Source organism: Deinococcus sp., assembly GCF_025362455.1.
GTDB lineage: Bacteria > Deinococcota > Deinococci > Deinococcales > Deinococcaceae > Deinococcus.
Map to the genome: position 1 here is coordinate 1 of NZ_JANYGJ010000032.1, position 40398 is coordinate 40398.

Consider the following 40398-nt stretch of genomic DNA (forward strand, 5'->3'; position numbering starts at 1 on the left):
AGGCTACGGCGCTTGCGGGTGCGCTCCTTTTCCAGCTCCTGCACCCCCTTCTGGCCGTCCAGCTTGGCCTGCAAGGTGGGGGCGGTGGTCGCGCCGCGCCGGGCCTCCTTGATCTGCCGGTCCAGTTCCTTGAGGTCGCGCTCTAACCCCACCTTCAAATCCTCTGACCAGGTGTCGATGCGCTCGGCGGCGTCTTCAAAGGCTTTCAGGTTGCGGGTATTGATCTGGCTGCGGCGCTGAACGCGGGCGTGGTCGAGCAGGTCCGGCAGGGCGGCGGGGGGGGAGGTGTCTGCATCCTGAGTGGCCGCGCCCAGATCGAACAGCTTGCGGGTCAGCTCGGCGGGCCAGATTTCGCCCTCGTCGGTCAGGGCACACAGCAGCAGGTGTTCTTCCGTCTGGCCCAGCGCTTCTACGGTGTAGAGCGCCGCGCTCAGCCAGCCGCCTTCGCCCCGCCGCTCCCGCAAGGCCCCGATATGCGGGCCGCTGTACTGAAAACTCAGGTGCTGATGTTCAGGCAGGAGCCGGGCCTTGGCCCTCGCCAGCACGTACTGAGCCAGCGGGTGTCCCAGGCGGTAGCGGTGAGCGCCGGGAACGTCCGGTAGCGCCTGTTCGCGGAGCTGGGCGTCACGCTCCGGCAGGATGTAGTGCCCGCTGGCGACGCCCTGGCCGCTGGGGTCGCGGCGCAGGGTAAAGGAACGCTCGTCGCCAAAACTGGCGTCCTCACCCAGTTCCGTTTTTGTGGTCTGCATCAGCAGCCGGGAGAAGCGTCCCAGTTGCTCACGGCTCTCGTCCTGGCGCACTTTCAGCAGGCGGTGAACGTCCTCGTCGAAATATTCGAGCAATTGGGCGCGGGTGCGGGTCATGGTCTCGCTGATTTCCGAACTCAGGGCGGCCTGCAACTCGTCGAAGGCCGCCTGAATGGCCTGGGGCGTGCGGCACTTCTGGTAGATGTCGGCCACCCGCTTCTCGAAATCCACGCCGCTGCCGATGGCCCCGATCACCTCGTCGCTGCTGCCGAATACGCCGTTGAACAGCTTGAATTTCTCGCTCAGCAGTTCGTAGACCCGCACGTCGGCTTCGTTGCCCTTGTTCAGAAAGTTGAGCACCACCACATCGTGTTTCTGGCCGTAGCGGTGGCAGCGGCCAATGCGCTGCTCGATGCGCTGCGGATTCCAGGGCAGATCGTAATTGACCACCAAGGCGCAGAATTGCAGATTGATGCCCTCGGCCCCCGCCTCGGTGGCGATCATGATCTCGGCGTGCTCACGGAATTCGTCCACCAGGGCGCTGCGCATATCGGCGGTGCGCGACCCGGAGATGCGCTCGCTCCCGGCGTGTCGCGCCTGCCAGGCTTTGTAGGTGGCTTTGCTGCGCTCGTCGGTGTTGGTGCCGTTGAACAGCACGACCTTACCCGCGTGGCCGTGCTCCTCCAGCAGCTCCAGTAGGTAGTCTTGGGTGCGGCGCGATTCGGTAAAAATAATGGCCTTGCGGGCCGCGCCCTGGGCCTGTGCGGCGGCGAAGGCGCGTTGCAGGCCGGTGAGCAGCGCCTCTCCCTTGGCGTTCTCGCGGATGTTCTGGGCTTCACTGTGCAGCGCGTCCAGCTCGGCGGCCTCCTCGCCCAGTTTTCGTCGCTGGGCAGGCGTCATCGGGCTGTCTGCGCCGCCTTCGTCCCATTCGTCGGCGGTTTCACCGAGCGCCTCATACTCTGCGGCCAGCTCGACCTCAAGGGCCGTGCCGCCGCGCGCGCTCAGCTCCCGGTTCAGGCGGTCACGGACAGTGCCCAGCGCCCCGGCAATGGCAAATGAGCTGGAGCCCAGCAGCTTACGCAAAATCAGGGTAATCAGGCTGCGCTGACTGTTGGGCAGCGAGGCCAGCTCGTCACGCTGCAAGAACTCGCTGACCCGCTCGTACAAGCGCTGCTCGCCGCTGTGCGGCGTAAACTCCTCGACCAGCACATGCCGCCGGGTATAATTGACGTACTGCGTGACCTGCTTGCGTAAGGTCCGGTGGCAAAACGGCTCCAGCCGCCGCTTGAGCTGCGAGAAGGTGGCCGGACTGCTCAGGTTGGCGTACTGCTCCCGGAAACTGCCGATGTCTCCAAACACCTGTTCGTCGAGAAAGCTGACCAGGCCGTACAACTCCAGCAAGCTGTTTTGCAGCGGCGTAGCGGTCAGCAGCAGCTTGGAGCGCCCATGTAGCGCCGTTTTCAGGGCGTTGCCGGTGACGTTACTGGTTTTGTAGACGTTTCGCAGGCGATGGGCCTCGTCCATGACCACCAGATCCCAGTGAATAGCCTTGATGTCGTCGGCCTTGCGGGCGGCGAACTGGTACGAGCAGATGACGATCTGATCACTCTGAAATGGTGGCTCATCCCGCCTGAGCGCGGCGTTGTAACTGGTCGTCTCAATGATCTGAACCGGCAAAAAGAACTTCTCGCCCAGCTCCTGAACCCACTGTTTACGCAAGTTGGCAGGTGTAATGATCAGAACCCGCCGCTTGTATTCGGCCCACTTCTGGGAGATGACCAGTCCCGCCTCAATGGTTTTGCCCAGGCCCACCTCGTCGGCCAGCAGTGCGCCGCCTGAGAGCGGATTCTGAAAGGCGAACAGAGCGGCCTGAACCTGATGTGGATTGAGGTCCACCTGTGCGTCGACCAGAGCACCTGCAAACTTGTCGGCCTCGTCTGGCCCGCGCCGCCGGGTGAGTTCGTGGGCGTAGAGCTTACTGTGGTGAAAGGTCATCACGATAGGGGAAGTATGGCGCACGGCTGGGCCAGACTCGCAGAACATGGGCGTGACGACCAGCAGCGTCTTCGGCACAACGAAAAAACCCCGCCCTGAGACGAGGTTTTCTTCTGGTGTACCTGAAGGGATTCGAACCCCTGGCCTTCTGATCCGTAGTTCCCCCTAGCCCCTGCCGCCCCGTTTTATGCTCTCCCAGACTCTCCCTCTGGGTGGGCGTTTTTCGTGTCAGGGAGTGGTGTTCATCTCGTCTCAGACCGCCTTGCCCCGTTCTGGTTGTGGCACTGTTGTGGCAATTGAAGTCGCTTACCCGAAGATGATCCACAAGCATTACTCCGAGTATTTCCCCACCTGTTACGTAGCCCGCGAACCCGATGCACAGAGGGTTAATTGCATTTCGGCTTGTGGGTAGGAAGATAGCCGGTACGGAGTCTGTGGATAAATTTTCTCGTGTGGCATGCACTTTATAGAATTATCCACAAACTTGCACAAGTGTTTTTCGAGTGTGCTGTAATTTCTCTAGGGAAGAAACAGCACTTGGCAAAACGCCCTAACACAGCACGGTGCGTTTGATTTCCCTACAACACGAAAGCGCGTGAGCTTCCCGGCCAGGAAAAACACTCACGCGCTGCCCAGGGAACCTTTTCACGGGTTCCCAATCGCCCCCGAACACGGATGTTCGGGACATGACCCTTTGGAGGTCACGCCATGAATTTAACCCACCCCGCCCCACCGGTGAAGTTGACTTACAAACCCGAAGAGCTGCCGCCCATGCTGGGCATTGGACGTAACGGGATTTATGGCCTCATTCACTCTGGCAAGTTGCGAAGCATTCGGGTGGGAAGAAAATTTGTAGTGCCGTCATCTGCTATTGAAGAGTTTCTGAACGGCGGCACTAAATGAAGCGGCCCACCGGGCAGACGGTGGGCGACATGAACAGTTTAGCGCACCTATACGAACTGGCGCTCACGGCTCAGCGCCCCGATAACATCTGTTCTGGGCTGAAGTTGCTCGAAGCTCTTAGGAAGTGCCGTGATTTTCAACCCATCACAGGCAGCAAGGCGTGAAGCTCTCCGAACTCCTCCCCCTCATCCATCTGCCGGACCTGATCGCCCGCGAGTGCGGCCCGGATGCGGTACGCGGCCTGACCCGTGAGCGCGGGGGCGTTATCTGTGACCCTCGCCCCGGCCAGCGCGAGACGCGGCCCAGCTTCAGTGTGTACAGGCAGGGCAACGTCTGGCGCTGGAAACGACACGGCGGTGATGAGGCCAGCGGCAACGCCTACGGCTTCCTGCTCGACTGCGGCTACTCCGAGACACAGGCCCGTGAGGAACTGCACCGCCTGGCTGGGGTGCCGCTGGACGGGTGGCAGAGCGCACCCCGGCCCCGGATCGCTTACACCCCGCCTTCTTCGCTGGACCTGGCACGCGGGGCGCTCAGTCGGTATGCCCCACTCACCCCGGATGAGCTGGCCCAGGTCGGGCGACTGCTGGCCCCACTGGATGAGCGCAGCCCAGCGGCCCAGGACTTGCGGCGGCGCGGCCTGCTGGGCTGGGCAGGCTTACAGGTCGGTGTGTTGCGTTCCGACTTCCAGACCCGTGAGGGGAAGGTGCTGGCAAAGCGTGGGGCACTGGGCCTGCTGATGACCGGCCCGGATGGTCAGGTCTGGGGGCTCAAGGTGCGGAACCTGGGCACGGCCTCTGAGTTGGAAACGGCGGGCGTAGACCGCTACATCTACCGGCTGGCGAAGCACGGTGCTCCGGCGTGGTGCTCACCGGGTTACGGGCAGGGTCAGGCGCTGCTCATCACTGAAGGCGAGTTGAACGGCGCGGCGGCATCGAGGGTGGCACAGGTGGCCGGGCTGAGCCTGGATGTGCAGGGGCTGGCCGGGGCGGGTGGGGTGCCGCATCTGGTCGGGATGATGGGGAAGCCGGTGTACCTGTATGGCGACCCGGACCCGGCGGGCCTGGCCTGTCTGGCGCGGGTCGGTGAGCTGGCCCAGGCAGCCGGAGCGGCTGAGGTCCGGGTGCTGGCCGCGCTGCCTGCCGGTGACTTCTGTGACCGGCTGGGCGAGCAGGGCGCGGCGGCGTTTGGCGCTCAGCTCCACACCCTACTCGAAGAGGCTCAGATCAGCGCTGTTGATTTGGGGCCACGCCCAGCTTTCGGGCCACCCCCTGTTCTGAAGACAATGCCGTCTGGCACGGTGCCCAGCATTTGGGGCCAACAGAAACAACCCTGTCGGGGGATTTGGGGACAGAAGCGGGGCGTGCTGTGAAGCTGCGCTTCCGGCAGGTGTCCGGCATCCCGACCCCGCCCCCGATTGAATGGGTCTGGGAGGGCCGCATCGCACGCGGCTACATCACCATGTTGGGCGGTACGGGTGGAGTCGGTAAGAGTGCGCTGGTGGCCTCTCTGGAAGTCGCGGTGCTGGCTGGGCTGCCGTTCCTGGGCGGGGCCACCTCACAGGGCGCGGTGATTCATGCCGACTTCGACACCGACGCCCGCGCCCAGTTGCCCTGGTTAGAGCGGGCGGTACTGGGTCAGGGCGTTTCGCATGACGTGCTGGACCGTATCACCTACGTGGACTCCGAGCACGGCGGCTTCATGGATGAAGCGGGCCTGGCCGCCCTCAAAGAGCAAGCGCTGTCTGTCGGTGCGGTGCTGATCGTGGTGGACGCCTTCACGTCTGCTTTCCCGATGATCCGGGGCAATGACGCGGGCGAGGTGATGCAGGTGATGGCCGCATTTCGCCAGCTTGCCAAAGACACGGGCGCGGCGGTGGTGGTGCTCGACCATACCCCTAAGCCGATGGTGAATATGCCGGAAGGGCGCGGGCTGCTGGGAAGCACCATCAAGAGCGCCGGGGCGCGGGCGGTGCATCTACTGAGCCGCGTACCGCCGAAAGACGTAGGCGGGCTGGACGTGCTGCGCTTTGAGGCTCACAAGAACAACCTGGCCCAGATCGGTGAGCCGCTGGGTATTCAGCGCATCTGGGAAGGTGACGGGCTGCGTTTTGAGCCGTATGAGCTGCCCGACAGCGACCACGACGGCCCGGCCAGCAAGGCGCGGCGGGCGCTGGAAACCTACCTGAATGACCGGGCCGGGGCTGTGATCCCCCGCAAAGAACTGTTTGACCACCTCATCACGCGCCTGAATGTCTCCGAGCGAACCGTGAAACGGGCTGTCGGAGAGGCGATTTCAGAGAACACCATTCAGACCGTTCAACTCAGCGGGCGTGGCAACCCGGTGGCTTATAAGAGTGTGCTCGAAGTGGCTGATTCGGGGCCACTGGATAACCTGCCCGACAGTGGTGTGAATGTGGTGGCCCCAAATCATTCAAGCGTGTCAGACGACAGTGTTCTGAGAACAGGGGTTGTCCTCAAAACAATGGCTGGCCCCAAATCAGAACCTGTTGAGCAAGAGGAAGTGCAGACGTGGTAGCGCTGGAGCTGCTGACGGTGCTGGAGGCGCGGGGGGTGAAGCTGAGTATCCAAGCCGGACAGCTCACCTCACGCGGCCCGGTGGGCGCTATCACACCCGACCTGGGCGAGCAGATCAAGGCCCAGAAAGCCGCCCTGCTCGAAGTCCTCAGCCTGCCCCTGACCGGCGATATGTTGCCGCCGCTGCCCTGGGAGGATGTGCCCGGCCCGCTCCGGCTGACTGCTCCTCTTCCTTCGCCGGACCCACTGCCCGAACACCTGGCCGTGATGGTGGACACGGCGAAGACAGGCACGCTGTCACGCGGCACGATCACGCTTGCCAGTGGCCTTGTCCCTGACCTGGGCGTGTATGTGCTGGCCTGGGCGGAGTGCTGGCCGGGTGATCGGGTCCACATCTTGCGGCGGCTTGAAGAGGCTTACGCGGTCACGGCGCAGGGCAGGCAGGCACGGTGAGCGCCCTGGCTGATCTGCTGGCCCAGCAACTGAGCGCAGCGGGCCTGGCTTTCGAGCGTGAGGTCCGCTTCCACCCCGTCAGGCGCTGGCGATTCGACTTCCTGTTCACGCCGTCGCTGGCCTGCGAGGTGGACGGCGGCACCTGGAGCGGCGGGCGGCACACACGCGGCGCGGGCTTCGAGAAAGACGCTGAGAAACTGAACGAGGCGGCGTTACTTGGTTTTACAGTCCTGCGCTTCACCGGCTCGATGGTGCGCGACGGAAGGGCCTTGCAGACCATCACGCGGGCACTGGAGGCGACAGGGTGAACGCGGCTGGGTATGTGCTGGGCCTGGCCCTGCTGGACCGTCTGCCCCTGAATCAGCGCCCCGTCTGGCTGGCCTGGCTGGCTCACCTTGAACCGCATCCCCAGGACCATCGAAAAGCCGCCCAGATGTTGCACGAATGCGGCCTTCTGATACACCACACCCTCACCCCGGAGGGCGTACAGGCGGCGCGTGAAGCCCTGTGCCTGGCCCTGACCCCCCCCGGTTCTATAGGCGGTGCAGTATGAACCCCAACCCCACCAAAGCCCGGCAGGCCCGGCGAAGTAAGAAACGCACTCAACCCGGCACCCTGAACGATGCCCGCGCCCTCTTGTGGCGTGCCCTGAGCCGTGCGGGTGATCTGCTCGATGCTGAAGACGCTGAGGGCCAGCCGGACACCCACACCGCCCTTCGAGCCATCCACGCCATCTCCCAGGGCGCAGCGGCATACGCCCGCATCATCGAAGTAGGCGAGTTGGAAGCCCGCTTAGCCGCCCTGGAAGCGGTCAGCAGCGAGCCACAGCCCAGCGGCCCGCAACTGGGCCGGGGGGCCGCGTGAGCGGGCAGCGCGGCAGGCTGAGCAAGCTCGAAGCGAAGGCGCCCAGCCCGGCAGACGCGGTGCTCATCATCCTTCGCCGGATCGTCGAGCGCGGCCCGGACGGCGAGCCGGTGGAAGTCGCCACCGTGCGCCGTGAACTCACGCTCAAGGTAAGCCCAGCATGACCGGCAGAGCGCGGCGGCTGACCCGGCTCGAAGCCCAGCAGCGCAGTTCACACGCGGTGGAGCAAATCGGCATTTACGAAGCCGACCTAGCGGCGGGCGTATGGCGCGATATTCACACCGGCAAGGCAGGCCCGGCGCTGAGTGCGGAAGACCTGGCAACCGGCGGCGAACTGGCCCAGTCAGGCGGCGGGCTGCTGCTGTACTCCCCACTGCCGGGCCGCTCCAAGATCATCCCAGGGCTTCAGGCGGCTGACCTGTGAGCAGCAAAGCGCGGCGCCTGTCGGTGCTCGAAGCGGCGCGGCGTGAGTGGGAGGCCGCGCATGTGCCCCTCTCCGAGCTGCGTTCTTACGTGCTGGGCCTGCTGGAGATCGTCAGTCAGGAAGCCGGACCCCAGACGGCTGAGCGGATCGTAGACCGGCTGCTGAGCGAAACATCAGCGCGGGTGACTCAGTGCCACACGGCCCGGTCATGAAGCCGCGTGGCACCCTGGCCCGGCTGTCGGTGCTCGAAGCCCAGGCCCAGCAACGGGCCGCCCAGGTGGAAGCCTGCAAAGATCGGCAGATTGAAGCAGCCTTCTCCAGACTCAGCGAAGCCGACCTGAAGACGCTCGAAGACTGGGAACAAGCACGGGAGTTAGGCGGTGAGCGCTGGGAAGCCGCCTGCCATGCAGCGCAGGCGCTGAACTGGCCTTCGGATCATCCGGCGAAGGGCGCGGCGGACCAGTGGGCACAAGCTCTGAACGTGACCCCAAACGGCACCCCGTACTCACTGCCCGCTGAGCCGGAGGTCTTCGCCGGGTACTTCGGGGATGAAGCCCGTCGCGGAGATGAGCTGCGCCTGTCCCTGGAGGCGGGCGCCGCCCTACCTGAAGGGGTGGACCGGGCGGCGGCGGTGAGGGTGGTCGGCTGGTACGCGGCCTCTTGCCGCTTCGATGCGGCGCTGGCCGGGGTACTCGGTACACCGGACGGCGGGCGGCCTGCTGAATATCCTTATCAGGGGCGAAGGGGTGAACAGGCACCCTGAGCAATCCCGTTTTCAAATCCGAGTACCCCACGAGCATGCGGGCAAGGGTACTTGTTTTTACAGGGTCATGAGCGGCTGAGACTTCTCAGGGGCGAGCCTGAAAAGAGCGGTATCTGGATTTGAAATCGGGATTGAGTCGGGAGGCGGGGAGAGGTTGTGGCCGGGCGTCACAACCTCTTGCACTGTGAGTAAACCTAACGGTGGTGGCAGTCCCACGCGGGCGCGGGCGTGAGCTCTATGTGCGGAACTTCCGCAGATGCGGTGGGGGCAGCCCCACGCGCACGCGGGCATGAGGCAGGGGGGAAGGATCAGCCCCCCCCTGAAAAGGGCAGCCCCACGCGCACGCGGGCATGAGCCTCCGGCTTGCTCATGCAACCTGCCGGGTGCGGCAGCCCCACGCGCACGCGGGCGTGAGGTTTCCCGGTCTTTGGGTCTGCTACCCTCCCCAAAAATTTGGGGAGGGTCACCCGCCACGTCAGCCCCACGCGCACGCGGGCGTGAGCCGCTCTATCTGATAACGGTTATCAGATAGAGCGTCAGCCCCACGCGCACGCGGGCGTGAGTGCGGGAACTGGGGCTGGGACCGGCGCGGGAACGTCAGCCCCACGCGCACGCGGGCGTGAGGCTCTGGAATACTCCCGTTTCAAACGGAAGAACTGGCAGCCCCACACAAGCCAGCCATTCACAAGTAGAAGTGGTGAATGGTGCTGGGCCGTCCGGCAGGTGGACACCCTTCGTTTGAAACGCGGGGTGTTGCAGATTGCCACAACCTTGCGCGGGGGGCGCGGCCCTTCGGTGAGGTGAAGCAGCCTCACTTCATCGCCGTTGGCACTACCAACGCCGGGAGAGCAGCCCCGGCGTGAGTGATGCTCACGGCGCTCAGACCATGTTGCCGGAGGGGGCAAATAGGTCACGATAAAGTCACGAAAGAGGGGTTTACCGGCGCCGGGCAAACCCTCACCCCACACGACAAACGGCGGGCGTGATCAATCTCGATTTGAACACGAGATTGACCACGCCCGCCCTGCTTACTCCCCTGTCAGATAATTCAGATAATTCAGGCTTGCCCGGCTACGCTTGCCCGCTGTGGTGCCTACCTGCCTGAATGGCTGAGCACTGCATGGCGTTCCAGCTATTGACCCACGTGAGCTGATCAGTGGTGCAGGCGTCCCCCCACATCAGGCTCAGGGTGGACCCGTCAGGACTGGGCACGATCAGCCATGACGCGGGGAAGTCTGGGCGGCCTACCAACTCCAGCGCGGCCCGTTCGCTCACCGTGTCGCCATGCCGGTACAACCCCAGCCGGGCATCTGGGGGCGGCTCAGTCCTCACTCGCTACCCTCACCGCCTTCAGCAGCGGTGGCCGCTTCGGGCTGGGCGGCCAGGTCGGTGAGGCTCATCAGTTCCAGCACGTCAGTGAGTTGCCGCTCAGTCAGGCCCGCTGCTTGCCAGTGCTGCGCCCAGATGCCCAGCAGCGGGGCCAGCTCAGCGGCCAGGTGGGCTTCAGCGCCCTGGAACATGACCCGCCGGGCGTGGCAGCGGGCGCACTCCAGATAGCCGCCGGGCAGGTCAAGGGCGGGGACGGCGCCGCAGGCATCACAGCGGGCAGCGGGGACGGTGAGCGAGGTCAGGGCCGGGCTGAGGGTGTCGGTGGTCATGGTGTCTACCTCTGGTGGACAAGCGGGCGAGCTGTCGAAGGCGGATAAGGGGTGTGACTGATACTCACACCCCAAAGCGGAACTCAAGCCGCGTGTTGCGCGGCGGGGAACATGCGGCAGAGATACGCCCAGGTCTGCCGGGCTTCGCGTTCGGTGAGCCCCGCGAGGCTCCAGACTTCGCGGCCAGTGGCGCGGGCCGCGCTGGCGTAGTGGTGGACGCTGGGCACCCCCACACGGGTCATGATCTTGTGCAGCTTCGCAGCGCGGGCCTTGCCGATGGTCGGCGCGGCCTTGACCGGGCAGAAGTTGACCTGCGCCATGCACGCCCCGGCGCTCCTTCGGGTGGCAATCTCGGCGGCCAACTGGGCGAGCAGCAAGCCGCCCAGGTCAGCCAGCCGCGCCGCACTGGCCCAGGTCTGGGCCTCGCCCTCACCCGTGGCGTAGGCGGTGACGCGGCCCCCCTCGATGATGGTCAGGACTGGGAAGGACGCGCGGTAGGTGGGGGTGCTGGTGTACTGGTACGCGCCGTCTGCGAGTGAGGTAGTGTTCATGGTGCTTCCTTCGGATCGGGGGGAGTCAGTGGGGGCGCTCCTTGTCGAAGGGTGAGCGCCCCTTACTGCTACTTGCTATATTAAGCGCTATGCTTAATAATGTCAATAAGCAGACTGCTTAACGTAAGCTATGGAGGTATGGACGTGAACGAACGAATCCGCGAGCAGGTCAAGCAGGAAATGAAGCGCCGGGGGCTGAGCCAGATTGAACTTGCCCGGCAACTGGGCATCACGCCCCCGGCCTTATCCCAGGTCTTGAGCGGTAAGCGGGGCACCATGCCGGGCAGTCTCATGGACGTATTGCACGCTCTGGGCCTGACGCTCGAAGCGGTGCCACAGCAGCCCGGCCAGGGCACCCCATGACCCCGGCCCCTGGTATGTACTGCCACACTGCCACAAATCAACTTTTCCCGCTCTGGGAGGGCGTTTCTTTTGTGGCAGTCGCGTTTTGCCACAAATGCCGACTGCCACAGTTCGCACCGGGCCGGGAGGGCTGAGCCGTGCCCAAACGAGCGAACGGAGAAGGCACGCTGAGCAGGCGCAAAGACAAGGCCGGAAAGACCGTGGGTTGGAAAGCGGCGGTGGTGGTCGGTCAGAACGAAGACGGCACCTTAGACCGGCGGTGGATCAGCGGCAAGACTCAGGCGGAGGTGCAGGAGAAGCTACGCGGCTTTCAGGCCGACATGCACGCGGGTACGGTGGCCGACACCGAAGGGCTGACCGTCACCGAGTTCATGACCCGCTGGGCCGACCATAAAGAGCGCGAGGGGCTGAAGCCCAACACGGTGCAGAGCTACCGGGACACGGTGCGCCTGTACATCACGCCCCATATCGGCGCTGTGAAGCTGGAGAAGTTGCGGCCCCTCGATGTCGAGCGCCTACTGTCCAGGATGCAGAAGAGCGGCAAGAGCGCGGTGAACCGCCGGTACGCCCTCCGCATCCTGAGCATGGCCTTGCGTCAGGCGGTGCGCTGGCAGATGCTGCCCCGCAACGTGGCCGACGTGGTGAGTCCACCCAAAGCCGAGCGCCCGGAGATGAAGGTATGGACCCCGGAGCAGGTCGCTACCTTTCTGGACGCCGCCCAGGTTCACCGCCTGTATGCCGCCTTCTATCTGTCGCTGATGACGGGCATGAGGCGCGGTGAGGTGCTGGGCCTTCAGTGGGCTGACCTGGACTTCGAGCGTGCCCGGCTGAACGTCAGAAACAATCTGGTGGAGGTTCACCGCGACGGCGTGCCCGGCAAGACGCAGGCGGGCAAGGCCACCGTGTCTTCGGTCAGCATCGAGCTGCAAACCCCCAAGACGGCGGCTTCCAAGCGCACGGTGGCGCTGTCGCCGGGCACCCTGTCCAAGCTCAGGGAACATCAGGCCCGGCAAGCGGCAGAACAGAGCGCGGCGGCGGAAGCCTGGCAGGGGCCGGGGTACGTCTTCGCCTCCGAGCTGGGCGGCCCGACCAATCCCAACTATTTCTATGACCAGTTCAAGAAGCTGGCGAAGGGAGCGGGCTTACCAGACATCCGGCTGCATGACCTCCGGCACACGGCGGCCTCGCTGATGATCCGGCGCGGCGTCAGCCCCAAAGTGGTCAGTGACCGGCTGGGCCACACCGACCCGGCCTTCACCCTGCGCGTCTACACCCACCTGTATGACGAGCAGCGCGAAGAGGCGGCATTCGACCTGAGCGACTTCTTTCCCGTTGCCTCAGGGGGGCCGAATTGAGCCAGTTGTGGCACCGTTGTGGCAATCCGGCGAAAACGGCGCGTTCTGAGCAGACCATCAAAACGAAAAAACCCGCATGGGTAGCGGGTTTTCTTCTGGTGTACCTGAAGGGATTCGAACCCCTGGCCTTCTGATCCGTAGTCAGACGCTCTATCCAGCTGAGCTACAGGTACGTGTGGCGGAGAGGGAGAGATTTGAACTCTCGGTACTTGCGTACGCAGTCTTAGCAGGACTGTGGTTTAAGCCACTCACCCACCTCTCCAAAACAGTTGTGCGGCCTTACCGGAGTTGGCGGAGGGTGAGGGATTCGAACCCCCGGTAGGTTGCCCTACTACAGTTTTCAAGACTGTCGCCTTCAACCGCTCGGCCAACCCCCCACGCGCGGCGGCGGGGCGTGTTCAGGAGTGACCCCGAACGCGTAAGGGAGTATAGGGGCCGTATCTGCCCTTGTCAAATTAAACGCTCTGGCCCAGTTCTAACCTGGGCTTCACCGCCGTATTCACCTTTGCCGGAGCCCCCGCCGTAAGGTCAATCCCAGCCCCAGGGCGCCCAGCAGCGGCCAGACGAGCCGCAGGGGCGAGGGCGGTAAGTCAGCCTGGCCTGAGAGCAGCGCCCGCAAGGCGTCCTCGTGGGGCGTGGGGGGTGGGGTGGGCAAGGTCATCTCATCCAGATGCAGCTCGGCGCTCAGGACCCCGGTGCGGTATCCGTTCTCGCGGGGGTGGCCGGAGTGCGCGGCCAGGTTCAGCCCGACTTCACGCAGCTTGTCCGGCTCGCCTTCCTCCACCCAGGGCAGCAGCGCCAGGAAACCGCGCCGGGGCGGCGTCAGGGCGTAGCTGCGCGGCTGTGATGGCGACTCCTGGGCCGGGCCGGTCATCGCGCTCTGGCCGTCGAAGGTCAGGTCCAGCAGGTTGCCGACCACCATCGGGTTCACGGCGTAGCGAATCTGGCCCCTGTCGGTGACCTGCCAGCTACTCTCCAGCCAGGCCTGCGGCTGGTCACGCGGCACGGTGCCCGCCGGATAAATACCCTCCTTGCCGGTCCAGGGGCTGCCGTTGGCGTCGGGTTGCAGCAGCACCGTGCAGCCCTGAGCGGCCAGGTGGTTTATCACTTCGCTTCGGAAGGCGTCCAGGCTGATCGCCACGCCCAGGTCGCCTGCCGGGGTCGGAAACACTCGCAGCTCAGAAAGCCTGCCCGGCGAGAGGTCCACACCGCCCGCCTGCTCGTCCGGCGTCAGGAACACCTTGTCGGCGGACCCGATCAGCTCGCCCTGTGGCCCCAGGATCAGCGTCTGGTTATAGAGTTCGCTGCCGACTCTGACCAGCCGCCGCCCTTCCAGCCGGTAATGCGGCATCGGCGCGGAGCCCGACACCAGATATACGCCGTAACGTTTCGCCAGCGCCTGACAGACCCTGATGTACAGCGCGGCGTTTTCGTTGGCCCGCGCCAGTTGCAGCGCCCGGACAGGGGAGACCTTTTCACGAATCAGTATCGGCAGCACTTCCGGCAGATGGGCCAGGAGCAGCAGGATCAGCGCCCACTGGAACTTCCCGGTGGCCGCCGCCAGGTATCCGCCGCGCAGCACCAGGGGTAGGCCATTGAGTTCGGTCAGCACCACCAGGTTCGGGTGCGTCTGCGAGAAGTGAGGCCGGGCGGCGCCGAGTTGCAGGCGCATCCACGTCTCAAAAGTAGCGGCGCTCAGAAAGTCGCGGGCGTGCCACTTGGGCTGCACGGCAATGGCGCGTACTGTTCGGTGGGCGGTGCGGGTCATACCGGGAAGCTTAGCGGAAGAAGTGCAGGGTCTTCCGCTCATCAGATCAGGGTGCCAGACTGGGACATGTCGCCCCGACGCTTGTTGCCGCTGCTGCTCGCCCTGAGTGCCGCCGCTCTGGCCCAGGACGTTTCCCGCCTCGCCACCGGCTCCCAGGTGCTGCTGACGTACTCGGTGATCGTCTCCGAGCCGCCGACCATCTACCGGGAACAGGCCAAGCTCAGCGATCTGGCGGGCGAGCCGGTGACGGGCTGGCAGTGGCTGTTCAAGCCGCTCAAAATCGTGGGCCAGACGGCAGCGGGGTATACCTTATCCGATGGTACGTCGCAGGTGCAGCTTCCGAAACGCGGTCTGGCGACCAGAACTGTCTTCCCGCTGAGCCAGGACACCGAAACGCGGGCGCTGGCGAATGAGCTGCTGGGCAAGCTGGTCTGGGGCAATGGCCGCCTGCACGCCCCCTGCGAGATCGTGGTGGGCTACCACGCCGACGTGCGGTTCAGGAGCGCCCGCATCAGCGGGGTGTGGCGCGTGCAATCCGGGCCGCTGAGCCTTTCGCCGCAGGGTGGACTGATCGGCGGTGGAATGGTTGCGAACGCTAAGGTCAGCGCCGCGCCGATTCTGGTGGCATTTGGTCAGCCGCAGGGCGTCAAGGCCGAGTTTGCCACCATGGAAAGCTACATACCGTTTCAGACCGCCGACCTGATGGCCCTGGCCCCCCAGCGCTGCACCCGCCTGAGCGTGCTGTATGCCAGCGCCGACGACCTGCGCCGCAACCTGAGCCTGAGTGCCCCGCCCGCCGTGCTACCGGTTCTCTACAACCCGGACAAAGCCGAGAAGACCCTGCTCGGTCAGACGAAAGCGTGGGTACTGGCCCTCTACGGCAGCCCCAACGAGCCCGGCACACTCTCGGACATTCTGAAGCTGCCCCACTGGAGCTACGGCACTGGCGCCTACGACGACATCCAGATCGACTTCGGTGCGGCTGGGCGGGTCGTGAAGGCGGTCATTAGCCGCAGTCCCTGACCGATCAGCTTCATAACCACAAAAACACCGTCCGGAATTTCTCCCAGGCGGCGCTTCTCTATTTCCGACTCAGCGAACGATGCGCTGGCCCCGGCGGATGCCGAGCGTGTTGGTCAGGGCGATGTAGGCGTCGTAGTCCCTGCCTTCCAGGTACTTGAGCAACCTACGGCGCTTGCCGTTCATGATCTGGAGGCCGCGCTGACCGGCCTTGTCCTTCTTGTTGGTGGCCAGGTGGGCGCTGAGGTTGCTGATGCGGTCAGACAGCAGCGCGACCTGCACACTGGTGCTGCCGGTATCGTTCTCGGCGGTGGCGTGGGCCTGCATGACTTCCTTGCGGTGTTGTGCGTCCATGTGAGTACCTTCTTTTTCGTTGGTGTCCGACTCGGTTCAGCAGAAGTGGCTCAGGTACATAGACCGGCTTCCCCGTCACGGCGGCAGACGCCAGTGTAGCAGGGCACAGCCGGGCGGGGCAAGTTCGCTTCGGATGCTCTACCATGGCCCCGTGTACGTGGTCGTCGAAGGTCCGATTGGGGTGGGGAAAACGAGTCTGAGCCGTCTGCTGGCGCGGCGGTACGGCGCCGAGTTGCACCTGGAAGTGGTCGAGGAGAACCCGTTTCTGGCCAAGTTCTACGAGTCGCCCCAGAGCTACGCCTTTCAGGTCCAGGTCTATTTTTTGCTGTTCCGCTTCAAGCAGCTCTCCGGCATCAGCCAGGCGGGACTTTTTTCCGGAAGCGTGGTGGGCGATTACCTCTTCGACAAGGACTTCATCTTCGCGGCCATGAACCTGAAAGACGACGAATTCGCGCTCTACCAGGACTTATATAGCCACCTGAAACCGAGGCTGCCGGTGCCCGATCTGGTGATCTACCTGCGGGCCGAGCCGGGAGAACTGCTGCGCCGCATCGCCCTGCGCCAGCGCTCGTTTGAGGACGAGATGCCCGCCGCCTACCTCTCGGAGCTGACCCGCCGCTACGACGAATACTTCCGCGAATACGTCAGCACCGGGGGCCAGTTATTGAGCGTGGACGCGGGTGAACTCGATTTCGTGACCAATCCGGAGCATGAGCGTGCCCTGCTCTCCCGCATCGACGCGGCGCTAAACCTGCCCGCGCTGGTGCGCTGATGTACCTGGCCGTCAGCGGCAATATCGGCAGCGGCAAATCCAGCCTGACCCGGATGCTGGCCGAGCGCTACGGTTTTCGCCCGGTCTATGAACCGTATGCCGAGAACCCGTATCTCGAAGACTTCTACAAGGATATGCAGCGCTACTCGTTTCACTCGCAGATCTACTTTCTCAGCAAGCGCCTGGAGCAGCATTTAACATTGGTGAACGGCGCCATGTACGTCATTCAGGACCGCACCGTCTTCGAGGACGCCGGGGTGTTCGCCCGCAACTTGTATGAGGGCGGCCAGATGCAGGGCCGCGACTGGGACACTTACCAGGGTCTGTACCGGGGCATCTTGCCCGCCCTGCGCGTGCCGGATCTGCTGCTGCACATCGACGCCTCGCTGCCGACTTTGCAGGCCCGCATCGCGGCGCGGGGGCGCGACTACGAACGGAGCATTCCAGTGGCGTACCTGGCCAGTCTCAACCGCTTATACGAGCACTGGGTCGGCGGCTACGATCACAGCCCGGTGATCCGCATTCCCGGCGACGAGCGCGATTTCGTCCACGACGCGGGGGCCTTCGCCTGGGTCTGCGCCCAGGTGGAGGCGCGGGGGTACGGGTTGCCGCTGCTGAGGTAGAGGAGTGGGAGGTGGGAAGTAGGAAAAGCGGGGAGGGGAGCTGGCTGGGCTCAGTCGGCTCTGGTGGGGCGGGGCTGGACGGGCGCGGGGCAGCGCTTCGGGTAGCGCCGGTCATCGGTGGGTAGACTCAGCCGGGCCGCACCGTCAGCGGTATCGTCGGGGTCAGGGCCGAACCACTGGAGGCTGGCGCTGGAGCACAGCCGCAACCTGCCGAACAGGACGTTCCAGCTCGCCGGGCTGTAGGCCGCGCAGTAGAGGTAGGTCGCCTGCGGATACGCCACCTTCGACGCCTGAACGCAGCCGCGCACGGCGTCCACCGGGTCTTCGCCGGGCCGCAGGGTGAACTCGATTAGCAATTCAGTGCGCGAGGTGCTGCGGCGCTCGACCTGACGGCCCCGAAACGTCCAGGGCGCGGGCGGCGCGGCCAATCCGAATAGCAGCGGCAGCATCAGCATGGCTCAGCTTACCCCAAGCCGCTACTCTGTGCTCATGCGCCTTGCCGACCTCGCCGCCGCCCTGAAGCTCGCCCCGCCCGGTGAAAACCCCGATGTGAGCGGCGTGACCCACAACGCCGCCTGGGTGCAGCCCGGCTCCGCCTTCGTGGCGATTCGCGGCGCACGGGTGGACGGGCACAGGTTCGCGGCGCAGGCCGCCGAGCGCGGCGCGGTGGCGGTGGTCGGTGAGGGCTGGACGCTGGATACGCCCTGCCCGCTGCCCTACCTGACGGTGCCCAGCGTCCGCGCGGCGCTGGCGGACCTGGCCGCCGAACTGGAGGGCCACCCCAGCCGCGAGCTGAGGTTGGTGGGCGTAACGGGCACCGACGGCAAAACGACCACGAGCTGGATGGCGCTGCATCTGCTCCGCGCCGCTGGGCTGAGCACCGGCCTGCTGAGCACGGTGGGCTACCAGCTCCCTGACGGCGTGCTGCGGCACTTCCCGGCGCATTTCACCACCCCGGAGGCGCCCCAGGTGCAGGCGACCCTGCGCGAACTGGTCAGTGCGGGTGCCACAGCCGCTGTGTTGGAGGCCAGCAGCCACGCCCTGGCCCTGGACCGGGTGCGCTCGGTTGACTGGGACGTGGCGATCTGGACGCACCTGAGCGCCGAGCACCTGGACTTTCACGGCACGCTGGAACACTACTTCGCCGAGAAACGCAAGCTGATCGAACGCGCCCCTTTTGCCGTGCTGAACGCCGATGACCCCTGGACCGAGCGGCTGAAACTGGGCGAGCACGTCCTGTACAGCGCTGAGGGCAACCGTGTGGATGGCAAAAGGGCCGACTGGCAAGCCGTGAACATTCAGGAGCGCCCGGACGGTCTGGCCTTTGGCGTCCACTCGCCCGCCGGAGCCTTCACAGCCTTCCTGCCGATGATCGGGCGTTTCAACGTCAGCAACGCCCTGGCCGCGATGGCTGCCGCCTACCGGCTGGGCGCGACGGTTGAACAACTGGTGACTGGTCTGGCGAGCTTCGCGGGTGTGCCGGGCCGGATGGAACTGGTGCCGGGCGGCGCGAATCAGCCGCGAGTGATCGTGGACTTCGCGCATACGCCGCCGAGTCTGGAAAAAGCACTCGGTACGCTGCGGGCCACCACGTCCGGCAAGTTGTGGGTCGTCATCGGTTCGGCGGGCGGGCCGCGCGATCCGTCCAAACGCGCACCGCTGGGCGAGGTCGCCACCCGCCTGGCCGACCAGGCCATCTTCACCGAGGAGGACCACCGCGATACGCCCCTGGAGCAGATTCTGGCCGAGATGGCGCGGGGCGCCGTGCAGGCTGGGCGCCACAACTACGAGCTGATTCCGGACCGCCGGGAGGCCATCCGCAGCGCCGTTCGTCAGGCCAGGCCAGGCGACACCGTGCTGCTGGCCGGAAAGGGGCCGGAAGACACGCTGGAGCGCGGCGAGGATTTCCTGCCCTGGAACGAGGTTCAGGAAGCGCGTGAGGCGCTGGAGCGTCGGAGATAGCTCGCCGGACCTCAGCCAGCGCTACCCCCACCGCCTGAGCCATCTGGCCGAGGCGCCCGACAGGTTCCTGCGTCAGACTGGGGGCGCTCAAGATCCCAGACTTGAAATCAAACAGGAGGAGGGCCACCGATGTCCAGATCAGCTTCAAGCGAACGAGCGTCCACCCCCGATGCCAGCGACCATTCCGACCCAGACAACTCCGATCCAGACAACTCCGATCCAGACGGCGGCGAGCGGCCCTCCCAGGTTACTACTGCCTGACCCATTAGGAACCCAACATGAACGGCAAACACATCACCAAACTCGGATTCACCCACAAATCCATCGGCCTGGCGCTGGCGGCGGCCCAGGTGCGCGAGGACGCGGGCATGGTCCGCCAGGACATTCTGGATGAACTCTCGCAGGTCCAGGCCAACCCCGGCGCCTACCAGAGCGGTATTCACGGCGCCCTGGTCACCGAGCTGCTGGCCCAGCAGGCGCACACCGACCTGCACGCTGCCGACAAGCTGCGGCCCGCACCGCTGCCCTACGCCCAGTTCGGCGCCGAGCTGATCGACCCCGGTGCTCTGCGTCAGATGGACGTGGCGATGCAGCTCCCGATCAGTCGCGCCGGAGCGCTGATGCCCGACGCGCACGTCGGCTACGGCCTGCCCATCGGCGGCGTGCTGGCCACCGAGGGCGCGGTCATTCCCTACGGCGTGGGCGTGGACATCGGCTGCTCGATGATGCTCAGCGTGTTTCCGAACGCCCAGCTCGGCACGGCCCAGGAAGCCCTGCTGCTCAACAAACACACCCGCTTCGGCGCCGGAGTCGGCTGGGACAAGCGCGAGCGCCTCGACCACCCGGTCCTGAGCGACCCCGCCTGGGACGCCCTGCCGCTGCTGCGCCACCTGTTTGACAAGGCCCAGACCCAGCTCGGCACCAGCGGATCGGGCAACCACTTCGCCGAGTTCGGCACCCTGACCCTGGCTGCCCCCGACCTCGGCCTGGAGGCGGGCGAGTACCTGGCGCTGCTGTCGCACAGCGGCTCGCGCGGCTTCGGGGCGCAGGTGGCGGGTCACTTCACCAAGCTGGCCGAGGGGGCGCACCCCACCCTCGATCCGTCCGCCAAAAAGCTCGCCTGGCTCGACTTAGGCGGCGAGGACGGCCAGGCGTACTGGCTCTCGATGACCCTGGCCGGACGCTACGCGCTGGCCAACCACGAGCAGATTCACGCCCGCATCGCCCGCGCCCTCGGTGAAACACCGCTGCTCCAGGTCAGCAACAGCCACAACCTGGCCTGGAAGCAGATGGTGCAGGGCCGCGAGCTGATCGTCCACCGCAAGGGCGCCACACCCGCAGCACGAGGGCAACTCGGCCTGATTCCCGGCAGCATGGCCGACCCCGGCTACGTGGTGCGCGGACGCGGGTTGCCTGCCAGCCTGGAAAGCGCCTCACACGGCGCGGGCCGCCAGTTGGGGCGCAAAGCGGCCATTGCCGCCCTCGCCAAAAAGGACGTGCAGGCGTACCTCGACAAGCGCGGCATCACCCTGATCGGCGGCGGCATCGACGAGGCGCCCCAAGCCTACAAGCGCATCGAGGACGTCATCGCCGCCCAGCGCGAACTGGTAGACGTGCTCGCCACCTTCCAGCCGCGCACCGTGCGAATGGACAGCGGCAGCGAGGACATCTGAACGCTGGGGAATAAAAGAGCGACCTGAACGAGCGGTTCGGGTCGCTTTCTTTGTTTTGGGAAGTGGGAAGTGGGAACGGCGAAGGGCCTTGTGCCGATCACAAGCTGGAGCTGGGCCGTATCAGTTCTTCATCCTGAGCACGCCTGCCGCCGTGCCGACTCCCCCGGCCCTTCATCTTTGCCCACTCCCCACTTCCCACTTCCTACCCCCTGACCGCCTCCAGCAGCGCGTCGCCGTATTTGCGGGTGCGCTCCGGTCCCATGCCCTTGACCTTGCGCAGCTCGGTCTCGTCGGCGGGAGAGAAGCGGGCGATTTCGGCCAGGGTGGCGTTGCTGGCGATAATGAAGCGGCTGATTTCCTGGCGTTTGGCCTCGGTGTTGCGCCAGTCGCGCAGGCGGTTGTAGGTGTTGCGTTGGGCGTCGTCGAGCCCTTCGAGGGGGTCCACGCCAGCGGCGGCGGGCAGATCGGGGGTCAGCACCAGTTCGGGGTGTGGGTCGGGGGCCGGGGCAGCCTGGGGCGCGTCGCGTCGCGGGCGCTCACGGCGGGGCCGCTCCTCGCGCTCGCGGCGCCCGGACGGGCGGGGCTGCTCCTGCGGCGCGGTCTGCTCGGCCTGGGGCTCGCTGGCGACCTGTTCCGGCTCCTCGCCCTGCTGCTCGTGGGGCCAGACTTCGCCCTGCGGCTGCTGGACTTCCTCCGGCTGGGATTCCTGGCGCTGCGGCTCTAGACGCTGCGGTTCCGGATGCGGCCTGCTGTCCGAGAAGACGATTTCGGGGATATAGGGCAGCTCGGCGGGCGCTGGTGCGGGCTGGGCGGGCGGCGCGGCGTTCTGTTGCTGGCCATCCCGCTGCTGGCCATCCCGCTGCTGGCCGCGCTCGCGTTCCTGCCGGGGCGGGCGGTTATCGCTGCGCCCATCACCGCGCCCATCACCGCGTCGGCCCTCATTTCTGAACTCGCCCCGGCCTTCCGATCTGCTGCCCTGCGGCCCCCGTTCGACGTTCTGCACGGCGGGCGGCTCGGCGTTCATGTAGTCGCCTTGCAGCAGCGCCAGCACGGCGTCCACGCCCTGCACACCGGGGGTGATCAGCGTTCCAGCATTCACGTTGCGGGCGGCGGCCAGCACCCCGCCTGTGGGCTGAGGCGTGTCGAAGGCGCTGTCCGGGCCGAGCAGCAGCGCGGTGGGGCCAGCCGCCTGGGCCGCGCCCCCCAAGCGCTCGGCGAGGATGGAGGTCGTGCGGGCGGCGCGGGCGAGCCGCAGCGGCATGGTCGCCAGGTCGCGCAGGGCCATCGCCATACTCAGGTCGCTGGGGGCCGCGCCGACGCGCTCAGGCAGCTCGCCCATGCCGAAGACGGCGCTCAGGCTCACGTCGCCAAAACCCGTCAGCGTCGCGCCGTCACGGTAGACCACCAGGTTCGCCTCGCGCCCCGTCCAGCCGCCACCGGGGGCCAGCGTGCCGTCGACCAGAATGCTCACCCCGGCCCGGCGGGCACGCTTGATGGCCCGCTCGTCGGGCTCCAGCAGCCAGACGCCGCGTGCGCCGCGCCAGTCGGCGTCGGTGGTCGCCAGCGCCAGGCCAGCGGCAGCGAACAGTTCGCGGCTGAGCGGCAACCGGGCGTCTACGCGCAAGGTGCCGGGGCCGAGCAGCGCGGCCAGTTGCTGAGCCAGCGCCGCTTCACCGGATAAAAACAGCCCCCAGTCGGTGCCTTCGAGGTTGGAGAGTGCGGTACTCAAACGGGTCTGCGGGTCGCCCGCCTCGGCGTGCAGGCCGGGGAGGCGGACATCGGGGGGAGCAGCAGTCATGCCTTCTATTGTGGGGGAAAGAGGCGTGTGGCGTGTGGCCTGTGGTTTGTGGAAACAGATAAGGGATTTGGGACGATGCTTCGGGCCGCGCCTACTGGGCGTGGAGTGTCATCCTGAGTCATGTTGGAAGTCTGGCCGTTCAACGACGAGATTCGTAACGAAGTTCAGGATGACAAGGTTCCATGGCGCTGCTTTTCAACCCCCGTTCTGAGTCAAAGCAGCCGCACCAGGCCCTTCGCCGTTCCCACGCGCCACAAGCCACGCGCCACAAGCCTACTTCCCAAACCTCCGCTTGCGGTCCTGAAAGTCGCGTAAGGCCCGCAAAAAATCCACCCGCCGGAAGCCCGGCCAGTACACGTCGCAGAAATAGAATTCGGAATACACGCTCTGCCACAACATGAAGCCCGACAGCCGGATCTCGCCCGACGTGCGGATGATGAAATCCGGGTCCGGCACGCCCGCCGTGTACATCTGGGCGCTGAGGTGGTCGGGGTGCAGGTCGGAGGCGACCTCGGCGGCACTTTTGCCAGCGGCGCCCTCGCGCTCCAGGTGGGCCTTCACGGCGTCCACGATCTCTTCTCGGCCCCCGTAGCCCACGGCGATGTTCAGGAGCATGCCGTCGTAGTGGCGGGTGCGGTCTTCGAGCTGCGCCAGCGCGGCCAGCACCTGCGGCGGCATCCCGCTGTGCTGCCCGATGGCGCGGACCCGCACCTTGTTGCCGTGGATGCGTGGGTCTTTGGAGAGGTTCAGCGCCTCGCGCTCCAGCAGCTTGAGAATATGGGCGATCTCTTCGGGGTCGCGGCTGGCGTTGTCGGTGCTGAGCACCCACAGGGTAATGGTCGGAATGCCCAGGTCCAGGCACCACTGCATGACCTCGTGGGCCTTGTCGGCGCCGAAGGAATGCCCGATCTCGCGCTGGAGGCCGCTGGCCTTGGCGAAGCGCCGGTTGCCGTCGAGGATCAGGCCCAGGTGGCGCGGCAGCCGCCCATGCACCTTGACCTGGCGTTCCAGATGCTGGGCGTACCACCAGTACAGCGGCGCACTGGCCGCGTCACGCAGTTTCAGCGCGGCGCGCGCACCCGTGCGAATCAGGTTGCTGCGGCTCTTGGTGGCGGTGCTCACGCGGTCAGTGTACGCCGCGCCGTAGGCTTTGAGAATGGGCCGCATCAGGTTTCGGTCAGCCGGGTTCCGCACGGCTTTCAGGCCGTCTCAAACAGTTGCCCAGGCCCGCTCAGCAGCGCCAGCGCTTTGTGATCGAGCCGGGAGAGCGGGCGCCGGGAAACGTCTTGGGGTGCCAGCTCACTGTGCGCCGCGTAGACGTGCAGGGTGAGGTGCCGGTGCGTCATCTGGTGCGTGACGGTGCCGAGCAGCTTCGGTGAGTGGGCGCCTAACCGCTTTGTCAGGCGCCCCAGCGCGAGCTGGACGGTGCCGTCTACTTCCTCGACGGGTAAGCCGTACAGTCCGCCCAGCAGGCTGCCCCGCCGCTGCTCCAGATACGCCGAGTGCGCGTCCCCGATCAGCAGGGCGACGGCTTGCACCTGCCGCACGGTGGGCCGGACTTTCGGTGCCGGATACGCGCCGGGGTTGCCGCTCTGGTACGCCTGGCAATGCCCAGAGACCGGGCAGGCGCCGCAATTCGGACTTTTCGGCGTGCAGATGGTCGCGCCCAGGTCCATCACGGCCTCGTTCCAGTCGCCGGGTCGCTGGGGGTCGAGAAGCTGATCGGCCTGTGTCTGGACCCACGCCGGACCCGGCTGCACCTCGGCGTAAACCCGCGCCAGCACGCGCCGCACGTTGCCGTCATTGACCGCCCGCGCCTCGCCGAATGCCAGGCTGCTGATGGCCGCCGCCGTATACGGCCCCACGCCGCTCAGCGCCAGCCAGCCGTCGTAGCTGGTCGGGAAACCTGTCTGGGCCACGATCTGCGCCGCCGCGTGCAGGTTGCGGGCACGGGCGTAGTAGCCGCAGCCCTCCCAGGCTTTGAGCACCGCCTCGGTGGTCGCCGCCGCCAGGGCCTGCACGTCCGGAAAGGCGGTCAGGAAGCGCTCAAAATACAGCAGGCCCCGCGCCACCTGCGTCTGCTGGAGCAGCACTTCGCTGATCCAGACCCGGTACGGGTCGCGCAGGCCGTGCTCATTGACTACTCGCCAGGGCAGCTCGCGGGCGTGCAGGTCAAACCAGCCGAGAAGGTCGGCCCGCAGGGCATGGAGGTCGGGCGGCATGTCGAAGCGAGTGTAGCCGCACTTCATGCAGCGTGCCGGGTCAGGGGTTACGCTACAGGTATGACCCGCGCCGCGCCCCCGTCTCCCATTCAGTCCGCGCCGGGTCAACCTATGTCCAGCCCGTCACTGATGTCCAGCCCGTCACTGAGCGCGGCGTCGTACAGCACCAACGAGGTCAATTCGCTGGTCCATTTCTACCGCGCCGAGGTCGGCAAGATGACCGCCTACCGCCAGCGGCTCGATATGACCACCAACTGGTCGGTGGTGACCACGGCGGGCCTGGCCAGCTTCGCGCTGGGCGACGACGACAAGAGCCACGTGGTCTTTTTGTTCGCCATGCTGATGAACTACTTTTTTCTGCACCTGGAGGCCCGCAGGTTTCGCACCTTCGAGATCAGCCACCACCGCACCCGCATCATGGAGCGCTTTTTTTATCCGGCGATGCTGGGCGACAAGGTGGACCCCGACTGGCACCAGCTCCTGCTGGGCGAACTGGCCAAGCCGCGCAGCCCGATGGACCGCTGGGACTCACTGGGCTGGCGGCTGCGGCGCAATTACCTGTGGATCTATATCGGGGTGCTGATCGCCTGGATCGCCAAGCTCGACACCGTGCGCAATAAGCGCGAGGCGTTCAACCCGATCAACCTGCTCGACGCCGCCCACATCGGCAGCTTTCCCGGCTGGGGTATCTGGCTGCTGGTGCTGGCCTTTTACCTGTACCTGCTCAATCTGGCCATCAAAGCCAACAAGGCGTATCCGCTGGAGGAAGGTTGATACGGTGAAGGTTGATACGGTGAAGGCTGAGCAGCAAATGGCTGAGCACGGGTCATTCTGGCTTGCGGCCATGCCCTAGCATGCGCTCATGACCTCTTCCGGTATTTCGCCCCACGAGTTTCGCCAGACCCTGGGCCGCTTCGCCAGCGGCGTCACCGTCGTCAGCGCCCTGCACGGCGGCAACCGGCGCGGCATGACCGCCAACGCCTTTGTCAGCGTCAGTCTTGAGCCGCCGCTCATTCTGGTGAGCGTGGACAAGAAGGCCAGCATGCACGCCGTACTGGAGGGGGCCGAACGGTTTGGCGTCAGCGTCCTGAGCACGACCCAGCAGCACCTCAGTGACCACTTCGCCGGGCGCCCGGACGCGGCCATCAACGTGCCCTGGTTCGAGCATCAGGGGTTGCCCTTGCTGAGCGGAGCGGTCTCGCAACTGGTCTGCCGCCAGCACAGCATGGTGGACGCGGGCGACCACACCCTGTTTTTCGGCGAGGTCGAATACAGCCGCTACACCGACGACGACCCGCTGCTGTACTTCCGGGGCCAGTACCACGAAATAAGCTGAGCCGGACTGAGCTGAATGAAGGGGCGCTCAAGCTGCTGCGGCGCACTCGTCGCAATTGAGCTGAGCACTCAGGTCCAGACTCGCCCCATGAATATCGGGATTATCGGAGCAGGGCACATCGGCAAAGCGCTGGCGCAGGACTTCATCAAAGCCGGGCACCGCGTGGCTGTCGCCAATTCACGCGGCCCGGAGAGCTTGCAGGGGCTGATCGCCGAACTCGGCCCGCAGGCCACAGCCCTCAGCGCCCAGGAGGCCGCTGAATTCGGTGAAATCTTGGTCGAGACGGTGCCGTTCGCCAAAGTGCCGGACCTGGCGAAGCTGCCGCTGGCGGGAAAAATCGTCATCGACACCGCCAACTACTACCCGCAGCGCGACGGTCAGATCGACCTCGGTGGCCACTCGGAGGGAAGCTGGGTGGCGCAGCAGTTGCCGGGAGCGCGGGTGGTCAAAGCCTTCAACGCCATTGCCGCCGCCGATCTCGCCAGCCAGGGCGACGTGAGTAAGCCAGTCGGGGAGCGCCGCGCCATCTTCGTGTCCAGCGACGACCAACAGGCCAAGCAGACGGTTTCGCGCCTGATCGAAGAGATAGGATTTGCGGCGATGGACACCGGCACGCTGGCGGGCAGCGCCGTCAACCAGAACGGGGCGCCGCTGTACGGCAAGAACGTGACCATCAGCGAGGGTCAGAAGATCATCGACCAGGAAATGAAGTAAGCGAGCGTCTGTCGGGAAGGCACTGCGCCTCTGAACATCGCTCCAGTCATCAGAAAGCCGGGGAAAATCACGCTTCCCCGGCCTTCCACTTGCTCTGAATACCTACAGGCCCGGAATCGGCGCGGCGATGTCCTTGATCCGGGTGCCGCCCGCCGCCGAGGTGCTGCTCAGATCGTTGGCGGCGCCGTCCAGGCTCTGAATGTCGGCCTCGCTGAACTGGCCTTTTTTCAGGTTGCTGCCAATCGAGGTGAATTTGTCCTTGAGACCGATCAGGCTGGCATCCAGCTTTTGCAGCAGCGGGTCTTTGCTGTTGTGGGCGACCCTCTCGGCCACGTTGAGTTCGTGGGCCGCGAACAGCAGCGCCGCGCCGCCTTTAATCAGCCGCACCGTGCGCCCCGCCGAACCGGAGGCGAACTGGCCGCCCTTGTAGGGTGTGAGCACCCAGTGGTGAAAGGCGTAGTACGCCACACCGATATGCGCCACGAAGCGGGTCTTGTCGAACAGCGCGTGTGAGGTGCTCAGCGGGCCAGCGACCAGCATCATGGACGCCAGCAGGGTCAGTTGACGAATCTTGGAAGAAGTCATGTCGCAAGATCAGGCCCACAGTTGAGGCGAGAATGAAATCTGGAACGCAAAGTGAAGACCATTCACGGCGACAGCTACCGGTCCAGCGCGGTGACGGGAATGGACGGGAATGATTTCCATTCCGGTGCGCGCCAACTCGCTCAGGCCGAAACCTGACGCCCGCCTTCCTCTTTTGAGGTTTGTGACCTGCCTGTTCAATAAAGGTCTGCCCACCAGTATCGTCTCTGAGCGCTGGGAGTGGACGACAAATAACGCCAGTTGAAATTTCATTTACATTTAGCACGTAGAAACAGAGCCTTCCACCAACCGGAAAAGCTCCGTTCCGTTCAACCGATTTACTCCCCCTCTTCCTCGCCCTTCTTGCCCTTCTTGTACGGCCCCTTTTCCTTCCACTTCAGGCGCACCGGAATACCGGCCATGTCCAGATCTTCGCGGATGCGGTTCATCAGGTAGCCCTCGTAGGCGCGGGTGACGAAATCGGCGCGGTTGCAGAACATGGCAAACGTCGGCGGCGCGGTTTCCACCTGGGTCATGAAATACAGTTTCAGCGACTTGCCGCCGAAGTTGGGCATGCGCTGCTTCATGGTCCAGATGCCCAGCCAGCGATTGAGTTCGCTGGTCGGCACGCGACTTTGCCATTTGTCGTGCAGCTTCATGGCCTCGGCCAGCATGTCGTGGATGCCGTAGTCGTTGATGGCGCTGGTATACACGCGCGGCGCGTAGGCGATGTGAAACAGCTTTTCGTTCAGCTCGCGCTCGGTGTGCTTGAGGTCCTCGTCGGGCACCAGGTCCCACTTGTTGACCACCACGATGACGGGTTTGCCGCTTTCATAGGCCAGGTTGGCCATCTTGAGTTCGTGGTCGCCGATGTCGGTGGCGTTGACCACCAGCCAGATCAAATCGCTGCGGTCCACGGCCCGTTTGGAGCGGTCTATGGCGTATTCCTCGATGCTGGTGTCGGGCCGCTTGCGAATGCCCGCCGTATCGACGAGGACAAAGCGCTGCCCGGCGTAGTCCCACTCGACGTCCACGCTGTCGCGGGTGGTGCCCGGCTGGTCGGCCACGATCACCCGGTCGGTGCCGGTCAGGGCGTTGAGCAGGCTCGATTTGCCCACGTTGGGCCGCCCGATAAAGGAAATCCGAATCGGTGCGATGTCCGGCACGTCCTCGGTATCTTCGGGCATGTGGTCCATCACCCGGTCGAGCAGATCGTCCAGGCCACGGGCGTGCTCGGCGCTGAGCGCCACCGGGTCGCCGAAGCCCAGGCCCCATAGCTCGGCCAGGTAGGTCTCGTGCTTGGGACTGTCGATCTTGTTAGCGGCAATAATCACCGGCTTGCCCAGTTTGCGCAGCCAGTCGGCCACCTCGTAGTCGGCGGTGGTCAGGCCCTCGCGCGGATCGGTCACGAAGATGACGCTCTGGGCGCCTTCCATGGCCCACTCGGCTTTCTCACGGATGGCCTGCTCCCACTCGTCGCCGCTCCACAGCCCGCCGGTATCGATGAGGATAATCCGGTGGTTCTGGTACATCATCAGCCCTTCCTTGGCGTCACGGGTCACACCGGGGAAATCGGCGACGACGGCCTCACGGCGCCCCACCAGGCGGTTGAACAGACTGGACTTGCCCACGTTGGGGCGCCCCACGATGGCGACTTTATGCATATCGACTCTCCTTTGCGGTGTCGCTCGCCCGGCGGAGTCATGCCGGGCGAGCGCCGAATGTGCCGCGCCAGCAGGTAGGCGCAGGGTCGGGCGTTCGGGCACCACTTTAGAAAGCGGGCCGAACGCAAAGCTTCTCAGCCTACACGGGAGAGAACAGGATGTTTGTGGGGTGGTGCGGAGCCGACAACAAAGCCGCCCGGTCTGCGTTCCTCACGCGCCGGGCGGTTCTGGGTGCTATTTCAGTTCAGTGGCGCTCACCGTTGAGCTGCTGAAAGAAGGCGTCGTAGCCGCCGTTGGCCTCGGCGAAACGCAGGGGTTTGACCCGCTCGACCAGAATCTCGGCGGCGTCCGGTTGCGTCTCCAGCAGGTGCATGGTCTCGCTGATGTACTCGCTCAGCGGCATGTACTGTGGATTGCTGGCCTGTGCCGGTCCCATCAGCTCGGTCTGCACGGCGGGCGGCACCAGCTCAATGACCTGCACGCCGGTTTCCCTGAGCTGGAAGCGCAGCGCCTGGCTGTAGGCGTGAATGGCGGCCTTGGTCGCGCAGTAGGTGGGGGTGAGCGCCAGCGTCATGAAGGCCAGCCCCGACGAGACGGTCAGCACGGCGGCGCGGGGCTGAGCCATCAGGGTCGGCAGCAGCGCGGCGCTGAGCCGAATCGGGCCGAGCAGGTTGGTGGCAATCGTCGCCTCGGCGTCGTCCAGATTGCCGCTCTGGATGTTCTCGGCCCGCATGATTCCGGCGTTGTGGATGACCGTGTTCAGCGCCGGAAAGTCGCGCGCGAGCTGGGCTGCGAACGCCTTGATCGCCCCGGCGTCCTCGATGTCCAGCACTGCCGAGTGCATACCGGGATGGGCCGCCGTCACTTCGTCCAGCAGGCTTTTGCGCCGCCCGGCGATGATGACCTGGTTACCTCTGGCGTGAAACTGCTCGGCCAGCGCCCGGCCAATGCCGCTGCCGCCGCCGGTAATCAGGATGGTGTTGTCTGTCAGTTGCATGGTGGTGCCTCCTGAAGTGGAGTGTAAACTGATCACTTACCGACGGAAAGTAGGCACCCGAACGCGCTATAGGCACCCAAAGGAGAGTGACGTTCTGAACAGCTCAAACGAGAATGCTGGGGCTTCATCTATGCTTGAGTCTTACCCTATTAACACGGCGCCGCACATCGTCCCCGGTTACACCGCTCCCGATTACGACAGCGACCCCGAACTCGATGCCCTGGTGCGCGAGATCATCGGGCGGGTGGCCGACAAGTGGACCATGCTGGCGCTGGAAGTGCTCGAAGACCACGGCACCGTGCGCTTTACCCGGCTGGGCGAACTGATCGGCGGCATTTCCCAGAAGATGCTGACCAAGACCCTGCGCCAGATGGAGGCCGACGGCCTGTTGATCCGCACCGTTTACCCGGTGATTCCGCCGCGCGTGGACTACGCGCTGACCGAGACGGGCCGCAGCCTCGGCGCCGCCTTCTGTGGGGTCTGGGAATGGGCCGAGGCGCACCGGGGGACCATCCAGCGCTCGCGCCAGGCGTTTGCCGAGCGGGCCAGTCAGGACGCCGCTCCTGCAAGCGCCGACGCTGCTGAGTGACTCAGCGTTCGGATGCGGCTGTACGCGCGAACCGCCGCTCCGTCAGCTCGAACACCGGCCTGATCGCCTTCTACCGCACCCTGAGCCTGTAGCACGACCATCCAGCCCACTTCCCCATCTCTCCCCACAAGCCATAAGCCCGCCGAAGGCGTCAACCGTGCCGACCCTTCCCAACGCGCCCCCCGCAATTTGCTACTCTCATCTGCTCAGGGCCTGAACGCCACGCGGCGGCGGTGGCCCACCAGAGGAGTTTTACTTGACGGCCACACTGTTTTCACCCCCATCTGAAGAGGTCTATCCGGCGCCGATCAAATCGGTGGAGCCGAACTCGCCCGCTGCCCGCGCAGGCGTGCGCCCCGGCGATCAGCTCCTGCGCGTCAACGGCCAGGCCGTGACCGACGTGCTGGCCTACCGCCACCTGCTCTCCCAGGGCGAGGCGACGCTGGAGATCAGCCGCCCGGCCAAAGTGCCGTTCTTCGCCACCCCGCAGGACCACCACACCGTCAAGGCGGGCGGGGAGGCCCAGACTGAACCGGTACAGACATTCCTGTTCACGGTGGAGTGGGAAGACCCCGGCCTGGATTTCGAGGAAGTCCTCTTCGACGGCATTAAAAAGTGCGCCAACAAATGCGATTTCTGCTACGTGCATCAGATGCCGCGCGGATTCCGTAAAAGCTTGTACATCATGGACGACGATTACCGCCTGAGTTTCCTGTACGGCTCGTTCGTCACGCTGACCAACCTCAGTGAGCATGACATAGGCCGGATTATCGACGAAAACCTCTCGCCGCTGTACGTGTCGGTGCATACCGCCAATCAGGAACTGCGACGAGACATGATGAAGTGGTGGCGCCTGAAGGTCAAAGACCCCCAGGCCACCCAGATTCAGGGCATGATCGAGAGGTTAGAGGGCATCGACCTCTACACCCAGATCGTGCTGCTGCCGGGCCGCAACGACGGCGACAACTTCGACGAGACGATGGAGTACCTCAGCACCCGCCCCAACGTCATCAGCGCGGCGGTAGTGCCTATCGGCCTGACCGAGCACCGCAAGAACCTGCCCGACGTGCGGACTTTTACGCCCCACGAGGCGCGTGACCTGCTGAAGCGGGCCAACGTCTGGCGCGAGAAACTGCTCGCCGAGCGCGGCACCCGCTTCATCTTCCCCAGCGACGAGTTTTATCTGCTGGCAGGCGAGCCGCTGCCCCCGGAGGACGCCTACGAGGGCTTCCCGATGCTGGAAAACGGCGTGGGCATGATCCGAGATTTCCTCAACGAAGGGCTGCCGCCGCTGCCGACGCGCCTGGACACGCCGCGCAAGGTCATCCTGGGCACCGGGCTGCTGTTCGCCGAGTCGCTCGATCTGGCCGTGGAGCCGCTGCGGGCCATTGAAGGGTTGGAAATTGAAGTGCGGGCCGTCGAGAACCTGACCTTCGGCAAGGTTACCAGCGTCGCCGGACTGCTGACCGGGCGCTGCTTCCGGGCCGCCGTCAAACCGGGTGAGGCCGATGTGCTGATCGTGCCGCCCACGACGCTGCGCTACGGCACCGAGCTGATGATCGACAACACCAGCCTGGATGACCTGCGGACTGCCCTCAAGATGGACGTGCGCCCTGGCGGCAGCACCCTGGGCGAACTGGCCCGCGTCATTCTGGAGGGCGCCCTCAGCAGCGGCCCCCAGTTCGGCATGAGCGTCCACGCGGTCAAGGAAGGCGCGGTCAAGGCAAGCACGGTCAAGGAAGGCGCGGTCAAGGCAGGCATGGTCAACACGCCGTTTCAGAGCTGATATGCAATGTTGAACAGCGCATTCGGGCCGAGGTTTGAACAGTTTGCTTGCCACCACCGGACGGTGCCGGGATCAGCTTCGTGACCAGGCGCTCAAGACCGCTCTGTCGCTGAGATTCTTCATATTCAAAATTCAGGAACGGCGAAAACTTCACGGCCCATCTAGACAACTTTGCGGTGGGAATGTTCACCAGACCTTTAAGCAGTGTAAAAATGACCACATGCTGACTGGTTTCCGGAACTTTATTTTGCGTGGCAACGTTGTCGATCTCGCCGTCGGTGTGGTCACGGGCGCTGCTTTCGCCGCCCTCGTCACGGCCTTCACCGCAGCTTTCCTCACCCCGCTGATCAAATTGGTCGGTGGCGGCGGCAAAGTGGGTGGCTCCTTCGTCATCAATGATGTTGAGTTTCCCTGGGGCCTGTTCATCGGCGCCATCATCACTTTCCTCCTCACGATGGCCGTTATCTACTTCGCCGTCGTGGTGCCCATGAACGCCGCTATCGAGCGCCTCAAGCGCACTGAGAAGCCGCCTGTCGCCGAGCCCAGCAACGAAGAGAAACTGCTGGCCGAGATCCGAGACGCCCTGCGCAGCCGCCCCGTTTAACCCCAATTCGTTTCAGACCGGCCCTGCGTGTGTGGGGCCGGTTTTTTGTTTATGCTGGGGGCATGGCCCTCAACCGTTCGTATCTCGCCGCCTTCAACATGCACCGCGCCGCCCTGCACGACCTGTACGCGCAGCTTCCCGCCGAGCAGTCCGACTTCCGCGCCTGGCCGGAGGGCATGAGCTTTACCGGGCTGGCCGATCACCTCGCGGGGTCGAGCGAGCGGATCATGGCGCTCGTGCAGGGTCAGGCTCCCGCTGCGCCCGGCAGCACACCGCCCAGTGCCAGCCTCAGCGAAGCGCGTGAGCGTCTGGAGCACAGCACCCGCACGCTGAGCGAATTTCTCGACTCGCTGAGCGACGAGGACATCAGCCGCGTCGTGACCGCCTTTGGGGGTAGGCAAATGCCGGTCAGCACGCTGCTGGACTTCAACATCAACCACGAGGCCCACCACAAGGGTCAGGCGTGGATGATGGCCCGGATGATCGGCGTGCAGCCGCCGTTTTTCACCAAACTGAGCTGAGTCTGCTGAACTGAGTCTGCCCAAAGCTGGGCCAGGCCCACTCACACCTGCCGCAGCGCCCAGTACACCGCGAAACCGCCCACGATGCCCCAGGCCAGCGCTTTCGTGCGCCATAGCAGCGCGGCGGCCACCGCGCAGGCGATCAGTTTTTTGGGCCAGTCCGGGCTGCCCGCGATGTCCGGCACGATCAGGGCCGCGAACACGCTGATGGGCACGAAGCGCAAGAAGGCCAGCCAGAACGGCGGCAGCACCAGCCGGTGCAGGCTCAGGCCAGCGAGCCGCGCCGCGAAGGTCACCGCCCACATCCCCAGCAAGGTCAGCAGGACGGTCATGTTTTGGTGCCTCTGGTGCTCAGCCAGGCGCCGAACAGGGCGCCCAGAATCCCGGTCAGGAGCACCACCAGACCGCCCGGCACGATTCTGGACAGGCTCCAGGCGATCAGTCCGGAAACCAGCGCCACCACCAGCGGAATGCGGCTGCTCAGGTGCGGCGTCAGCAGCCCCAGAAAGGCCAGCGGAAAGACGATGCCCACGCCCAGCGCCCCTGGGTCCGGCACCAGCGAGCCGAGCAGGCTGCCCAGCAGCGTGAACACGTTCCAGACGGCGTATAAGCTCAGCTCGGCGCCCAGCAGGTAGGCGTAATTCAGGCCCGGTGCGTTAATGGCCACGCCATACGCCTCGTCGGTCAGAAACTGGGCGGCCATCAACCGCTGCGGCCAGGTTACCTTCACCTTCTGGGCCAGGCTCAGGCCGTACAGGACGTGCCGGACGTTGAGCACCGCCGTCGTGGCGATGATGCTCAGCGGCGAGGCGCCCTGGCCGAACAGCCCGGCAGCCGCGAACTGGGCCGCGCCCGCGAAGACGCTCAGGCTCATCCAGCTCGTTTCGAAGATGTTCAGGCCACCGGCCCTGGCAGTGACCGCGTAGGCGGCGGCGAACGGCGCGATGCCCAGCCACAGCGGCACGATGGCCCGGAAGCCCGCGAGAAAGGAGGATCGGGAAAAGGGTGTCACCGTCATGATCCGCAGATTAACGCGGGGACCGGCTCCGGGCGTCGTTCACGGTGACTCGGTGGGCCTGGGGCGCGGTGTCCAGCAGCCCAGAACCTGCCGCAACGAGACGATTTTGCCCATGTGGTAAGTACCTGGCGGGTGATGACGAAGGAATCAAGGGCGACCAACGGGACTTGTAAAGCTGCGGAGCAGAGAAGCCAACAGTGGCTGGTGGCGGAGGTGGAGGGTGTTCGGGCGCTGTTTCCGAATACCCGTAACTGTAGCTGCTAGCCACTTAGGCGTTGTGGACGGCGAGCTGCTCAAGGGCGTTTCTCCAGGTGAATCCCGGATTGTCAGCGCCCTCCTCGGTGTTCAGCCAGGCTTCGTCCTGGGCGAGCCCGGCGGCGCGTTCCGAATACGCGAGAAACGCATCGACCAGTGCCCGCCAGGCCGCCTCGTCTTTGGGCGCCGGACTGGGGGGAAAGCTCATGTTCTCCTCCCAATCCTGAGTCGCCGCTGCGCCGCGCTCCGCCGGGCCGGGCGGCGACCTGCTGGGGCGTCAGCCCGGCCAGAATGTAGCGGCGCGGCGCAAACTCACCGTCGAGAAAAAGAAAATTCCAGACCTGCGTCATGTGGCCTCCTCAAACTGTGGTGTTGACGAAAGGTGGTGTTGCCGAAAGACGGTGTTGCCGAAAGACGGAGCGGATGCTGTGAGTCGCCCTGGCCCAATTCTCTCACTCACAGCACCCGCCGCTCTGGTAGCCGCTCGCCGCGTGAGTAGCGCCGCTCCAGCCACCGGACCACCCTGGTCAGCGCGAAGGTGAGCACGAAGTAGATCAGCGCCACCACCGCGTAGACCTCGAACTGGCGGTAGGTGGCGTTGGTGATAAAGCGCCCCTGCGAAAACAGCTCCTGCAAGGTCACGGCGCTGGCCAGGCTGCTGCCCAGAATCAGGCTGATGAACTCGTTGCCCAGCGCGGGCAGCGCCACCCGCCACGCCTGCGGCAACACCACGCTTCGCAGGGCCTCGCTCCGGCTCAGGCCCAGGCTGCGGGCCGCCTCGATCTGCCCCACCGGCACGCTGCTCAGGCCGCCGCGCACGATCTCGGAGGTGTAGGCCGACGAATACAGCCCCAGCGCCAGCACCGCCGCCGCGAAGCCGGGCAGGGTCAGGCCCAGCGTCGGCAGACCGTAATACACCACGCTCAGCAGCACGATCAGCGGAATGCCGCGCACCACCGTGACGTAGGCGTTGCCCAGCGGCGCCAGGACCGGCACGCCCACGAAGCGCAGCAGGCCCATCAGCGTGCCGAACAACACGCTCAGGGCCAGCGCACAGAGGCTGACCGCCAGGGTGAGCAGCAATCCCTGCCACAGCAGCGCCGGGTAGTCACCGGAAAAAATAGTTCTGAAGCCTTCGAGCAAATCCGCCATGCGCCGGGGCAGTGTAACCCGGCGCCGGGGCAGATCGTAACGGGCGCTGACGTTCCGGTGACATGAGTGGTTTACAATTGAAAGCAAGTCGGCGCTGTCCACCCACGAGGGGCAGGAGCGCCGCACAGGTGCCCCCGTCAGGGCGCGGCGCCTGCCTTCAACAAGAACCGGGTGAAACGGAAGATGCGCAGAGTTCCGCGCCGAAACATAACCGTACTGGAACTGCACATTGACTGGCTGTACGTCCTGAGCTGGACGTAGTGGGCTTGATGTTTGCTCAGCGAAGTGGCCCGCGTGCCAGCTTCGACGCGAACTGTTATTCAGATTCAGATTGACCCTCAAGGAAGGTGTTCTGTATGCGGGCCTGGCTCGCACTGTTTTCCGCGATTGCCTGTGAGGTCACGGGCACGCTGGCGCTCAAGTTTTTCGGTGTCTCCGCGCCCTGGCTGGCCGCTTTGCTCAGCGGCGTGGGCATCGTCCTCTCGTACCTGCTGCTGTCGCTGGCGTTCCGCAAGATTCCGGTGGCCGTCGCTTACGGCGTCTGGGAGGCGCTGGGCCTGGCGTCTATCAGCGTGCTCGGCGTGCTAGTGCTGAATGAGACCCTCAGCCTGACGCAGTGGCTGGCGCTCGGTGGGCTGCTGATCGGTGCCCGGCTGCTCCACGGCGGCACCCGCCTGGCTGGGCCGGTGCCGAGCACGGAAACGCCGTGAGCGTCACGCTCGCCATGTGCTGCCTGGTGCTCGCCGCCGCGCTGGACGTCGCCTCGAACGTGCTGCTCAAGCGCTCGGAAGGCTTTCGTCGCCCGCTGCCCGGCGTGCTGGCGCTGCTGCTCATACTCTCGGCCTTCGGGCTGCTGAGCCTGGCGATCCGCGCCGTGCCGCTGAGCGTCGCCTACGCCGTCTGGGGCGGCCTGGGCATCCTGGGCACGGCGCTGATCAGCCGCCGAACCGACGGGGTACGCTTCTCGCCCGGCGCCTGGGCGGGTCTGGCGCTGATTCTGGGCAGCGTGGCGGTGTTGGGGCGGGGTGGGTGAAGGTGCGCGTCCCTCGCCTTATTTCTGCACGATCCACTTGTTCAGCAGCTTCTGGTACTCGCCGCTGGCTCTGAGCCGCGCCAGGGTCTTGTTCGCGGCGGCGGCCAGGTCGCTGCCCTTTTTGAACACGGCGCCGTAGTCCTCGGCCACCAGTGACTGACCCGCCTGCTCGAACTGGCCGGGCAGACGCTTTTTGAGGTCGGTCACGGTGGGCGCGTCCCCGATCAGCGCGGCGATGCGTCCGGCCCGCACGTCGGCGAGTCCTGCGGCGAAGTCGTCATAGACCTTGAGCACCGCGCCTTTGGTCTTGAGGGTATCGTTCGCCACGAATTGCCCGGTGGTATTCGCCTGCACGCCGATGGTCTTGCCCTTCACGTCGGCGGGCCAGGCGAACTTGGCCGGGTTGCCCGCCCCCACGATAAACACCTGGGCGCTGCGGTAATACGGCCCGCTGAAGCCCACCACCTTGGCCCGCTCCGCCGTAATCGTGATGGCGCTCATGGCCATATCGACCCGCCCGGAGGTCACCGCCTGCGGCATCAGGGCGCCGAAGCCCACCGCCTGAATCTGGAGTTTGACGCCCAGGTCATCGGCGACGGCCCTGGCAATGTCGATATCGAAGCCCTGGACGTTGCCGTCGCTGCCCTTGAACTCGAACGGCTGAAAGGTCGGGTCGGTGCCCAGGACCAGCACGCCCTTCTTTTTCACGTCGGCGACGCTGGCGGCGAGGGCACAGGAGACGAACAGCAGGCCGGAGACCGTCAGCAGAAGGCGCTTCATGCCCTCATACTACCGCCTGGACTATCCCGGCTCACGCGCTGGCCTGGCGCCGCCGCGAACAGGCCGCTGGCGAGAGTGGGCGGGTTATGGAGCGTCCGAGGTGAGTTGAGCAGGGAGGAAGATGCCGGTTTTGAGTTGATTCAGCGGCACATTGGTCACGCGCACGAGTAGGGCGTTGACGCGGCCCTGACGAGACGGCGTGAGCTGGTCCAGGCCGTCGACGAAACGCAGATCACGCTGGGGTGTGTGCAACTCGGCGCTGCCGTCCTTTTGCACAGACGCGATGTCCACGAGGTACATGCCGGTCACCGTTCGCGAAACCACCATCACGGCTTCTCCAGGCTTTAGCGGCGTACGGACGCGCTGAGTGGCGCCCCTGCCTGCCATGTACCGGTTCATGGGGAGAGATGGCTGCGCCGGATCGGGGTTGAGGAGCGCCGTCAGCAATGCACCGTAGAGCGCCGGGTAGAACTGCCCGCCCTTAACCGGCTTCGCCACGCTGCCGAGCTGAAACGTAGCGCTTTCCAGCGTGATCCGGGGGCTGTCGTAGCCGCTGATGCTGAGCGCCGCGTTCGTCAGGGCGGCAGCGCGAACGATGCTGGCGGCGCTGACATAGCCCTGATTCTGGTACTGAAATTCCGGTTCCAGGACCACCTGCCGCTGCTGACCCAAGAGGACGGTGAATTTGCCTGCTGGAGTGCTGCTGGCTTTGAGCCCCTGTGCAGTCAGCGCCGCTTCCAGGTCCTTGAGCCCTATGTAGGCACCGCTTCCGACCAGGTTGATCGCCTTGAAGCACATCTGCCCCTTGGCGTTGGTCGAAACCTCCATTGACTGGGCCTGAAACGTCGTGAGCGTCGGCCCCGACGGTGTTTTGCTGTCGACACAGATGGTCAGTTCCGGTATGGACGACAGCGCTGGAAGCTGCGGTATCGGCTTCCCTGCGCCCCCCGCCTGCACCAGTAGCACGGCGCTCAGCACACTCACGGCGGCGATACTCAGTAGTTTCGGCATGTTGTGCACCCTGTTCATTCCGGCACTCACTCTCAGCGCCGGTCCAAGTTCCCTGATCGCCAGTTGCAGCGCCGTCTCCGGGTCGTGGCCCAGCAGGCAGTACCCGTCCTGGCGCGTCAGAATGTGTTCTTCCAGCTCGTCCCAGACGGCTTCCCGTCGCTCGGCATTCAGCCCGAAGGTGGCCCGTTTCAGGTAGCGCTCCAGAGCCGAAGTCGCCCTGATGAGCGCCGTGTTCACGCGCCGCCCAGTTGGCTGACCGCCTGCGTGAAGGCCCCGAACTCCTGGCGTTTGGCCGCCAGCGCCGCCTGGCCCGCCGGGGTCAGGGCGTAGTATTTGCGCGGCTTGCCGTTGCGCCCGGCCTCGCCGTAGTCGGCCCGCAGCAGCCCGGAGCGCTCCAGCCGGTGCAGCGCGGGGTACAGGCTGCCCTCGCGGAACTCGAAGTAGCCGCCCGTGCGCGATTTGGCTTCCTGAATAATGGCGAAGCCGTACAGCGGCTGCCCTTCCAGAATGCTCAGCAAGATCAGGTCGAGGTGGCCGCGCAGCAGATCGGGGGTGGGTTGGGAATTCATGACGTCCTCCGGAGCAGGTGAAACGAGGGCAGGGTACATCGTCTGTCTACAGAGTGCGCCTATGATGCGAAGGAGTCAAGCCCAGCCTGTCTGAGCTACAGTCCAGACTTATAATGCGGTGATGCGAAACTGGATGCTGCAAGCGCCGATGAACGAGCAGTCGCAGGCTGCCGGGCAGGTATTCGCTGCCGTCTGGGCCGCCCGGAACTTGAGTCTGCTGCCGCATGAGACGCCGCGCTGGCAGTTCTTGCAGTGGCTGACGGGTCAGGGCTATCTGCTGCACGGCTCCGAGCAGCCCGGCATCACCAGGTTCGAGCCGCGCACCCCGTTTGATCTCAGCCCCGACGAGTTCAGCAAGCGCACCGGCGTCTTCGCCGCCTCGGACGCGCTGTGGGCCATGATGTACGCGCTCGGAGACCGGGCCAGGGTGGCGCGAATCCTGAACATGGCCTTGCAGGTCGCTCAGGGCACGGACTGGTCGGCCCCGCGCTATTTCCTGTCGTTCGCGCCCCGCCATGCCGGGGTGACAGACGGGCGCAGCCTGCTCTCACCCGGACTGGTCTACGTGCTGCCCGCTGATGGCTTCGAGCGGATGCCGCCCTACGACTGGCCGGGCCTGGGCCGGGTGCTGGAGCCGCACTGGGTCAGTCCGGAAGCGGTCACGCCGCTGTGGTCGGTGCCGGTATCGCCCGCCGACTTTCCCCTGCCTGTGCGCCTGCATGACGCGGCGCGGGTAGACGCGCTGTCGGGCAGCGACCCCTGGGGCTTTCCCTGGTTAGGCGATTCAGACTAACTTGTCTATTGGTCCCAGCGCGGCGATCCTGAGCGTGTTGAAGGGGCGTCTCTCCAGTACGGCCTGCACCATCTGCGGCGTGACGGCGGTGTAGCGCCCCACGCTCTGATCGGCGCTGACCAGTTCGCCCCGGCTGAGGTAATCCATGCCCAGCGAAAACAGGCGGCCCTGCGGCGTTCCGGCGCGCAGC

50 protein-coding genes, 3 tRNA genes and 1 pseudogene are annotated in these 40398 nt (G+C 65.3%); 29 read left to right on the forward strand and 25 right to left on the reverse strand.

Features of this window, described 5'->3' with window-relative positions:
* On the reverse strand, positions 1-2741 hold a 2741-nt coding region (locus Q0R23_RS02075), incomplete at its 3' end, for an SNF2-related protein (RefSeq protein WP_293909867.1).
* 708 nt (positions 2742-3449) lie between these two features.
* On the opposite strand from Q0R23_RS02075, the gene Q0R23_RS02080 reads away from it, so the two are divergent.
* The 11 genes from Q0R23_RS02080 (at position 3450) to Q0R23_RS02130 (ending at position 8685) form a co-directional block, all read left to right on the forward strand.
* Positions 3450-3644 (forward strand): helix-turn-helix domain-containing protein, encoded by a 195-nt coding sequence (locus Q0R23_RS02080; protein ID WP_293909869.1) that lies wholly within the window; start codon positions 3450-3452, stop codon positions 3642-3644.
* 160 nt (positions 3645-3804) lie between these two features.
* A complete protein-coding gene (locus Q0R23_RS02085; RefSeq protein ID WP_293909871.1) occupies positions 3805-5016 on the forward strand; it encodes a hypothetical protein in 1212 nt (403 codons plus the stop codon).
* On the forward strand, positions 5013-6182 hold the full coding sequence (locus Q0R23_RS02090) for an AAA family ATPase (protein ID WP_293909873.1): 1170 nt from the start codon (positions 5013-5015) through the stop codon (positions 6180-6182). Before Q0R23_RS02085 ends, Q0R23_RS02090 begins: the two co-directional genes overlap by 4 nt.
* Complete coding sequence (locus tag Q0R23_RS02095; protein ID WP_293909875.1) at positions 6176-6634, forward strand: hypothetical protein; 459 nt, start codon at positions 6176-6178, stop codon at positions 6632-6634. Before Q0R23_RS02090 ends, Q0R23_RS02095 begins: the two co-directional genes overlap by 7 nt.
* Complete coding sequence (locus tag Q0R23_RS02100) at positions 6631-6942, forward strand: hypothetical protein (protein WP_293909877.1); 312 nt, start codon at positions 6631-6633, stop codon at positions 6940-6942. The genes Q0R23_RS02095 and Q0R23_RS02100 overlap by 4 nt, the downstream gene beginning before the upstream one ends.
* The gene (locus Q0R23_RS02105) at positions 6939-7187 is read left to right on the forward strand and encodes a hypothetical protein (protein WP_293909879.1); all 249 of its coding nucleotides are present in this window, start codon (positions 6939-6941) and stop codon (positions 7185-7187) included. Before Q0R23_RS02100 ends, Q0R23_RS02105 begins: the two co-directional genes overlap by 4 nt.
* On the forward strand, positions 7184-7498 hold the full coding sequence (locus tag Q0R23_RS02110) for a hypothetical protein (protein ID WP_293909881.1): 315 nt from the start codon (positions 7184-7186) through the stop codon (positions 7496-7498). The genes Q0R23_RS02105 and Q0R23_RS02110 overlap by 4 nt, the downstream gene beginning before the upstream one ends.
* A complete protein-coding gene (locus Q0R23_RS02115; protein ID WP_293909883.1) occupies positions 7495-7662 on the forward strand; it encodes a hypothetical protein in 168 nt (55 codons plus the stop codon). The genes Q0R23_RS02110 and Q0R23_RS02115 overlap by 4 nt, the downstream gene beginning before the upstream one ends.
* Entirely contained in the window at positions 7659-7922 is a 264-nt protein-coding gene (locus Q0R23_RS02120; RefSeq protein ID WP_293909885.1) for a hypothetical protein, read from the forward strand. Before Q0R23_RS02115 ends, Q0R23_RS02120 begins: the two co-directional genes overlap by 4 nt.
* On the forward strand, positions 7919-8134 hold the full coding sequence (locus Q0R23_RS02125; protein ID WP_293909887.1) for a hypothetical protein: 216 nt from the start codon (positions 7919-7921) through the stop codon (positions 8132-8134). Before Q0R23_RS02120 ends, Q0R23_RS02125 begins: the two co-directional genes overlap by 4 nt.
* Complete coding sequence (locus Q0R23_RS02130) at positions 8131-8685, forward strand: hypothetical protein (protein WP_293909889.1); 555 nt, start codon at positions 8131-8133, stop codon at positions 8683-8685. Before Q0R23_RS02125 ends, Q0R23_RS02130 begins: the two co-directional genes overlap by 4 nt.
* A gap of 1071 nt (positions 8686-9756) precedes the next feature.
* Here the strand turns inward: Q0R23_RS02130 and Q0R23_RS02135 are convergent.
* From Q0R23_RS02135 to Q0R23_RS02145, 3 genes are all read right to left on the reverse strand, one after another.
* Positions 9757-10017, reverse strand: coding sequence for a hypothetical protein (locus Q0R23_RS02135; RefSeq protein WP_293909891.1), 261 nt, complete (start codon positions 10015-10017; stop codon positions 9757-9759).
* Positions 10014-10343, reverse strand: coding sequence for a hypothetical protein (locus Q0R23_RS02140; RefSeq protein ID WP_293909894.1), 330 nt, complete (start codon positions 10341-10343; stop codon positions 10014-10016). Before Q0R23_RS02140 ends, Q0R23_RS02135 begins: the two co-directional genes overlap by 4 nt.
* Before the next feature lie 83 nt (positions 10344-10426).
* Positions 10427-10894, reverse strand: a complete 468-nt coding sequence (locus Q0R23_RS02145) for a hypothetical protein (RefSeq protein WP_293909896.1) — start codon at positions 10892-10894, stop codon at positions 10427-10429.
* 138 nt (positions 10895-11032) lie between these two features.
* Between Q0R23_RS02145 and Q0R23_RS02150 the strand changes: the two genes are divergently transcribed.
* Both Q0R23_RS02150 and Q0R23_RS02155 read left to right on the forward strand, forming a co-directional pair.
* Entirely contained in the window at positions 11033-11257 is a 225-nt protein-coding gene (locus tag Q0R23_RS02150) for a helix-turn-helix transcriptional regulator (protein WP_293909898.1), read from the forward strand.
* 137 nt (positions 11258-11394) lie between these two features.
* Complete coding sequence (locus tag Q0R23_RS02155) at positions 11395-12612, forward strand: site-specific integrase (RefSeq protein WP_293909900.1); 1218 nt, start codon at positions 11395-11397, stop codon at positions 12610-12612.
* Between the two features lie 96 nt (positions 12613-12708).
* On the opposite strand, the gene Q0R23_RS02160 is transcribed toward Q0R23_RS02155, so the two are convergent.
* The 4 genes from Q0R23_RS02160 to Q0R23_RS02175 all read right to left on the reverse strand — a co-directional run bounded on the left by Q0R23_RS02160 (position 12709) and on the right by Q0R23_RS02175 (position 14380).
* Positions 12709-12785: transfer RNA gene (locus Q0R23_RS02160), tRNA-Arg, on the reverse strand.
* Between the two features lie 3 nt (positions 12786-12788).
* Positions 12789-12874 (reverse strand) — tRNA-Ser (locus tag Q0R23_RS02165).
* A gap of 27 nt (positions 12875-12901) precedes the next feature.
* Positions 12902-12989 (reverse strand) — tRNA-Ser (locus Q0R23_RS02170).
* Positions 12990-13111: 122 nt separating this feature from the next.
* The gene (locus Q0R23_RS02175; protein ID WP_293909902.1) at positions 13112-14380 is read right to left on the reverse strand and encodes a nitrilase-related carbon-nitrogen hydrolase; all 1269 of its coding nucleotides are present in this window, start codon (positions 14378-14380) and stop codon (positions 13112-13114) included.
* A 66-nt stretch (positions 14381-14446) separates the two neighbouring features.
* Here Q0R23_RS02175 and Q0R23_RS02180 point away from each other — a divergent pair, with 66 nt between their 5' ends.
* Positions 14447-15403: a hypothetical protein gene (locus Q0R23_RS02180; protein WP_293909904.1), complete on the forward strand. Its 957-nt coding sequence runs from the start codon at positions 14447-14449 to the stop codon at positions 15401-15403.
* 69 nt (positions 15404-15472) lie between these two features.
* Here Q0R23_RS02180 and rpsO read toward each other — a convergent pair whose 3' ends face one another.
* A complete protein-coding gene (rpsO, locus tag Q0R23_RS02185; protein WP_293909906.1) occupies positions 15473-15754 on the reverse strand; it encodes a 30S ribosomal protein S15 in 282 nt (93 codons plus the stop codon).
* Between the two features lie 151 nt (positions 15755-15905).
* Here rpsO and Q0R23_RS02190 point away from each other — a divergent pair, with 151 nt between their 5' ends.
* Complete coding sequence (locus Q0R23_RS02190; RefSeq protein WP_293909908.1) at positions 15906-16526, forward strand: deoxynucleoside kinase; 621 nt, start codon at positions 15906-15908, stop codon at positions 16524-16526.
* A complete protein-coding gene (locus tag Q0R23_RS02195) occupies positions 16526-17149 on the forward strand; it encodes a deoxynucleoside kinase (protein ID WP_293909910.1) in 624 nt (207 codons plus the stop codon). The genes Q0R23_RS02190 and Q0R23_RS02195 overlap by 1 nt, the downstream gene beginning before the upstream one ends.
* Positions 17150-17199: 50 nt before the next feature.
* Here the strand turns inward: Q0R23_RS02195 and Q0R23_RS02200 are convergent, their stop codons facing one another.
* Positions 17200-17604, reverse strand: coding sequence for a hypothetical protein (locus tag Q0R23_RS02200; protein WP_293909912.1), 405 nt, complete (start codon positions 17602-17604; stop codon positions 17200-17202).
* A 34-nt stretch (positions 17605-17638) separates the two neighbouring features.
* Here Q0R23_RS02200 and Q0R23_RS02205 point away from each other — a divergent pair, with 34 nt between their 5' ends.
* The gene (locus tag Q0R23_RS02205; RefSeq protein ID WP_293909914.1) at positions 17639-19111 is read left to right on the forward strand and encodes a UDP-N-acetylmuramoyl-L-alanyl-D-glutamate--2,6-diaminopimelate ligase; all 1473 of its coding nucleotides are present in this window, start codon (positions 17639-17641) and stop codon (positions 19109-19111) included.
* Between the two features lie 278 nt (positions 19112-19389).
* Complete coding sequence (locus Q0R23_RS02210) at positions 19390-20784, forward strand: RtcB family protein (protein WP_293909916.1); 1395 nt, start codon at positions 19390-19392, stop codon at positions 20782-20784.
* Between the two features lie 202 nt (positions 20785-20986).
* Here Q0R23_RS02210 and Q0R23_RS02215 read toward each other — a convergent pair whose 3' ends face one another.
* The 3 genes from Q0R23_RS02215 to mutY all read right to left on the reverse strand — a co-directional run bounded on the left by Q0R23_RS02215 (position 20987) and on the right by mutY (position 24804).
* On the reverse strand, positions 20987-22582 hold the full coding sequence (locus Q0R23_RS02215) for an HRDC domain-containing protein (RefSeq protein WP_293909918.1): 1596 nt from the start codon (positions 22580-22582) through the stop codon (positions 20987-20989).
* A gap of 273 nt (positions 22583-22855) precedes the next feature.
* Entirely contained in the window at positions 22856-23704 is an 849-nt protein-coding gene (locus Q0R23_RS02220) for an isoprenyl transferase (protein WP_293909920.1), read from the reverse strand.
* Positions 23705-23781: 77 nt separating this feature from the next.
* Positions 23782-24804, reverse strand: a complete 1023-nt coding sequence (gene mutY / locus Q0R23_RS02225) for an A/G-specific adenine glycosylase (protein ID WP_293909922.1) — start codon at positions 24802-24804, stop codon at positions 23782-23784.
* Positions 24805-24933: 129 nt separating this feature from the next.
* Here mutY and Q0R23_RS02230 point away from each other — a divergent pair, with 129 nt between their 5' ends.
* The 3 genes from Q0R23_RS02230 to Q0R23_RS02240 all read left to right on the forward strand — a co-directional run bounded on the left by Q0R23_RS02230 (position 24934) and on the right by Q0R23_RS02240 (position 26854).
* Positions 24934-25578 carry a DUF2270 domain-containing protein gene (locus tag Q0R23_RS02230; RefSeq protein ID WP_293909924.1) on the forward strand — a complete coding sequence of 215 codons (645 nt, stop codon included), beginning with the start codon at positions 24934-24936 and terminating at the stop codon, positions 25576-25578.
* Between the two features lie 88 nt (positions 25579-25666).
* Complete coding sequence (locus Q0R23_RS02235; RefSeq protein WP_293909926.1) at positions 25667-26140, forward strand: flavin reductase family protein; 474 nt, start codon at positions 25667-25669, stop codon at positions 26138-26140.
* Between the two features lie 87 nt (positions 26141-26227).
* Positions 26228-26854, forward strand: coding sequence for an NAD(P)-binding domain-containing protein (locus tag Q0R23_RS02240; RefSeq protein ID WP_293909928.1), 627 nt, complete (start codon positions 26228-26230; stop codon positions 26852-26854).
* Between the two features lie 102 nt (positions 26855-26956).
* Here the strand turns inward: Q0R23_RS02240 and Q0R23_RS02245 are convergent, their stop codons facing one another.
* From Q0R23_RS02245 to Q0R23_RS02255, 3 genes are all read right to left on the reverse strand, one after another.
* Positions 26957-27439 (reverse strand): hypothetical protein, encoded by a 483-nt coding sequence (locus tag Q0R23_RS02245; RefSeq protein WP_293909930.1) that lies wholly within the window; start codon positions 27437-27439, stop codon positions 26957-26959.
* Between the two features lie 335 nt (positions 27440-27774).
* The gene (gene der, locus Q0R23_RS02250) at positions 27775-29100 is read right to left on the reverse strand and encodes a ribosome biogenesis GTPase Der (RefSeq protein ID WP_293909932.1); all 1326 of its coding nucleotides are present in this window, start codon (positions 29098-29100) and stop codon (positions 27775-27777) included.
* 244 nt (positions 29101-29344) lie between these two features.
* Positions 29345-30097 carry an SDR family oxidoreductase gene (locus Q0R23_RS02255; RefSeq protein WP_293909934.1) on the reverse strand — a complete coding sequence of 251 codons (753 nt, stop codon included), beginning with the start codon at positions 30095-30097 and terminating at the stop codon, positions 29345-29347.
* 130 nt (positions 30098-30227) lie between these two features.
* Between Q0R23_RS02255 and Q0R23_RS02260 the strand changes: the two genes are divergently transcribed.
* Both Q0R23_RS02260 and Q0R23_RS02265 read left to right on the forward strand, forming a co-directional pair.
* Complete coding sequence (locus Q0R23_RS02260) at positions 30228-30686, forward strand: helix-turn-helix domain-containing protein (RefSeq protein WP_293909936.1); 459 nt, start codon at positions 30228-30230, stop codon at positions 30684-30686.
* A 256-nt stretch (positions 30687-30942) separates the two neighbouring features.
* On the forward strand, positions 30943-32472 hold the full coding sequence (locus Q0R23_RS02265; protein WP_293909938.1) for a DUF512 domain-containing protein: 1530 nt from the start codon (positions 30943-30945) through the stop codon (positions 32470-32472).
* On the opposite strand, the gene Q0R23_RS02270 is transcribed toward Q0R23_RS02265, so the two are convergent.
* Positions 32450-32662, reverse strand: a complete 213-nt coding sequence (locus Q0R23_RS02270) for a hypothetical protein (protein WP_293909940.1) — start codon at positions 32660-32662, stop codon at positions 32450-32452. The two genes, Q0R23_RS02265 and Q0R23_RS02270, sit on opposite strands and share 23 nt — an antisense overlap.
* A gap of 30 nt (positions 32663-32692) precedes the next feature.
* Between Q0R23_RS02270 and mscL the strand changes: the two genes are divergently transcribed.
* Together mscL and Q0R23_RS02280 are read left to right on the forward strand one after the other, a co-directional pair.
* Positions 32693-33076: a large conductance mechanosensitive channel protein MscL gene (gene mscL / locus Q0R23_RS02275; RefSeq protein ID WP_293909942.1), complete on the forward strand. Its 384-nt coding sequence runs from the start codon at positions 32693-32695 to the stop codon at positions 33074-33076.
* 62 nt (positions 33077-33138) lie between these two features.
* Complete coding sequence (locus Q0R23_RS02280; RefSeq protein WP_293909944.1) at positions 33139-33597, forward strand: DinB family protein; 459 nt, start codon at positions 33139-33141, stop codon at positions 33595-33597.
* Between the two features lie 41 nt (positions 33598-33638).
* Here the strand turns inward: Q0R23_RS02280 and Q0R23_RS02285 are convergent, their stop codons facing one another.
* Positions 33639-33929, reverse strand: a complete 291-nt coding sequence (locus Q0R23_RS02285; RefSeq protein ID WP_293909946.1) for an AzlD domain-containing protein — start codon at positions 33927-33929, stop codon at positions 33639-33641.
* Positions 33926-34615 (reverse strand): AzlC family ABC transporter permease, encoded by a 690-nt coding sequence (locus Q0R23_RS02290; protein WP_293909948.1) that lies wholly within the window; start codon positions 34613-34615, stop codon positions 33926-33928. Before Q0R23_RS02290 ends, Q0R23_RS02285 begins: the two co-directional genes overlap by 4 nt.
* Between Q0R23_RS02290 and Q0R23_RS02295 the strand changes: the two genes are divergently transcribed.
* Positions 34614-34736 carry a hypothetical protein gene (locus Q0R23_RS02295; protein WP_293909950.1) on the forward strand — a complete coding sequence of 41 codons (123 nt, stop codon included), beginning with the start codon at positions 34614-34616 and terminating at the stop codon, positions 34734-34736. The two genes, Q0R23_RS02290 and Q0R23_RS02295, sit on opposite strands and share 2 nt — an antisense overlap.
* A gap of 147 nt (positions 34737-34883) precedes the next feature.
* On the opposite strand, the gene Q0R23_RS02300 is transcribed toward Q0R23_RS02295, so the two are convergent.
* On the reverse strand, positions 34884-35078 hold the full coding sequence (locus Q0R23_RS02300; protein ID WP_293909952.1) for a hypothetical protein: 195 nt from the start codon (positions 35076-35078) through the stop codon (positions 34884-34886).
* A gap of 248 nt (positions 35079-35326) precedes the next feature.
* On the reverse strand, positions 35327-36022 hold the full coding sequence (locus Q0R23_RS02305) for an amino acid ABC transporter permease (protein ID WP_293909954.1): 696 nt from the start codon (positions 36020-36022) through the stop codon (positions 35327-35329).
* A gap of 356 nt (positions 36023-36378) precedes the next feature.
* Between Q0R23_RS02305 and Q0R23_RS02310 the strand changes: the two genes are divergently transcribed.
* Positions 36379-36732 (forward strand): SMR family transporter, encoded by a 354-nt coding sequence (locus tag Q0R23_RS02310; RefSeq protein ID WP_293909956.1) that lies wholly within the window; start codon positions 36379-36381, stop codon positions 36730-36732.
* Positions 36729-37055 (forward strand): multidrug efflux SMR transporter, encoded by a 327-nt coding sequence (locus tag Q0R23_RS02315; protein ID WP_293909958.1) that lies wholly within the window; start codon positions 36729-36731, stop codon positions 37053-37055. The genes Q0R23_RS02310 and Q0R23_RS02315 overlap by 4 nt, the downstream gene beginning before the upstream one ends.
* Positions 37056-37073: 18 nt before the next feature.
* On the opposite strand, the gene Q0R23_RS02320 is transcribed toward Q0R23_RS02315, so the two are convergent.
* The 3 genes from Q0R23_RS02320 to Q0R23_RS02330 form a co-directional block, all read right to left on the reverse strand.
* Positions 37074-37835 (reverse strand): ABC transporter substrate-binding protein, encoded by a 762-nt coding sequence (locus tag Q0R23_RS02320; RefSeq protein WP_293909960.1) that lies wholly within the window; start codon positions 37833-37835, stop codon positions 37074-37076.
* 84 nt (positions 37836-37919) lie between these two features.
* Positions 37920-39083: a hypothetical protein gene (locus Q0R23_RS02325; RefSeq protein WP_293909962.1), complete on the reverse strand. Its 1164-nt coding sequence runs from the start codon at positions 39081-39083 to the stop codon at positions 37920-37922.
* The gene (locus Q0R23_RS02330; protein WP_293909964.1) at positions 39080-39415 is read right to left on the reverse strand and encodes a PadR family transcriptional regulator; all 336 of its coding nucleotides are present in this window, start codon (positions 39413-39415) and stop codon (positions 39080-39082) included. The genes Q0R23_RS02325 and Q0R23_RS02330 overlap by 4 nt, the downstream gene beginning before the upstream one ends.
* Positions 39416-39536: 121 nt before the next feature.
* Here Q0R23_RS02330 and Q0R23_RS02335 point away from each other — a divergent pair, with 121 nt between their 5' ends.
* A complete protein-coding gene (locus tag Q0R23_RS02335; RefSeq protein ID WP_293909966.1) occupies positions 39537-40208 on the forward strand; it encodes a hypothetical protein in 672 nt (223 codons plus the stop codon).
* Here Q0R23_RS02335 and Q0R23_RS02340 read toward each other — a convergent pair.
* Positions 40200-40398 (reverse strand): annotated as a pseudogene (locus Q0R23_RS02340) (insulinase family protein); the annotation flags it as partial. The gene Q0R23_RS02335 and the pseudogene Q0R23_RS02340 overlap by 9 nt on opposite strands.

Coding starts and splice junctions, on each gene's coding strand:
- Q0R23_RS02080 (WP_293909869.1), top strand. CDS start 3,450: ATGAATTTAACCCACCCCGCCCCACCGGTGAAGTTGACTTACAAACCC.
- Q0R23_RS02110 (WP_293909881.1), top strand. CDS start 7,184: ATGAACCCCAACCCCACCAAAGCCCGGCAGGCCCGGCGAAGTAAGAAA.
- Q0R23_RS02120 (WP_293909885.1), top strand. CDS start 7,659: ATGACCGGCAGAGCGCGGCGGCTGACCCGGCTCGAAGCCCAGCAGCGC.
- Q0R23_RS02130 (WP_293909889.1), top strand. CDS start 8,131: ATGAAGCCGCGTGGCACCCTGGCCCGGCTGTCGGTGCTCGAAGCCCAG.
- Q0R23_RS02140 (WP_293909894.1), bottom strand. CDS start 10,343: ATGACCACCGACACCCTCAGCCCGGCCCTGACCTCGCTCACCGTCCCC.
- Q0R23_RS02145 (WP_293909896.1), bottom strand. CDS start 10,894: ATGAACACTACCTCACTCGCAGACGGCGCGTACCAGTACACCAGCACC.
- Q0R23_RS02150 (WP_293909898.1), top strand. CDS start 11,033: ATGGACGTGAACGAACGAATCCGCGAGCAGGTCAAGCAGGAAATGAAG.
- Q0R23_RS02175 (WP_293909902.1), bottom strand. CDS start 14,380: ATGACCCGCACCGCCCACCGAACAGTACGCGCCATTGCCGTGCAGCCC.
- Q0R23_RS02180 (WP_293909904.1), top strand. CDS start 14,447: ATGTCGCCCCGACGCTTGTTGCCGCTGCTGCTCGCCCTGAGTGCCGCC.
- rpsO (WP_293909906.1), bottom strand. CDS start 15,754: ATGGACGCACAACACCGCAAGGAAGTCATGCAGGCCCACGCCACCGCC.
- Q0R23_RS02195 (WP_293909910.1), top strand. CDS start 16,526: ATGTACCTGGCCGTCAGCGGCAATATCGGCAGCGGCAAATCCAGCCTG.
- Q0R23_RS02200 (WP_293909912.1), bottom strand. CDS start 17,604: ATGCTGATGCTGCCGCTGCTATTCGGATTGGCCGCGCCGCCCGCGCCC.
- Q0R23_RS02205 (WP_293909914.1), top strand. CDS start 17,639: ATGCGCCTTGCCGACCTCGCCGCCGCCCTGAAGCTCGCCCCGCCCGGT.
- Q0R23_RS02210 (WP_293909916.1), top strand. CDS start 19,390: ATGAACGGCAAACACATCACCAAACTCGGATTCACCCACAAATCCATC.
- Q0R23_RS02215 (WP_293909918.1), bottom strand. CDS start 22,582: ATGACTGCTGCTCCCCCCGATGTCCGCCTCCCCGGCCTGCACGCCGAG.
- mutY (WP_293909922.1), bottom strand. CDS start 24,804: ATGCCGCCCGACCTCCATGCCCTGCGGGCCGACCTTCTCGGCTGGTTT.
- Q0R23_RS02230 (WP_293909924.1), top strand. CDS start 24,934: ATGTCCAGCCCGTCACTGAGCGCGGCGTCGTACAGCACCAACGAGGTC.
- Q0R23_RS02235 (WP_293909926.1), top strand. CDS start 25,667: ATGACCTCTTCCGGTATTTCGCCCCACGAGTTTCGCCAGACCCTGGGC.
- Q0R23_RS02240 (WP_293909928.1), top strand. CDS start 26,228: ATGAATATCGGGATTATCGGAGCAGGGCACATCGGCAAAGCGCTGGCG.
- Q0R23_RS02245 (WP_293909930.1), bottom strand. CDS start 27,439: ATGACTTCTTCCAAGATTCGTCAACTGACCCTGCTGGCGTCCATGATG.
- der (WP_293909932.1), bottom strand. CDS start 29,100: ATGCATAAAGTCGCCATCGTGGGGCGCCCCAACGTGGGCAAGTCCAGT.
- Q0R23_RS02255 (WP_293909934.1), bottom strand. CDS start 30,097: ATGCAACTGACAGACAACACCATCCTGATTACCGGCGGCGGCAGCGGC.
- Q0R23_RS02260 (WP_293909936.1), top strand. CDS start 30,228: ATGCTTGAGTCTTACCCTATTAACACGGCGCCGCACATCGTCCCCGGT.
- mscL (WP_293909942.1), top strand. CDS start 32,693: ATGCTGACTGGTTTCCGGAACTTTATTTTGCGTGGCAACGTTGTCGAT.
- Q0R23_RS02280 (WP_293909944.1), top strand. CDS start 33,139: ATGGCCCTCAACCGTTCGTATCTCGCCGCCTTCAACATGCACCGCGCC.
- Q0R23_RS02285 (WP_293909946.1), bottom strand. CDS start 33,929: ATGACCGTCCTGCTGACCTTGCTGGGGATGTGGGCGGTGACCTTCGCG.
- Q0R23_RS02295 (WP_293909950.1), top strand. CDS start 34,614: ATGATCCGCAGATTAACGCGGGGACCGGCTCCGGGCGTCGTTCACGGT.
- Q0R23_RS02290 (WP_293909948.1), bottom strand. CDS start 34,615: ATGACGGTGACACCCTTTTCCCGATCCTCCTTTCTCGCGGGCTTCCGG.
- Q0R23_RS02300 (WP_293909952.1), bottom strand. CDS start 35,078: ATGAGCTTTCCCCCCAGTCCGGCGCCCAAAGACGAGGCGGCCTGGCGG.
- Q0R23_RS02305 (WP_293909954.1), bottom strand. CDS start 36,022: ATGGCGGATTTGCTCGAAGGCTTCAGAACTATTTTTTCCGGTGACTAC.
- Q0R23_RS02310 (WP_293909956.1), top strand. CDS start 36,379: ATGCGGGCCTGGCTCGCACTGTTTTCCGCGATTGCCTGTGAGGTCACG.
- Q0R23_RS02320 (WP_293909960.1), bottom strand. CDS start 37,835: ATGAAGCGCCTTCTGCTGACGGTCTCCGGCCTGCTGTTCGTCTCCTGT.
- Q0R23_RS02330 (WP_293909964.1), bottom strand. CDS start 39,415: ATGAATTCCCAACCCACCCCCGATCTGCTGCGCGGCCACCTCGACCTG.
- Q0R23_RS02335 (WP_293909966.1), top strand. CDS start 39,537: ATGCGAAACTGGATGCTGCAAGCGCCGATGAACGAGCAGTCGCAGGCT.